Below are 57671 nucleotides of genomic sequence, written 5' to 3' on the forward strand. Positions count from 1 at the left end.
AGTCCGTTCAGCGAGCCGTTCGTCGTATCGAGCACATATTGGAACATGAAAGCCACCGCGACGGCGTTCATAATGAACGGAAGAAACAGCAGCACGCGGAAGAAATTCCGTCCCCTTAGTTTGGAATTCAAAATGACCGCGAATAGAATCGCCACGATATTCTGGATAATGCCGGTTAGCGCGTAAGGAATCTGATGAAGAAAGACGCCGAATAAGTCGGGGTTCGTGAAAATCTCCTTGTAATTCTCAAAGCCTAGCCACATGCTATCGGAGCTGATGCCGTCCCAATCGGTGAAGCTCAAATAGACCAGCTTAATTGCGGGATAGTAGGTTAAAAGACCAAGCAGCAGCAGCGGGATCGCCATAAATCCGATCAGAATCAGCTTGCGCTGCGCGTTGTACGAGATGCTTCCCATGGTTCCACTCCATTTCCGCCTCGGTTTTCGTTTGGCAAGATGAAGCGGTTAGCGCCACCCTATAGGGGCGCTGCGCGTTTCATTCCAGAGAAAAAGCGGGCTATCCCGTCCCAAGATAACCCGCCTGGTCCCAAACGCCGAGTGCTTATTTAAGCGCGTGTTCAAAAAGGCGACCATTCAGCACCGGACATCAAAGCCTGAACGCCAGATTCGATGCCGAACCACTCCTGGATCTGCTTCGCAAGATCTATCGGCGTCTTTTTGAACGACCTATTTAAGTTCATGTTCAAAAAGGCGACCATTCAGCACCGAGAAGGTTGCGTGAAGGGCGAAGAAGGAGGAGCGGAGTTTAGGCAAACCTAAATGAGCACCGGACTTCAAGCCTGAACGCCAGATTCGATGCCGAACCGCTCCTTGATCTGCTTCGTGATCAATTGGCGTCTTTTTGAACGGCCTATTTAAGAACGGCTTTCTTTGCTTTCGCCCATTGCTTGTTGTACTTGTCCAGAATCGATTGCGGATCCTTCGCCAGCACGAACTCCTGCACGAGCGCTTCCTTGACGATCTGAGCCTTGTTCACCACTTCCGTCGTTTCTGCCGAGTCCGATACCGCTTCGATGTAATTCGGGTTGAAGCTGTTGAATTCGGAAAGCTGCGCGACCTTCGCTTCTTTATCCTTCAAGACCGGGATGAAGCCCGCGAAGTCGTCGAAGCCGGACTCTTCGATCATCCATTTGACGAATGCTTTCGCCGTGGCGAGATTCTTGCTGTCCTTGTTGACGCCGTAACCCCAGTCTGGCGCGAGCGCCACGTTCACTTTGCCCGAGTTGTCGTACGGCATCGGGAAGAAACCAACATTGTCGCTCGTCGTGCCGCTTTCGATAACTTGCGGGATAACCCAGTTGCCGAGCAGGTACATCGCGAATTTGCCGCTGGCGATGTCTTTCTTGGACTGCTCCCAGTTCGTCGAGTTGACGTCCGGCTCGAGGTAGCCTTTCTCGTACATCGTGCGAACGATCGTCATCGCTTGGCCGTACGGGTTATCCAGCGTGTACGGGGTGTCGCTGTTCACGCGCTCGTTGTTCAAGTTCGCGTTGCCGGCGATCGAAGATGGCAGCTCGGATGCCCACGGATAGAGCGTCCATTGGTCCTTGAAGTTGGAAGCGAGCGGCACGATGCCTTTGGCTTTCAGCTTCTCGGCAGCCGCATAGAACTCGTCCAGCGTCGTCGGAACCGCGGTAATGCCCGCATCGGCGAACGCTTTCTTGTTGTACACGATGCCCGTCGTGCTGCCGCCCGCGGAGATGCCGTATACTTTGCCTTCGAACGACTTGTAGTCCTTGAAGTAGATGCGGTCGTTCAGGCCGAGATCGTCGAGCGGCGCGAAATATTTCGGCAGGTCGCTGTTCGGCAGCGTCGGGACAAGCACGACGTCCGGGAACTCGCCGGAGGCGATGCGGATCTTCGTCGTTTTGTCGAGATCGGTGACTGCCTCGAACTTCACGTCCGCATTCGGGTATTTCTCTTTGAAACGTTTGGCGTAATCGACGTATTCCTTGTCGACCATGTCCGTGCGGTTCGTCAGGAACGTGATTGTGCCGCTAATGTCTCCGCCAGCCGTATTGCCGTCGTTCGACGCGCCTGCATTGCCACCGGCGTTGCCGCCTGTGCTGCCGCCCGAATTGTCGGCCCCGGCGTTGTTGGTTTTGCCCGCGTTACCGGCATTGCCCCCGTTGTTGCTGCCGCAAGCGGCGAGAAGCGCGACCATCATGAAGACCGTGACCAGCACTAAACCGAACTTCTTCATTGCATGAATCCCCCTTAAGGCATGATGTGTATTGATATCGCTTACAGAAACGATTTTAACATGCTGAAACTTATTGTTCAACATATTTTAACTAAATTCAAAAATATTTAATTCAACATGTTGAAATCTTAGGTAAAAGCAAGTGCCCCACTCATAGCTTAAACGTGGGCGACCCGCGTGCCTTCGGAGGATGACTCTTTTCGGGTACGGAATTTGCTTGTAAAATAAAGTTATGCATGCCGAAAGAAGGGGACGCCATGTGCCGCTACGCGATATCGAGCACCGGCAATACCGGTGTGCGAAATGCGGCCAGACGATGAAGGATATGGGCCATGACTTTCAAGCACCGAAACAGACGGATTTGAAACAATGGAAAAAAGTTGAATTGTTGTACCAACACGGATACACGTATCATTCGTGCGGGTGGGATGGTCCGGGGTATCGGCCGGGGACTTTGGCAGAAGCGAAGGTTTTTATTTGGAACGAGGTGCGTATGCGTACGGAAGGCGAGAGACTGCTGCTGCTATGGGGTGCAGGGAATAAAGGAGGAGTATCAGGTCGTGATTGAACTCAGACCCATTGCTTTCGGAGATGGCCCGGAGCTCTATCAACTCGCGCTTGAGATCGGACCCGGCGAGAACGGGTTCGTTAACGGCTTATACGCCGGTCAGTACAGTGAATTCGAATCCAAGCTGAAGAGCTACATCGACATGTCCGCAGGCTCCAATCTTGCGCCTAACCTTGTCCCGCAGACGACCTATTTGCTCCTTATCGACGGCTACTCTGCGGGGTACGGAAAAATTAGACATCGGCTAAACGACCAACTGAAACGCCATGGCGGCCATATCGGCTATGTTATCCGCCCTTCCCTCCGGGGAATGGGATACGGCAAGCTAATGCTCGGCCTCCTGGTGCAAGAAGCTTCGAAACTAGGCATTGAAGATGCGCTATTGACGTGCAACGCGGACAATTGGGCCTCCCGCAAAATTATCGAGCATAACGACGGCAGACTGGCTGGCACAGATGCCGGAACATGCCGGTATTGGATATGTACAGGCTAACCGTAAGATCATCCTTGCCTCGCGTTCTTCTTTGATGGGCCAAAGGGTTAACGCGAACATAAGTTCTGATATAATGACTAGACCTCATTATAGAAAGGAACATCCTCATGCAAACCGTTGAAGCCATCGTATGGAACTTAGAAGAAGTAAGACGCAGAAGCTTTATCATATGGAATAGCATCCCGCTCGAATTTATGGACTGGAAGCCGGACCCGGATGCCATGAGCATGCAAGCAATGATCCGACACGTGCTCGATGGCGAACATTATTACCACCTGGCCTTGTTGAATAAAGGAAGTCTCACCGAATATGATTCGCCCTATGACCAGCGCGCTTTCACGACGCTCGATGAAGAGCTCGCTTTCTCGCAGCCCTATCGGGCAGCCTTCATGGAGACCGTCAAGCGCTATACCGAAGCGGATTTGTCCCACGTTCAGATCGATCGCAGCGACGTCGGATACGTCCGCTCATTAGGCGACATGCTCCTGCGAATTGCCTACCATGAATCGGTCCATGCCGGCCAGCTGCTGGACTATATGCGAACCGCCGGCCTGCCTCGTCCCAAAGTATGGGATTAATTAGGCCCCTCATGACGAATAAGGCAGCCGCCTCGAAGCGGTTGCCTTATTCGCATTCCATGGAGATGCCGACAGGTTGAGCGACCAAGCAATCATTGCTGCTGTTCATACACCCCGTTCACCCACACGTTATGTCCAAAGTAACTGACGCCGTTGTCCCTGACATACAGCTTGTTGTTGGCGATCAAGGAAATCGTCAGCTCGAAATCGCCATCGCGGAAAACCATATCTGCCTCGGCCACTACCGCTTCGCCCGATTCGATGTTGCCGATATTGACGCCGCCCTGCTCGGCCGCCTCTTCGTCTGCCGCATAGATCGCATCGAGCCGGAATTGCAGCCGATTGCCGGTAGCCTTCTCGATGGTCAACGTGGACGCCTGCAGCTCGGTCGAACCCTCCAGCTCGTAACGGCCGGGCTTCAACTTCTGCCACGCACTCGGTATGCTATCGGCCGGCGCGATTGCCAAGCCCGTCATGACGTCCTGAATCGATAAAAACCGGTATGGCACGCCTGCCTTTGCTTTCTGCACCAGCCCCGGGTCGTGGACGAATCCAGATTTCGTCTGCCTATAAATTAGCAACTGCGATACGGGCACGGCGCCCATCTGGCCCGCTCCGGTCACGTACTCCAGCAGGATGATGATGTCCTTGCTCCCGTCGCCGTTCACATCTCGAAAGGCTACGGCAGCGACGCTATAATTGGCCCTGGGAGACTCCGCTTCATAGTCGAGTTCGGTCACCGCATCCGCTTTCTTGACGTAAAAATGAAATTGCGGCCTGCCATCCACATCCTCCTCGGTCGTGATAAATTCCGACTTGCCCGCCAGCTCGAACTCGACCGGGAAAGACTGCTCCTTCACCTTTTCCCCGACGATGGCGTCCGAAGCTTGCGCAGGCTGTGCGCTCGGCTGATCGTCGGACGGTACGACTTGCCCCGTATTGCCGCCGATCGAATTGGCATCGTTCGACGGAGCCTCCTGCTCCGCGTCGTTGTCCGAAGGCGAAGCATCGTTCGCCGGTAAAGTCTCCTCCGTATTGGCAACGCCAGTATTCGGCACGGCTGCCGGTTCCGGCGCGTTCTCTCCATTGCTGCACCCCACTGCTAGCACGAGCAGGGCGAGGATGAGTACACGTGCATTCATACGCCAGTCCACCCTCACTTGATAGTTTCGCTAAGCCATCCGTATGGCCGATCCGGCCCTGTCCTTGGCTTTGTCATTTCGTGCATTCCAAATACGTAACACGATGACGCGCTTCCCTCCAACCAAATTAACAGCTTTTTACACGAGAGACAACAAGCAAGCCTTCGCTGCCTATACCAGGTCGAATGCCGCAAGTATCGAGATGACTGATCATTCGCATCGAAATCTCTCGATAACACGTAAGCTCCGCTTCGTGCTATTCTGCAAGCATCGATATTGAAATCCCTGACTGACAGGAGCGAACGCTATGCCATTACACGCCGCTAACCAGCTCGAAATACTTCTTGCTTCAGTACCCGCTTCGATCGCGAATCTATCCGCCGAAGCGATGACAGCCCCGCTTCAACCCGGCAAATGGTCGCGCCTGCAAATCCTCGGCCACCTGTGCGATTCGGCGCTTCATAACCTGACCCGATTCGTGCACGTCCAGCAGCTGCCGGAGCCGGTTCAGCTCCAACCGTACAACCAGGACCAGTGGGTCGCGGCCCAGCATTACGCGGACGCCTCTATTGACGATATCGTCGCACTGTGGGTGAGCTTGAACCGCTCGATCGTGCGCGTGCTGGTCCATCTTCCTGGCGATGCTGCTTCCCGAACCGTACAACTGCCAAACGGCGATACGCAAACTCTGGCATGGCTCGTCGCGGATTATTTGGCGCATCTCAACCATCATTTGCAGCAAATCGTGCCGGACGATTCGTCGGTTGAGGGTTGATTCTCGCCGTCTGGAGGTTAACATTCATACACTTGGACGACTACGGCCGCAGCCGAACATTCATACACTTGGATGGCCACGGCCGCAAGCTAACCCCTGACGTCCAGCCCACAACCTGCCGCCAATACCCAAAAACCGCCCCTCGCATCTCGCGAAGGGCGGTTTGGTCTAATTATGCGTTCAACAATTGAAACAACCGATACACGACGACCGCGCTTTCGGCCCGCGTTGCCGTCTGATCCGGCAAGAACTTGCCGCTTACGCCTTGCATCAAGCCAGCTGCCTGCACCGCTTGCGCCGCTTCACGGGCAAAGCTGCTAATGGCGTCAGCATCCAGGAATGCCGCCGTATGCTCCGGCTGTGCCAGCTTCACTTCGAGCACGACCGCCGCGCGGTGAAGCAGCACCGCCATCTCCTGCCGCGTGATCCGCTCGTTCGCGCCGAAGCTGCCGTCCGTTCTGCCTTTCACGAGACCAAGCTGCTTGGCCGCCGCCACGGATTCATAGTACCAAGCCGATTCGGCTACATCCGAGAATACCGCTCCGGCATCTGCTCCCGCTTCGGCTCCCTTGGCCTGGAATCCCGCCGCGTTCACGAGCATCTGCACGAACTCCGCCCGCGTCACCGAACCGCCCGGGTTGAAGCGTCCGTCGCCGATTCCGCGAACGAGGTCTCGAGCAGCAAGGAATTGGATCGATTCCGCAGCCCAAGGAGCCTGCTCCCCATCCGTGAATTGGATCGCCCGGTACACCGCCGCGTAGCCGCTGAAGTGCTCTGCCGCAAATATCGCTTGGCCGGAAGTCGAGTCATAGTGTGCTGCCGGTACGACCGTAAGCTTACCTGCTTCATCGACATAGTAGACGATAACGGCGTTCGGATTCTGCCCTTCTTGAAGTTTGAATGGAATGGCCACTTGAACCGGCTGCCCCTCGAACTCGCGCACAGGCTGCCCGTTGACGCGCAGCGCGTAATCGTACACGGTGCTGCCGGAGAGCTGCGCCTTCGTTTCGGCCGGCAAGCCGGACGGGTCGGCCGTCCTCATCGTCAGCTCCAGCATCTGCTCCGAAGCTCCGCTGCCCGCGAGCGCTTGGAAGAACAGATCGCGCGCCACGGTCACCGCTCCGAATCCGCTCTCGATACGAATCGCCAACGCATCGGTCTCTTTGGCGAATTCGCCAACCGGAATGCGCAGCGTGAGCGACTTCGCGTCAGCCCCCGTCTCCACCTTGATGGCCAGCACGCTGTCTTTGCCTTGCTCCAGCGCTTTCTTCACCTCATCGGTCTTCAATATGACGACCGCTTCAGTACCCGTTCCGACTGCTTTCAGACGGATCGCTCCGTCCTCTACCACGCGGTTAGGGTCCGTTGTGACCGGCGGCGCAACTACTGGGCCCGAGCCGCCTCCGGTCGTCGGCGATACGACCGTTACCGTCGCCGAAGCTTGCTTACCGCCGTCCGCCGTCGTGACGGTAATGACCGCCGTGCCCGCTTTCTTGGCGGTGACGAGTCCGTTCGCGACGGTCGCGACGGTCGCGTCGCTCGTGCTCCACGTCAGGCCTTGGTTCGTCGCATTCGCCGGGGCGATCGTCGCCGTCAATTGTTCGCTGGCGTCGACGTTCAGCGTCAACGCGTTCTTGTTCAAGCTTACGCCGGTGACGGCCGTATCCGCCAAGCTGCCGGTCCGCGTAAGCGTCACGTCATCGACGGAAATCCAGCTGTTGCCTGCCGCGTCCTTGGAGTGAATCGCGATCCCAAGCGTACCGCCGCGAACCTCGATATTCGTCAAGCTCGTTGTTACCCAAGCGCCTTCGCCTGCAGGAATGGCAGCCGAACGGACGGTCTCTCCAACGATTGCTTGCAGCTCGGCTTTCTCCTGCCCGCCCTTGGACTTGGTGTACGCGCTCAGCGTGTAGAAGCCGTCCGGCAAATTCGTCACCGTCTGCGATGTCGTCGCTTCATATGCCGCGTCATGGTAATGCACCAGGCGGTAGGCGCCGGAATGCGTATTGGCCGCTTCCAGCTTCACGATGCCATTGGTGATATCCGCTCCGCCTGCATCCTTGTTCACCCACTGCTTCGGCAAAATCGGCCAGACGCCTGCGTCGATCGGCTCGTCAAAGCTGCCGTTCGCCGCGTAGTTGATATCGCCCGTCTTTACCAGCTCCACGTCTTCGACCGCGATCCAGTTGCCGCCGAGATCCTTCGAGTGGAAGCCGAGCGTCAGCTCGCCGCCGCGAACCGTCAGACCGGACAGTTTCAAGTACGCCCATGTGCCTTCGCCGGCCGGAATGTCGATCTTCTTCGTCTCGCCGCCCGGCACGGCCGCCGTCATCTCGGCGATTTGCTGGCCGCCCTTGCTCTTCGTCCAGGCACGGAGCTCGTAGATGCCGTCTGGCAAATTACGCGCCGTCTGCGAGGTCGTTACCTCGTATGCGACGTCGTTCCAATGCGCCAGACGATAAGTGCCCGAGCGCGGGGATACCGCTTCGATCTTGGCAATGCCGCTTGTTACTTCCGCGCCTGACGCGTCCGTGTTCGTCCAGTGCTTCGGCGCAAGCGGCGACGCGCCGGCGTCTGCGGCCTCCTCGAAGCCTGGGTTCTGTACATAGTTGGTCAGCACCGGTCCTGGTTCGCCGCCGGTGTTCGGATTATTCGGCACGTTAACGTTCAGCGTGTGAGTATCCGAACTCTTCACGGTGCCGTCGAACAGCTCGACCGCTGCTTTGATCGCGATCTCCCCGTTCGGCAGCTTGTCGCTCGCATACGTCCACGTGCCATCCGGCTTGACCGGTGCATGGAACAGCAGCTTGCCGGCATGGATCGCGACATACTTCGCGCCGGTCGCCGTGCCTCGAAATGTTATCGGCAGCGCGGTAGCCGACTGCGCCGATTTGTCGATCGCGACGGTCGAAGCACCGAGTTCGTCCATAAACTTAGCTCCGTTAATGTCATCGATGTAGAACGTACCCGAGCTTGCGAGCGATCCTTCGCCTCCGCCAATATACAGCGAGAATGCCGTAATGTTGCGGCTTGGGTCCGGCCTTGCCGTCTGATCCTGGCTGTACCAGCCCGGATGGCGGAAGGCGTCGAACGGCACGTACATGAGCCGTGCGTCGTTCCCTTTGTACACAACCTTCGTCTCCCAGTACTTCCCGGCATCGTCCGTGAACTGGATGGCCAGCTCATTGCCCGCGCCATCCGGCTGGAACCAGAACGTGAAGCCGTCATAGCCCTTCAGATTCAGGAAATCCGGGTTGAAGCTGCCGCCCGCGTAGCCGGGGCCGGCAAAATTGTAGTCCACGCGCATGCCGTAGCCTCCTTCAGAGCGGTGCTCCGGATCGAGCGAGACCGCGAACGCGCCGCCGCCCGCGTTGCGCGAGAAGGCTTTCTGCAGCAGCACGTTGTAGCCGCCGTACCCTTCGAAGCCGTCCAGCTTCGAGGCATTCGCCAACTTGATGTTGTCGAGCGTGATCGTACCGCTGGCGGACGATGCGCCTTCGCCGCGGACGACATACATTCCGAACGCCGTGACATCGCGCCAATCCGGCTCCGCTGCCTCGCCGCTAGCGCGAACGAAGTCCGACAGCTTGATCTCGATCGTCTCCTCGTTCGTCCCGTTAAGCAGCTTGCGGCCTTCCCATGTGCTGCCGTCAGCCGTCGTCAGCTGAATCGCCAGTTCATTGCCCGAACCGTCGCCTTTGACAACCGCGTGCAGCGCATCGAACATGGACAGGTCGGCGTGACCGGTCGGACGCGTCAACCCGGCGAAGTCTTTCGCGCCGAGATCGTACGCGAGCTGCATGCTGCTCGTGCCTTTCTTCGCGTTCGCCGCAACCAGCGTATCCAGCGCGTGCAGCGTGAGGTCGATGTCGCCGCCGGCCGCATCCTTCGCGTATCTCGCCTGAATGCTCTCGTTCTGGCCGTAATCGTATTCGCCGTCCTCCAGCACGTTCACCGGCGGCTTATCTGTCGGCGGAATCATGCTGCTGCCGTAACCCAGCTCGAAGCGCGCCACTGCAGGCGACTGTTCGCCTGCCGCTGCCGGATAGACCAGCTTCACGTAACGCGCGCCCGCCGGCACGGCGAAATCCGTATAGAGAACCTGGCTCCATCCGCCGGAGAGGGCGGTACGGCTGATGGTAGGCGCCGCTTTCGCATACGTCACGCCGTCGATTGAAGCGTAGAACGCGATATCCTCCGCCGTATTCGCGTAGGTCGTCACGCGGTAGGAGTTAATGTCTCCGTCCGCCTTATAGACAAGCTCCGCGTCGCCGCTGCCCTGCTTGGTCAGCGCGCTCACCGTATCATTGCCGGCTTGAATCGACTTCACCGTCAAATTCGGCGTGCGCAAGACCGGCGCGTCCGCGAACGCCGTATCCTTGATGAACCCGCTCCGAACGAGCGGCGGAACGTCGGCATAGCCGGTACCGTCATAATTGTAAATCAGCTGGATACGGTCGATCTGCACCGTGTTGCCGCCCGGAATGCTGAATTTGACGTATCTTGTATTCGCCGGCAGCTCCTTCGCGACCAGCTGACCATCCTCCGACGCAGGCTGAACTTCCGCATACTGTCGGCCGTCCACCGACGCGAACCATTTCACCGTGCCGGTGCCTGTCGACGTCATTCGGACTTCGGACAGCGGAACGGGCGACGCGTACGTCAGCGTGCCGGCCGCAGGCGTCGATACGTAAGCCTTATAGCCATAGCCCCGTTCGTTGCCATCCGGCGAGCTGGTCAGCACGTTCGAGGAATGATCGTACGCGTACGTGCGCCGCTTCTCCTTCTCGCTGTACAGCAGGCTTAGTTCGTCGGTAATGACGTGCTTGGCCGTCGTCAGCTCGATGTTCGACCAGTCCGAGACGCCGGACTCATTGACGCCGCGCACGCGGTATTGATACGTCTGCCCGGTGATCGCCTTCTCGTCATGGAAGGTCGGCGTCCCCGCGCGTCCGCCATCGGAGAAATCCGTCGTCACGCTCACCCAATTCTCACCGTCGACGGAACGCTGCACCTCGTAGCCTGAGGCGCCGACGGAGCCGAGCCATCGGATATCCGCGACCGATTCGATCGGGAACAACTTCGGCGCGTTCGCAGGCGCCGGAATCGGCGGCACGGGCGTTGTTTTACCAATATCCCCTGTGTTCATGTAATGCGCGTATTTATAAACCGTACGGATGATGTCCTTCTCGCCATAATAATTACCCGATGCGAAGCCCGGCCAATGGTACGACGCCCAGTTGCCCGGGTTCTCGTCGTGCCAGAAGAAACCGCCGTCGTCCTTATGCGGGCGAAGCGACCAAATCATGATGCCGTCCGTCCCGTTCTGCAGGGCGGCGTTGTACAGCTGATCGACCGGTTCACCCGTCGTGTACAGACCGAATTCGCCCAGAATATACGGCTTCTTGCCTTCGGCGGAAGCCTGATCGGCATTGATTTTGTCGATGAAATTGCCCGTGTAGAAATGATTGCCCACGATGTCGATGTTCGGATCGTCGAGCGATTCCGCATTGACAGCGAACCGGCCGTCCAGCAGGAGTTGGCTCGGGTTCTCTTCCTCCTGGATGTAACGGGCGATCTCCGTCGTCCACGATTGCGGGAACTTATCCTGGTTGTAGCCGCCGAGCTCGTTGCCCGTCTCCCAGGCGAGAATCGACTTGTCTTCCTTGTACTTCACGCCTGTAATGGTGTTGACGCGGTTCATCATGTAGTGGATAACCTGCTTGAAGTCCGAGATGACGGTCGGATCCGTATAGAACTTCCACGCATCCGGATCGTTCGCCGCATCATTGGAGATCGTGCCGGGATAGCGGAAGTTGACGTAGCTCTCGATGCCGCCCTCCCACTGCCATTGGTCGACGAACGGAATGATGAGCCGCACGCCGTACTGATTCGCCAGCGCCAGCAGATGATCCAGCTTGCGGAAGCCTTCTTCGTTGAACTGCATGACGCCTTCGGCATCCGGCCCCTTCACGAGGGCGTACGACGCGTTGGCGTTATCGTACCGCTTGACCGGCGGCACGTACGTCCGCGTCACTTTGCCGCCCATGGCGGCGATCGTGCGGATTGCATCCTCCTGCGAGAATTCGGAATCGCGCATGCCGCCTGGATAGTTGAGCGAAGCGAAACGGAACGGCTGATCGCCCTCCATCAGCGCATCGCCGTCCACCGTGATGAAATCGGTGAAGGCGGAGGCGCCTGGCGCAGCGGCTGCCGCCTGTACTTCATTCGTGACCAGCTCCCCTGCGGGAGCGGTGCCGTTGGCCGAAGCCGAGCTTCCGCCGATCGCCGGCGACAGAAGACCGACAAGCAGCGAGCCAGCCATCAGCGCGTGCGCGGGTTTCTTCAATCTGCGAGTTGTTGTGCCCAATTCGTTCATCCTTTCGTATGCGGGATTTGCGAGGTCGATATGGAAAAGAAATGGTCGTGCATGCAGGGTCTGACGCGCGTCTTGACCCCGTTTTTATGTAAGCGCTTAAAAAGATTATAAGCAGATCGGCACTTTCGCACAATAGATAATTGAAATATTTTAAATTTAGTATAATTAATTAGTTGAAATTGTTGAAGCAAAATCCATTTGGACAACGCAAAAACAGCCCCCACCGCAAGTTTGCATCACGGTTGGAGCTGATTATTTGGACGAGAAGCTTCTTAGGGTCTCGGGATGAGTGGGTAACACCGAGCGGCCGTTATTCTTCCCGCAGCGTCGCCACGAGCGCCCATTCCGTGCTGCCCAGCGATTCCTGCGTGAGATCCGCCGTGCGGATTTCGTTCAAGCTAGCCGCATGCATGCCGAAGACGTGAACGGGTTTGCCTAGCGTAAAGCTTTGCGCTTCGGTGTGGGCGATTAGTCCGCGCGCTGAGAGCTTGGGATCCCATGGGACCGTGAAGGTCGAGAGACTCGCCCCTGCATCGTCGACCAAGCACACTTTGACGACGACCTGCCCGTTCTGAATGTTAACGGTTGAATCGTCGATCGCGATAATGACCTCTACTTCTTTACGAGTCGGCTTCTGCGTACTATGGAATACGTCACCGATCGAGCCGGCTGTCTCGACGCGCTTGCCGCCTCGCCAAATATCCAAATCCAGCTTCATGTTTGGCGGCTTCTCGCCCTCGCCGCTCAGCTTGAACGCCCCGCTCATCACGCCCAGGAAGAGCTTGAACTTCGCCGCATCCCCTTCGAACAAATCACCGACAGGCGTCAGCGTAATCTCTGCCGGCCCCGCCTTGCTGACCGGTTCGGCTTCATTCGTCGTCCCCCAGCAGCCCGTCAACAGCATCAGCATGATCAGCATCCCGGCTTTGTTTCGCATTGTGCAGCACCTCCCCTTACATAATCATCCTCCTCCAGCTGCTCGTCATCCTTTACAGCGCTCCCCGAGCTCCGTCAAGAATTGTTCAGCCTCCTCTCCCCCAGCGCTATCTCGCCCTAATCGCGATCGGATGGTCCTCGTTCAACTGCAACAAATCCCACAAATTCCCGTACAAATCTTTAAATACCGCTACCATGCCATACGGCTGCTCTTGCGGCGGTCTTACGAACTCGATCCCTCTCGCCGTCATCTCGTTATAGTCCCGCCAGAAATCGTCCGTGTTCAGAAACAGGAACACCCGTCCGCCCGCCTGATTGCCAACGAATGGCTCCTGCTCCGGTCTCGACGCCTTCGCAAGCAGCAGATTCGTGCCGATGGAGCCCGGCGGCGATACGACGACCCAGCGTTTGTCCTGCTCAGGCTGGTACGTATCCTCGAGCAGCGTGAAATTCAGCTTCTTCGTATAAAAGTCGATCGCTTCATCGTAATCGTTGACCACGAGCGCGATATGGACAATGGATTGCTTCATGACTTACACCCTTTCTTCATGCGTTCACGCTACAAATATGACTTTGGAGGTAGCAGCCTATGGCTCAGCTTATTGTCATCTTCATCCTCCTGATTCCCGTGTTCGCGGTCCTTGCCTGGACGTATCAACTCCCGGCAGCTGGTTTCAAATTTGACCTTTCGGACATACTTGGACATGGAACCTCTATCCAATCCGAATAGGAGATGTGACGAAATGACCGTAAGATTGATCCCTTATCTGGTAATGAACGGCAACGCGGCGGAAGCGATGACCTTCTACCAGAAGGCGTTGGACGCGCAGCTGCTTTTCAGCCAAGCGTTCGGCGAAATGCCCGAAAATCCGGAATTCCCGCTGCCGCCGGAAGCGAAAAACCGGATTTCGCACGCGACGCTCAAAATCGGCGAGTCCGACGTCATGTTCTCGGATACCTTCCCGGGTCAGCCGCATCAGAGCGGCACGCAGGTGACGATCTGTCTGTCCACGGACGACAAGGAACAAGCCACACGGTATTTCAATGCCCTGCAGGACGGCGGGCAGGTGAACATGCCGCTGCAGGAGACGTTCTTCAGCCCGGCCTACGGCATTGTGGTCGACAAGTTCGGCGTAACGTTCCAGATCTTCACCGAAGGCAAACCGCACCAATAAACCAACAACGAGAGCTCTTCCGTGCTTGACGGCGGGAGAGCTTTTTCGCATCCGGAGAAGTTAAGTCCGTCCCTTGCCAGCCCCCCGCTCACAGATGACCCAGCCGTTCTCGCAGCCGCTCCATATGTGTCGCCATCCACTCCATCTCCTTCGCGAACCGCTCGGGAGGCGTGCCGCGTACGCGCTTCTCGGCCGTAATCCACCATGGACTTTCCAAGTACCACAGCAGCTGCAACGCCGCGGTCAATTCGCCTTCGCCGAGCGAGCATTCCTCGCGATACCCCGCGACGAATGCTTCCGCCGGCAGCACGTCCAACGTCTCGTCCAGCGCATACGAGAGGATGGCGCGTGCCATGTCGAGCGGGGGATAATCGTATTTCAGCCGGTCAAAATCCAATATCGCGCTCACCTTGGACTCGCCGAACAACACGTTGTCGGCCCATAAATCACGATGCGCCCAGCCGGTCCGCAGCGGCTTGAACGCGTCAAGCGTGATCGTCTCCGTCGTCCGGCGCTGTCTCTCGATGGCCGCTACCAGCTCGCCTCGCCCCGCCGCAGCTGCCTGCGCCCGAACGGCATCCCAATGAACCAGCCGCTCTTCGCGGGCAGGCGGACGGAACTGCGGCCCGGATGCCGCTCTTCCGATCGAACCGTCATTAAGCAGCCGGTGCATGAGGCCGGTCGCGCGTCCGAGACTGTGCATCCGATCCGTGTTCCCGCGTCCGGGTGGAACCAACTCGCCTGCGCAGAAGGGCATAACCATGAACCGTTCGCCCCGCTCGGATTCCAGCAGGATTCGATCTTGATGCGCCAGCGGCCGCGGACAGGGCAATCCGGTATCGTGGAGACGGCTCTGCTGTTCGAAAGCGAATTGCAAATCATCAGGCGCATAGAGCTTATATCGTTCCCGGTTGTATTGCTTCAGCAGAAAGTCGCCCTCATCGGTGACGATTCTCCACTTCAAATTCATCCATCCGCGCTTAATCGGGACGACTTCGCGCACCTGCCATCCCCAGTTGCGGCGGCATGCGCGAAGTAGATCCTCCAATATTGCTTGCTCTTGAATGGTGCTGTCTTCTCCCATTACGAATGCTCCGATTTCGTTGAATTCTCGTGCTTGCCGCGGACTGCTTCACTGCTTGGATTCTAGCTCGGCCTCTTTACCTCTCTTGATCTGATCCTTCATAAAGCCGTACACATCGAGTTTCCATATGCCGTCCTCTTCCCGCAGACCGAGCACCATGGTATGGTGGATGATCCCCACGCTGACGGATATGGCGACTGCTTTGTAGTCCGGTTTCGAACCAAGTTCATCCACTTTGATCGAATCGTAGTACCGGTAGTGCATGGCTATTTCGGAGCTGTCGTTGCTGACATACTCACGGTAGTCTTCCGTAAACCGCGCAAGGTCCGACAAATACCCGCCGTTATAAATCAGCGGATACAGCACATAAGGATCGCCGTTCGAGAGCGTGTGCAAATACGCCAGTACCATCTCCTCCGGCGTAAAATCCGTCAACAGCGCCACATCTTGGCTTCCCTTGAACCGGTTGTACGCCGCTTGCTTCTCGGTCGGCAGCTGCTCCAAGTAGGAGAAGCTTGCTCGCGCCTCGGTCTCTTGCCCGGCATTCGTCATCTCGTTCCGGAAGGGAATGTCGGCTTCCTTCTTAGGCTCGGCTCTGGTCTGCGGCTCAATTCCCGTATCGGCATTCTTCTCGGATTCCGTCACCGGTTCGTCCGCCGTCCGGGTGTCCGCTGCCGGCACTTGGTTCTGCGCGACATCCCCACCGACGTCGCAGCCCGCCAATAGCAGCACGATCGCGGCGGCCGCACCGGCCTGTATTCGCTTCCTCATTCGTCTACCTGCTCTCTTCCTAGTTGTTCGCCATCGTCCCCCACGCTCGGCCATATCGTGTGGAATGACAGTAATTTTCCGGCCCATCCCACGCGGCGATCGCGGCGGCCAGTTCGTGCGCGTAAGTCAGCTGCACATGTTCGATCTCCCCTTGCTACGGCTCCCCTTACCAATTCCCATTTCATACCATAAATCCTTAGACGCTATTCCCCCGGAAAAGTTGCTGGCCCAACCGAAGGCAGCCGATCGCGCAACCGCCAACGATTCCCCCGAATAATGGCATGACCAAAGCAAAGAAGCCACCCCAGCCGGAATAGATTCCGTCCAAGGTGACTTCGCCAGTCTTAACCCGCCATTCAGGGCGTGTACTCGAATCCCGCAAGTTTGGCCTGCTTCGAACGATCGAAGAACAACAGTCGATAACGGTCCCAGACGATCTCTGTATACCGGAATTGAATCGAACTGTCGGTTAGTTGTCCCGTCTCGCTTACCTCGAAGACGCAATGATTAGCCCGCAGGACGTTCTCGATGCCTTCGAGCGTATCTCCGATCGCAATGCCTGCGCACACTTCGAAACGTTCGCCCAACACCTCGTACCTGCGCATGGAGGGCTCCAAGTTGAAATAAGCCTCAAGCCCGCGCCTGTATTGAAAGAAGAAGATGCTGGCCAAATATTCCCCGCGCGCGCCGAATTCGATCCGATCCGAGCCTTCCGTGCCGAACTTCTTCTCGGTAGCGGTGATCCAGAACCCGTCACCAGCTTCATACATCCGCTTGCCCACCGCGGAAGGTCTGACGAATCGCAACTCGGCGATCGGCGTGAACCGCTCCAATTCTTTGAGCATTTCCCACTTCATGTCTTCACCCCATATGGATAAGAAGCTCCCCTTAACCGGCAGGAATTATTCACCACTGGCCTATCCAGCAGACGGGATAACAGTATTACCGGCTCGCCACGACCCGATTCTTGCCCGCCCGCTTCCCCTCGATCAACGCCACGTCCGCAAGGTGAATGCAGGCGTCGACAGTCTGGCCCGCGCGATATGCAGCAACCCCGAGTGTGAGCGTAATCGGAATCGGTTGCCCCTCATACCGGAACGGCTGACGTTCCGCTTCCACTCGTATTCGTTCGGCCAGCGTCACCGCCTCCTGAAGCCGTATTCCCTGCAGCAGCACGAGAAACTCCTCCCCGCCCCATCGAACGGCCAGCGCTTCGGCGCCCGCCGTATTGCGGATCAAGGACGCGCAATGCTTGATCGCCGCATCGCCGCAGTTATGCCCATAGCGATCGTTCACCTGCTTGAAGCCATCGATGTCCGCAAGCAGGATACTGAACGGCTCTCCGTCCGTCTCGTGGCGTAACCGCGCTGTCTGCAGCTTCTCGTAAATCATCCGCCGATTGCGCAAGCCCGTCAGCGGATCGGTACGGGATAAGAGCTCCAGCTCCTGGATGGCGTCGTGCAGATTCGCCATCGTATGCTCAATGCTTTGCCGATAGTAATAAGACAGCAGCGTCGTATAGGCGAGCGTGCTGATCAAGTTCCAATAGTGAAGCGTCCGGCAGACGGGCACAACGCCGCTAGCCATGCCGGCCGGTGCGTAGTGATAGAGCAGGACGTATGCAATCACGCTTAAAATTACGAAAGTCCGCGTAGCCTGCTTGGACGTTTGCATCACATAGGCCCCATACAGGACGAAGAACAGGTAGTAATGAAAACCGGCGTTCCACCCCATATACACGGTTGCCGTAACTGCATAGATCAGCAGCTCAGAGGCGATTAAGCAGCCCCACCATCCCATACGCTCGCGCTTAAGGATCAGCATGGCAGCGGCATAGCACACCGTTGAGCCGATATTCACCCACGCCATGAACGAATAACCGAGCAGGTGAAAAAATACCACGAACGCCAGATGGATGAGCAGCCCCCCGACCGTCGCATACCGGTAGATCGAAGGGGCGAGCAGTCTTGGAGACCGCGTAAGTTCTGTCCGCATGCCTAGAGCTCCTCGGTCTGTTTTGGCCACAACTCCTTCCGCCTAGTATGCCTCCTTGCTGACAAAAAATCCCGTGGGCATTACCGCCCACGGGATCGTTGTTCATGATAACCATTATGTTTAGCATGGAGACCTAGCCGCTAAGCGAGTCAATCCTCTGGAGCTTCTCAGTAGAGGGGGGAAGGCCCGCCCAACGTTAGCTGTGTCCGCAAGGACAAAAAGCGTGCCTGGCGGACGACGGCCCCGGATTCCCGGACGAACTGCTTCCAGGCTTGTTCCACCGCTTCGTCAAAGGCAAAGACGGCGAGTCCGGCTTGGGTCTCGCCATTGCCCGGGCGATCGTGGAGCGAAGCGGCGGATCGATCGCGGCTACCAACCGCAAGGAAGGCGGCGCGCTGATCGTGGTGCGCTTTCGGGCTGCGGGCGGCTAGCGTCGTCCGTCCCTCCTAACATAGGATTTCCCCCCGTTAAGAGCAGTACCGTCTCCTCCAGCATCCGGCTCACCGCAACGGCCGAATACTCGAACCACGGACTCGGCTGTAACTGATACACGCATCCATGCTGTACAGCCTTCAAGCTTAGCCAGCCCGCATCGTGCTGCAGCGACTGCCAGCGTAAGTGCGTCACGGCATCCGGAGAGACAAGCAGCAGCAGCCGATCCGGATCGAACGCCGCGAGCTCCTCGATCGACAGCGGCTCATTGCACAGTTCTCTCAGCTTCGGAATGGCCGCCAGCTCCAAATCGCGATAGAGCACGTCCCGGATGCCCCGGTTGACGTACAAATACAGCTGATCCCCCGATAGATGGAGCGTCAGGAACGTATCTTGTCCTACCGCCTCCCGAATGTTCGCCCTCGCCTTCGCGGCGCTGCTCTCGTAATCGCGAATCCATCGGTCGGCGCTCGCCGTTTTGCCCAGCGCCTTGGCGATTTGCCACAGCTGTCCCCGCCAGTCTTCCGCCTCGACGCGGATCAGTTCGATGCCGCTCGCCGCCAGCCATTCCGCCATAGCGGCTCCACAGCTCTCTTGAATGATGACGGCATCCGGTTTCGCAGCCGTCAGGCTTCTTATGTTGTCTTCATCTTTGCCCGAATCGGGGCTTTCCAGATGGACGCGAATCTCGGATTGATAGTAGTAGTGATAATAAGGCGTCCGCTTCGGGTCAAGCGGGGCCGCGGTCGGCACGATACCAAGCGGAAGCAGATAGCCGATTGACGACGCGGACAGCACCGCGATTCGGTTCCTGGCGCTCCTGCCGAAAGCCGACGGCGAAAGGCCGACCTCCTTCTTGAACTTGCGGCTGAAGTAATACTCGTCGCTATATCCAACGCTCCTGGCGATCTCCCGCATATACAGGTCCGTCTCCCGGATCAGCTGCTTCGCCCTGCCGATGCGCAGTCCGGTCAAATAGTCCATGACGCTCCGGCCGGTCGCCTTCTTGAACGCTTCGCCGAAATAATTCGGACTCAGACCAGCCAGTTGCGCCAACAAGTCGATCGACAACGCTTCATGATAATGATCTGACATGTAAGCGCGCACCTCATCCAGCGACATCCGCGCAGCGCAGCCGTCCGCGTCAGGGGAAGTCTTCGTGTAATCGAGCATGCGATACCTCCTACTGGAAAAACGAATTGACTTAATTGATAATAATTATCATTATCAAATAAATCATAAATCATTCCGCCGCAGATGGCAACGCCGAATTCTACGCCTCGGCGACGAACAAAAAAAAGAGCTTTGAAGCCCGGCAAGAAACCGGGATCCAAAGCATTCCAAATCATTAGCCAGTACGCAATTACACTTGCAATTCAAACCGTTAAGCTGTCCGTGCGAGATTAACTTACAATGCAATGTGAAACCTTCAACGTGAAACTTTCAAAGCAACGTGAAACCTTCAATTTCGATTAAACTTTAAGTTCAGCGGTTTTCTTCCAATCGGCCGCGAACTTCTCCATGCCTTGATCCGTCAACGGGTGCTTGGAAATTTGCTCGATGACCGTGAACGGAACCGTCGCGATATGCGCGCCTGCCATGGCCACGCGTGTTACGTGGTCCGGGTGGCGGACGGATGCCGCGATGATTTGCGTGTCGAGGTTATGCGTGCGGAACAGCTCGGCAACTTTGGAGACGAGCAGCACGCCATCTTCGGAGATGTCGTCCAGACGGCCCAGAAACGGCGATACGTACGTAGCGCCGGCACGAGCGGCGAGCAGCGCCTGATTAACGGTGAAAATGAGCGTTACATTCGTTTTGACGCCTTTCTTGGTCAGGTAGCGGCATGCTTCCAGACCAGCCAGCGTCATCGGGAGCTTGATCGTGATGTTTTTATCGTTGTTGTTCAGCTTGATCAGTTCGTTCGCTTGGGCGATCATCTCTTCCGCCGTCAGCGCATCCGGCGTCACTTCCGCCGAAACGGACTCGACTTCCGGCACTTCGCGCAAAATCTCTTCGATGCGGTCTTCGAAACGCACGCCTTCCTTGGCAACCAGGGACGGGTTCGTCGTTACGCCGGACAATACGCCGATCTTATACGCTTTCTTGATGTCGGCCAAATTCGCAGTATCGATAAAAAACTTCATGATTCATTGCCTCCGTTCATTTTTGGTCTCTCGTTAATCGGGGCTTGCTTACTCTCGTGCCACTCCCGGCAGTTCTGGTCTCTCTTTTCTAAGTCCCATTAGATCAACTATAATACGATTAACCAATATATGCGTAATTAATACATTTCACAGGAGCTATAGATCGTGTCTATGACCAATAACTACGAACTGTACAAAGTTTTCTATTGGGCCGCGAAGACAGGCAGCCTGTCTCAAGCCGCCAAATCACTGTATTTGACGCAGCCAAGCGTCAGCCACGCCATCAAGCAGCTGGAAGACAGCCTGGGCCTTACGCTCTTCTACCGCACGTCCAAAGGGGTAACGCTAACGCAGGAGGGCACCGTGCTCTACTCCTATATCGAGCAATCTCAGATGCTCATTACGCTAGCCGAGGAGAAAATGAGCGCGCTCAAGAATCTGGACAGCGGGGAGCTTCGGATCGGCGGCAGCGATTCGCTGTTCAAACATTTTCTGCTGCCGTACCTCGAGCGCTTCCACCGGACATACCCGGGTATCCGGCTTCACCTCAACCATGGTACGACGCCGGAGATCATTACATTCCTGAAGGAAGGGCGCATCGACATGGGGGTCGTGCGGATGCCGATCGTCGATACGCAGCTAACGGTGAAGGAGAGCCTTCAGCTGCAGGATTGCTTCGTGGCGGGGGCTGCGTTCTCCGGCTTGAAGGACCGGGTGCTCTCGATGGAGGAGCTGCTCGAGTATCCGATCATCCTCTTCTCGCGCAACAGCCGCGCGCGCATGGCGATTACGGAGCTGTTCCGGGGCTACGGGCACAAAATCAAGCCCGGCATCGAGGTCGGCAGCGTCGACCTGCTGATCGAATTCGCCCGCAAAGGGCTCGGCATCTCCTACGTGGCCAGGGAGTTCATCGCCAGGGAGCTGGCGGACGGCTCATTGTTCGAGATTCGATTGGATGTACAGCTACCGCCGTCGCATGTCGGGATCATGACGCTGCGAAGCGTGCCGCTCTCGAGCAGCGCGAGCAAGTTCATCGAGCTGATTCAGTAGGAGGTCCGGCGCGCAAGCTTGCGGTAGAGTCGCCGGCGTATCCGGGCGATTGGCCTGCGCAGCACGATAGACAGCATAAAGCCGGCGAAAGACCCGATCAGCAGGCTCGTGATGGATAGCGGGAAGCCTACGACGAGCAGCAGCATCCCGGCGCCGTAGTCGTCTTCCGCCGCTTCGTCCGGTCCCGATAACGCGTTTCGCCCGACGAACATGGCGATTTGGAACAACAGGAAGAGCAGTAGATTCGTAAACATGACGTACCCTCTTCCCCGCGCGGCGAACGCCGTCAGCGCCGCATGAACCGCGAGCATGAACACGAACAGGGCGCAAATGAATAACAGATCGTCGCCTTGCAGCAAATAATTGAGAAACATCGTTGATAAAGCGCTATGCACGAACGGGGCCAGGCTAACTTCGACGAGTCTCCGCAAGTGCGCACGTCCTTCCTCGTGGATAATTACTGTCATTATAAGGGACCGCCGCGATTGCAAAAAGCGCAAAAAGCCCGGATGTTTTTTCTTGTTTTCACGAATGGCACGCCAAAAAAGAGCGCTTGCTTGGTGCATGCGCTCTTTTTGGCGTACCTATCTATCACCTTATAAAAGTAAATATTCGCTGCCTTAAATCTTGATCAGATTCACCCTTGCGTACGAATCGATCTCACATTGCCTCATAACCGAGTAGTACCCCGTAACAGCTAATCCATGACCGAGCCGCACGTGAGATTCGCGATCGCTCCCGTCATGGCGCTCGCCCTGTCGGAAGCCATAAGCACGGCGGCGTCCGCCACCTCGCGCAGCGTCGGGAGCCGGCCAAGCGCCGTTCCGTCCGTCATGTAGGTCCTTGCAGGCGCTTGCTGGTCGTCCCATGTCTCCGGAATCGCATCCGACCGCAGGCAGACGACCCGGACGCCTTGCGTGCCTACCTCGCCGGCGAGGCTGCGCGTGAAGCCTTCGATCGCCAAGCACGCCGTGGAGAAACCGCCGGTCAAGTGGTAGCGCCGGTCCCGTCCGGACAAGCTGGCTGCCGACGTGGATAGCGTCAGAATAACGCCCGACTGCTGCCGGACCATATACCGAGCCGCGGCCGTCGCCGTGAGGAAGTGCGTCCGAACGCCGGTCAACACCGGCAGGACGAAATCTTCGGGCGCCATCTCCAGCAGCGGCACGCCCTGCAAATCCCCGCGAATGCCGATGGCATTGAAAGAAATATCGATGCGACCCGAACGGCTCACGGCTTGCTCCATGTGATGCTCGATCGCCTCGCGATCCAGCGCATCCACGGCTGCCGCTTCGGCCAAGCCACCCTCTTGAACGATCCCCCTCGCGACCGCTTCAACCTTGTCCAACGCGCGCCCCGCCAGTTACACCTTCGCGCCTTCGCGAGCGAACGCCCGGGCGACCGCGCCGCCGATCTTCCCGCCTGCGCCGTACACGACGGCGATCTTGTCCTTAAGCAGCATTCAGCATCCTCCTTGATCGTGGTATGAGATGAAAGGAAAGCCTAACTCCATCATACCCGACTGCGGCTAGCCTGACTTCTTATGAATTGCGGGATGATGACCACGCTCGGGAGATGCGCAAAAGCTCCTCCAGCCCTGGGTTGCTTCTACAGGGAATTGAGAGGAGCTTTCTTATAGTTATTTTGCCGTACGGGATTTGAACATCAGGAAGATCAAATAAGGCGCGCCGATTAACGCGACGACGATGCCGGAGGGAATCTCGCGCGGCGACAGCATGATGCGGCCGATCCAGTCGGCAGCCACCAGCAGTATCGCGCCGAGCAGCGAGGACAAGACCATAAGCCGTCTATGGTTCGAGCCGACCAGCATGCGCGCGGCATGCGGCGCGAGCAGCCCGATGAAGCCGACGGCGCCGACCGCGGCCACCGCCGCAGAGGCAAGCACGACGGCCAGCAGCGTTACGAGCAGCCGGGTTCGGCGGACCGGCAGGCCGAGTCCGGTCGAGCTGTCGTCTTGGAAGGACAGCAGGTCCACCTTGCGCCCCATCCACCAGGCGATTGGGAGCAGGACAAGGGCGAACGGGAGGACTTGCGCGAATTCCGGCCAGCTGCGCGCATACGTGCTGCCGGCCAGCCATGTCAGCGCGGGGGCCAACGTCAATTTGGCGTAGACGACGAGAATGTTGATTAGCGCCGTTCCGGATGCGGCGACCGCGATCCCGACGAGCGTCAGCACAGTCGGGCTTAATCCTCTCCGCCAAGCGGCAGCGTATACGATAACAGCCGCGGCGATCCCGCCAATGAACGCGCCGACCGGGACCCAGCCGGCTGGGAGCTGCGGGAATGCGACGAGCAGCAGCATCGCGCCGACGCCCGCGCCGCTCGAGACGCCGACGATTTGGGGATCGGCGAGCGGATTCCTTACCGCGCTCTGCATGAGCGCTCCGCTGGCCGCCAAGATCATGCCGACTACGCCAGCGGTGAGCAGCCTCGGCAGCCGAAGTTCAAGCAGCACCTTCTCGTGAAGTTTCGTCCCGTTGCCGGATAACGTCGCGAGCACTTCGCTCACGGACAGATGCAGCGTGCCGTTCATCAGCGCCGCGATGCTGATCGCGACGAGCAGCAGCGTTAATACAATCACAAGCGGTACGAAAGGCAGGCGCCTGCCGATTGTGCCGACATTCATCGACGAACGGCCTTCCGGCGGGGACGCGGCGGCCGCGTTCTTCGACGCTTGAAGCGCAAGCCATATAATCCATGGTCCCCCGATGAACGCCGTCACCGCCCCTGCAGGCAGCTCGCCGACCGCGCTGGCCGCGAAGCCGCGGGCGACCGTGTCCGCGCCGACGAGGATCGCCGCTCCCCATATCGCGCTGACCGGCAGCAGCAGTACATGGGCGCGCATACCGGAGAGCTTGACGATATGAGGCGCGAGCAGGCCGATGAACCCGATCGGCCCGACGACGCTGACGCTGACGCACGCCAGCACGATGCTGACGCTCATGGCGAACATGCGAGTGCGGCCTACATGCTGGCCGAGCGAGCGGGCGCTCTCCTCGCCGAAGGCGAGCAGGTCCAGGTGGCGAGACGCGAGAAGGACGGCCGCAATGCCGCCCAGTACCCACGGCCAGACGAATCGGACGCCGCTCCAGTCGTTCTGGTTCAAGCTGCCGGAGCCCCACACGAACAGACCTTGCGTATCCTGCTCGAACAGCATCATTAGCGCGCTCGTCACCGACGACAGCACAAGAGTAATAATCATCCCCGACAAGGCGATCCGGATCGGCGTCCCTTTGCGTCCGCCGCCCATGCCGAAGACGGCAAGCGCGGCCGCGGCGCCGCCTAGCACGGCGAACAGGAAGGCGTATTGGTGCAGCATGCCCGGCCAGAAGATCGTGCCGATGACGACGACCAGGAAGGCGCCGGCATTGACGCCAAGCGTCGTCTCCGAGGCAAGCGGATTGCGCGTGACGGACTGCATAAGCGAGCCGGCTACGGCAAGCGCGGCGCCGGACAGCAGCCCCATGACCGTACGCGGCAGCCGAACGCCGTTAATAGCGCGATGCTCGGGCGTATCTGTCGGCCAGAAGAGCGCATCGACGACAGTCGAAGGCGACAATGCTTTCATACCCTGCGTCAAGCTTAAGAAGGTCAATGCGATCAGCAGCAGGCTCCCTCCGACAAGCATCGCGAACGGCATCCAGCCCTTCGCACGCGAGGTGCGACGGGCTGGAAATTCGTTCGACGGAGAGGGAGCGGTTACCCGTTCCTCCGCCAGCTTCATTATTGACCTGTCAGCACGCTGACGGCGCGCTCAGCGAGCAGCTTCGCGGAGTGAGGACCGCCGTACGGCCATGTGTCGCCGCCGAGCGCATAGACGCGGTTTTCTTTGACAAAGTTCAGACCGGTCCAGACCGCGTTCTTCTCCAGCACGCCCAAGACGTTGTCTTCGTTCGTAATGTGCAGATAGTTCGCGTCCGTCACTTGCTGCAAGAGCTCAACGCCGCCCTGCGAGTAGCCGTATACTTCGAATTGCGCCGGCTTGAACGTATTCTTCAGTCCGATCTGCTCCAGCACTTTAATGGCGAGGGCATTATCCGTCGAGACGCGGAACGTCACCGCGTTCTGATCGACCCATGGCATCGTCAGCGCAATCGGTGCGCCTTCCTTACCGGCGGCTGCAAGCTTCGCCTTGCCGTCGTCGTACGCTTGCTGCAGGTCGGCAAGCACCTTGTCGGCTTCAGCCTTTTTGCCTACGACGTCCGCAATGGTCTTGAACGTCTCGATCATCTCTTGGTACTGGTCGCCTTGACCTTCGGCCGGATACGGATCGAACAGCAGCGTCGGCGCGATCGCGTTCAGCTGATCGTACGTCGCTTCGTGGCGGAACTTCACGCCGATGATCAGATCCGGTTCGAGCGCCGCGATCGTCTCCAGATTCGGCTCTTGGCGCGTACCGACGTCGGTTACGTCAGCCGAGAGCGCCGTCGGCGGGGACACCCATTTTTTCATATTCTCAATATCCGCTACGCCAGCAGGCTGCACGCCGACCATCAGCAGATCTTCCGCGTATGTCCATTCGAGCACGACAATCTTCTGCGGCACGCCCGTGATCGGCAGTTCTCCGAGCGCATGCTTGATGCTGCGCGTCTCGCCCGCCGTCTCGGTTGCCTGTTCGTTCGTACCGGAGTTCGTCGAAGCCGCATTATTCGCGCTGTTCGTGCCGCCACCATTCTCACCGCTCGTGGTGCTCGTATTGTTCGCATTATTCCCGCAAGCCGTCGCAAGGACGAGCACGATGGCGAATACGACGAATAACGCTGACTTTCTTAATCCTGACACAGTTAGTTCCCCCTAATTGCTTAGAATCGACTTCCATTGAGACAAGAACGAGTTATTATTGATAATGATTCTCAACCTCAATTGTGATCAATGATAATCGTTCTCATCATCGGTGTCAATGTAAAAATAGGCAATCCGATCGGGCATGACTGCAACTGCATCGAATCTCCTACGTGAGAGAGGAAAGGCACCGTTCGCACTGCGGTCGTGCCTATGACTCTAGCCATATACGCGACAAAGGCCGGTTTCGAAAATCGAAACCAGCTCATTGATGTACCTCTATTCGCGTCGATAACTTATACGAAGCTCGCCCTTAACGCCGCGTCTTGGCTTACGCGCAAGCGATCGGAGCGTTCATTTTGATGCCCTACGTATCCGCTCGATTGGCGGAGCATGGATCGTCAAATCCCCCGTTCCCGGATAACCAGCTAATCGCGCTCGGGAACAGCATCTGCCAGGTTGTCTCATGATGCCGTCCGCCAGGGACAATATCAAATCGAACGCCGCTGGTCGCCACTCCCGCCTCCAGGAGCGTCCGATAGACTTGTTCTGCCTGTTCGCGCGCGATCCGGTTGTTGGCTGGATCGTCAACCTCCTGCTCTCCGATGCGCTCCATTGCAGCGCGCAACCTGACAGTTATTCAATCCGGCAAGATGGCGAGTTAATGGCGTGTTTACAGGATCTCTCAAGAGGATCAAATAAGCCTATCGAATAGCGATAGACTTCTGATATACTGGAAACGCACGACAGACTTGGGTGGGACAGGCAGCCTCCGGCAAGGAGGTGCATGCCTATGACGTTTACGTTCGAAGAAGTGATGTTGCTCGGGATGTTCGTTCTCGCGTTGCTCACTTACCTTAGCGGCAAACGAAAATAACCCGCCCAGGTTAGCGCCACGGTGACGGGTTATTTCTCTCTGGTTCTATTCGGAGGATTCTCATCCAAGTGTCGTGCAGGGAGAGCGTTGGCCGCGCTCTCCTGTTTGTTATTTATAATCATACAATGTGCATTTAATACACGCAAGGCAATTTGAAACATTTAGCCCCGGCTCCCAGCACTTCCAGAAAACGGTACCTCCAATTTACTCCACCTTAATGGCAATCAGCGAACCATCCGCAGACTCTTCGTACACGATCGGCAGCGTACCGTTCGGGAACGGCACCTCGATCCGGTAGATGCGGCGATTCACATCGCCGCCGGTCTGCTCCTGCAGCGGATATGCATTCTGCTCGCCCGCTTTCGTAATGAACGGCAGCGTCTCCTCCACGCTCGCGCCTTGGTAAAGCCGTCTCAGTTCGGCGGTCCAGCCTGACGCATCCCGCTCCGGCGCACTCACGGTCACGCCTCGTTGACGCATCATCCCGAGCAGCTCGGCAACCATCCGACCGTCGCCTTGCTGAAGCGCGGCCGCAAGCAGCAGGTATCCCCGCTCGGTCTTCGGCATGAGGTTGATTCGGTTTCGAGCGGCCATTAGCTCGAAGACGTCATCCGTCCGGCGCTCGTCGGAGAACCAATAGACCTTTACATTTTGCGGATTGGAGGTGCTCGTCCCCGGGAGGATGTACCGCCCGTCTTCGGACATGCGGAAAAGCAGCGGTTCGTCCATCCCCTGCTGATATTGCAGCAAGGAAATATCTCGTCCGTCTCCGCTCACCGTGATATGGAACGAGAACGGTTGGATCGGGCTCGCTTTACCCGGCATGAGGGCGATATGGCCGCCGTTCATGCTCGAGTAATACGGCGTGCCGTTGCTAGCGGTATCCCGTACGAGATGGTACAGCAGCTTGCTCTCGCGCTGGACTGGCCGCATCTCTGCCGTCGTTCCCATGCCAACGCGGGTATGCACCAGCTCGTCGACCGACCACCGGATATCGGCAATCCCCCGAAGTTCCTTCGGTCCGTCCCCATTCCTCAAATCCGGCAGCCGCATCGCGATCTCCAGATCCCCGCTCTCCCACAGATAGGTCGTGTACTGTTGGTCCGACGCGTAGAAGGCATCGGAAAAATTCGTCCCGTAGGCGATCCCCGCCATCCGTTCTTTGCCGCCGAAATCTAATGCGTTCAGGTGCTGTCCGGACGAAGCGAATACGCCTGCCGCGACTAATGCCAGCGCGAGCGCAGCCCATCCATAGGCGGCACTTCGACGTTCCTTCTTCTCCGGCAAAGGCAGCATCGGCACCGGTTCCCCCTCCGCTCGCAGCCGGGCATCCAAGTTTCGCATAAGGGCGGCGATCAGCAGTGTGCCGCCTCCCCCATAGACCAGCAGAGGAATCGCGTAACCCCAAGGCTGCGGCAAGGCCCGGAAGAGACTAAGGATGACGGTGAACAACAGCGCGCCGAGCGCGAGCGGCAGCCATTCCCCCACATAACGGCGCAGCGTACGCGGCGATTTGGCCAGCGCGTGACCGAGCGGCAGCTCCTGCAGGACGGCCAAATAAGGTGCAAGCGCGAAGAGCAGCATTGCCAGCATCATCAGTAAACCAAGCGGGAAGAAGGCCATCGCGAACATCACAACGAGTAAACCTGTAGCGGTCTGCATGCCCGCAAAGCCCACCATCACGGGGAAGTATCGGCGTCCGCATGCGACAAGCGATACGTGCCGGCCTTGGATATGAGCTTTCAAACCGCCGAGATACATGCCCCGAACGAAACTCTGCAGTACGATCAGCGCGATCGCGCAGAGAATCGAAACAATGCCCCAAGTCGCCGGCCCGGGTTCGAGCAGCGTATAAGGGACCTTCAAGTCCGCCAGCGTCGGCATGTACATCGGCACGGTCGCGTTAATGCCGGTCGTCTGCCCCGCAGCGCCTGCCGCTTGGCCGGCTGTAACGGCGGCTTGGGAATAAGGAAATACGGAGAAGCCCGCATAAATGCCCAGGCCGATTACCGCCGACACGAGCACCTCGAACGCAAGCACGAGCACAATTAACCGCAGATAGGCCTCCGAGAACCTCCTCATCCGCGACCGTCTGCCGTTCTGATAGCCCGAAACCTCGCCTCGGCGACTGCGACGAACGGATAAAGCGCGATCAGCGCCACCGTCCAATAGATCGACATTCGGAACGCAGCGGCAAACAAGGACTGCGACCAGCCGTCTTCGCCAATGATCCAATAGGCGACCGGATTCGAGATGCCGATTCCGTCGTTCGCTTCGGGGATAAGGCTTTGCGTATAATTTTGAGCCAGACATGCTACCGCCAACAGGGCAAGACCTGCCGCAAGCGCGATTCCTTTCGAGAAGGGATTCCCTACGCCCGCTCTTCGAAGTCCAAGAATGAACCCGGAGATGATAAACAAGCTAACCGTCCAATAGACCATGCGTTTCGATGCCTCCTGTAAGTCTTTTCCTATTCGGACGCAACTCGGACGTTTGATGTTGCACGCCCCCTTGCCGCTCATGTCCAGCTTCGAGCATTCGCTACGCCGACGGTCAAAGGCTTCCATTCGTCTTCCGGCAGCCCCCGGCTGGTGCACCACTTCGCCATCATGGCGCGCTGGCGGTTCTCCAGCTCCAAATAGGGCGCGGCCACATAAGTGATCGTGTCGAAGCGTTCGATGAAATGCGGCCCTTGCTTCATCCTGCGGATCGCGCCGACCCTGTCGTCGTTCGCCGCCCACACGACGCGTTTGATCCCCGACATCAAGATGGTGCACGCGCACATCGGACACGGCTCGCACGTCGAGTACAGCGTATATTCATTCGGGACAATTCGCCGCGCGGACATACTTATGAGAAGGCTGCCAGCCCCTCGAATGGCATCCACCTCCGCATGCGCAGTACAATCGCCCTCGGAAAACACCCGATTCCGCCCCCGGCTGACGATCTGTCCCCGCCCGTCCGCGATGACCGCTCCGATCGGATAGGTGCCTTCCTTCTCCGCTTGCTCTGCTTCCTCGAACGCCAGCAGCAAATGCCGAAACAATTCGCCCATGGTATCGCCTCCTATGGACAGAATAGCATCTTCCTGATACTAATTACATAATTTTCTATTTATGTTCATTTATCGTCTCGTTCTGCGGTCTTCTCCATCAAACGCCTTTCCCACACCGGAAAGTCGTTCAGCCCTTCCGGCCGCGTCGTCCGTATGAGCCGGTATAGGAAGCTCACGCCCCGCATCTGCGCCTGATTCAGCTTGTTCATATGCGCCATGGCATCCGCCGCGATGCGCAATGCCTGCCGTCCGTCCGCCTCGGCCGACGCCGCTTCGGCGACGGCTTGCCTGAGCATGACCGTATCCGCCGAATAGACGGTATTGCGCAGCACGCCCAGCAGCCGCATCAGCTGCAGATCTGATGGGCCGTATAGTCGGTAGCCATTGTCCGGATCCCGCTCCGCCGCCAGTAGTCCTGCCTTCTCCCAATAGCGGATGGCCGACTTAGGCACCTTGACCCGCACCGACGCCTGTTGAAGCGTCAGCCGCTCGCTGCGTCCCGCCTGCTGCGGGTCTCGCTCCTCGTTCATCAGGTCCGCGATCAGCGCTTCTAATCGACGCTTCTGCTCATACAGCGCCAGCTCCCGCTCTTTGACGAACCATAGCGCCTCGTCCAGCTTGTCCTCGCGAAGCAGCCGCAGCGCCTCGGCCGTCATCTCGATGCTGAAGGCGGGCGCCATCGCCTGAATGCAGGCCAAATAGGCCGCGTGCTCTTCCGTATAGCTGCGGTAGCCATTCGCGGATCGGATCGACGGCGGGATGAGCCCTTTGGCTTCGTAATTGCGCAAGGTGCTCGGACTAATGCCGAATCTGGCGGCCATTCTCGTTGGATGCATGCCCACGTTCCGTGTCCCCCTTCATTTGACCAACATTAGCTTTATTACAAGGTTTATCACAATAGATTCAGTATTTCTAGCTATACTTTTCGCAAAACCTTACAATTTGCAACCATGTTATACAATGAGTGGGCAGTAGAAAATTAGCTGAATGCTGCTTCCACTATCGTGGATGCAAACCAATTAGCACTGGCTGAATGCTGCTCCCCCTAGCGTGGGCGCAAACCAATCAGCACTGGCTAAATGCTGCTTCCACTATCGTGGATGCAAACCAATTAGCACTGGCTGAATGCTGCTCCCCCTAGCGTGGGCGCAAACCAATCAGCACTGGCTAAATGCTGCTTCCACTATCGTGGGCGCAAACCAATTAGCACTTAGGAGGCGAAAATGAATGAAAAACGAGTATCCGACTTTCCGACAAGGCACGACGATCGAGGAGATTTGCGAAGCGGGCAACCAGTACATCGCGGGTGAGTGGAAAAGGCTGTACGAGGAAATGCACGAGGAATTGATGGAGGCGTTCCGGACGATCGAGGACGCGGCATACGGCATGTATCTGGACCGCTTGATGCCAGCGGTATTCGACGGTCTGATCGAAGCGGGATTTCATGTAATGGAGCCATTGCGTGAAGACGATTTCGTCATCGGCCAATGTTTGGTCTTCCGCAGCTCCATGGAAAAATGGGGCGACGAGGACAATCGCTCGCGCGTCTTCTGGAACGTCATCCGCGACGGGCAAGGCGAGCCGGTCGGCACGCTGCTGACCGATATTCCCCACTCGCATCTGAAGTTCGAAATCCCTACCAGTCCGAAGCTGTACGCGCTGCGGGAGTACGGCCGGGAGCAGATCTCTGCGGGCATCAGACGCGTGAAGGGCGAGGGTGGTCGAGAAGACTAAGCCGCCAACCAGCCTAGGCCGCGGTCCATCTTTCGGCTGTGGCCGATCGCTAGAGGACGCTTCCGTTCAAGGCCTAACCGAACGCTTCGAACGATAGGCAATACCTATCATTTCGATATGATAATCATAATTGATGGCAGTAACGCAACCGGGTAACATCAGTAGTGCAAGGGCCGTGCACGACCCGAACCTTAATCTTTACGAGGAGTGATTCGAATGTCGAAAGCCGTCTTCTATCATGCTGGCTGCCCCGTCTGCGTGGATGCCGAGCAAACCGTTCTGAACTACCTGGATACCGCAAAAGTTAACGTAGAGGTCGTCCACCTCGGCGCCGACCGCGACCGCATCGCCGAAGCCGAGCTGGCGGGCGTGCGGTCCGTGCCCGCACTGCTGCTCGAAGGGAACGTGTATCACATCAACTACGGCGCGAGCCTGGAGGATGTTAAGAAGAGCTAAGCCAACGAAGGCGCCCGCGGCGGATTCCGCTCAACGGGCGCCTCTTGCCTATTCACGTACCACTCCGCTCCTTGACTGCCGCGTTCAGCTCGTGGATGAACGCCCGGCTGGCCGCGCACAGATGCTTGTGCTTCCGGTAGATGAGCGCGATCTCCGTCGTGAGCGCGGCGCCTTCCACCGGAATGGCGCGAATGGCCGCGCCGTCGCTCGACCGAATAGCCGACGCCGGCACCATCGAAATGCCTAGCCCCGTCGCGACCAGACGCAGCACCGCTTCCGTCGACGTCGTCTCCAATACCGGCCTTGGCTCGAAGCCAAGCTTGACGCACGCCTCGACCAGCAGTTGACGCAGCACATAAGAAGCCGGGAACAGAATAGCCGGCGTATCTTGAAGCGCCTCGAGCGGCAGCGCCTGGCGATCCGTCAAAGGGTGGCCAAGCGGCACGACGAACACCAGCTCCTCGCGGTAGAGCGGAATCGTCTCGAACGCCTCCATGTCTTCAGCCATTCCGGCGCGCATGATGATGCCAAGATCCAACTCATTCCGGATCAAGAGATCGACGATATCGCTTGTCCTCGCGGCTTGCACCGACAGCTCGATCGTGGGGTAGCGCGCATGAAATTTGGCAAGCGCGGGAGGCAGCAGATCGCTTGCGGCCGCCTGCAGGGCGCCGATTTTGAGCGCCCCTCGCTTAAGTCCCTGCAGCTCCCCGATCGCCGCTCTCGCTTGGGCCAGCTCGTGGAAGACGTGAAGCGCATGCGTCTGCAGCAAGCCCCCGGCCTCCGTGAGCGCGATTTTCTTGCCGATGCGATCGAAGAGCGGCGTCCCCATCTCATGCTCGAGCAGTCGAATTTGCTGGCTCAGCGAAGGCTGGGCGATACCAAGCTTCTCCGCGGCGCGCGTGAAATGCAGCTCCCTGCAGATCGCGAGGAAATATTCCAGCTGTCTCAGCTCCATTGTCTCTTCCCCTCTCCGGCGAACCTCATGATGCGGGATTACTATCCCCGCCTTCCTGCTTCCGCAAAACCGAACTACTGCCACTATACCAAATTGCGGCTTTGTCTACCGCCCCATTCGTTCCCAGCGCCTGAGGCCGCCCTCGGACCGTTGCCCGAGTCAGCCTTCGCTGTTATGCTAATTAGACAGGATCATGTCTATTTATCGGGAGATAGGTGCTATGCGTGACGATAAGCCGTTAACTTTACTCCATCAAACATATGCCGCCTTATTAGCCTCCGCCCACGGCTTGCAGGCCAGAGGCGACCGGTACGTCGACGCGCTCACCTCCAGACAGCTGATGGCGCTCCTCGTTATTGATAATATCGGCGATGGCCAAGCCACGATCAACGCGGTCGCCCGTGCGCTGAATACGACGAAGCAGAGCATGCGGCAGCTGATTGCCAAGCTGGAGGCAGGCGGCCTGGTCCGTCTGCTGCCTGCTGCGCATGACCGTAGAGCCGTCAATCTCGTCATAACGGAGCGCGGCCGCGCCCTAATGGAAGCCAACGGCGACAATAGCGCCCGTTTCCTGCACGATGCATTCGAAGCGTTATCGCGGGAGGAGACGGAACGGCTGCTGGAACTGCTGACCATGCTGCGTCCCGGCGATACCGAAGGCGACGGACAAGCCCGTTCTTCGTTGAATGCGGCGACGGATCGGAGGTCGGATCATGATCCTGCGGCTGTTTAGCCTGCTGCTGTCCGTCCTATCGCCATGGCTCGCGGTGGCGTCGGTCGTAATCCTAGGTGCATTCAGCTATCGGGCGCGGCTGCGGCGCCGTCTGGCTCATGCACACCGCATCGCCCTGGAGCGCGGGATCGACGAGGAGCTTATGCTCGAACTTGGCGGATTGCGCCAATATGTGAATATTCGCGGGCACGACGTCCGCAATCCGGTCATCCTTTATCTCCACGGCGGACCCGGAGGGCCGTTCACGCCCGTCATGCACAAATATCAATTCGGTTGGGAGCGCGACTATACCGTCGTCAACTGGGATCAGCGCAATGCCGGGCGTACCTATTTGCTGAACAAAGCGCAAGCCGAGCAAGTACGGGAGACGTTGACGGCAGACAGGCTCATTGAAGACGCGCGCGAGCTCGTCCTCTATTTGCGGGAGCGGTTCGGGCAGGAGAAGATCATCATTATGGGGCATTCCTGGGGGAGCGTGCTGGGGAGCATGTTCGCGCAGCGCTATCCGGCATGGACCCGCGCCTTCGTCAGCATCGCGCAGGTCGTGCAGCTCCACGACGGCGCCGCGCGGATGGCGGAGGATGTCCGTCAGCTCGCGTTGTCGCGTGGAGCCGAGCGTGATGCGGCGGCTGCAGAACGGCTGGCGGATCGGCTGCGGCGCGATTTCAAGACGACCGAGCAGACGACGGCCAAGCTGCATAAGCTCGCAGCCAAGCATCATCCCTACAAGCCGGACCCGCTCCTGTTCCTGAAAGCCGGCAGCGTGTCTCCGACGTTCTCGTTTAAGCAGCTTGTCTACTTCGCCCGCAGAGATAGGCTCCAAGCGCCGCTGACCGACTTCTTAAGCACGTTCGACCTGCGAACGCGCAGCCCCGTTTACGAAGTGCCGGTGATTGTCATGCTGGGGGAGTACGACATGCCTTACCGGAAGCCGATGGAGTCCTGCTACCCGTCGATCCAAGCCCCGCTTAAGCAGCTGCACGTGATCGAAGGGGCCGGACACGACGTTATGCTGGAGCAGCCGGAAGAGTTCGAACGGGCACTGCGGGAGGCGCTGAGCGACATCTTGCAAGCGGAGCCGAAACGAAGTGTATAGAGCGTCCAAAAGCAGCCGAATCGGCTGCTTTTTTTGGCATTGACTATGCAAGATTCATGCGGTGCGAATGTCTCGTTAAGCCAGATCCAAGATCGTACCGAGGTCAGACTGACGCTTACCTTTACGATAGTACCTGTTCCAAAAGTGCGTACTTCCCATGTCGCCGCGCCAACCGTATACTCAGAAATCGAAATGATGCATGTTGAAGGAGGGCAACCGCATGAACACGCTTGTCATTGTCGCACATCCCAATCTAGACACATCCGTCGTGAATAAGCGATGGGTCGAAGAGCTTCGCAAATTTCCGGACAAATACACGGTGCACGACCTGCACCAGACTTATCCCGATGGCGTCATCGACGTGGAGCGCGAGCAGCGATTGATCGAATCGCACGGCAATCTGGTGCTGCAATTCCCAATCTATTGGTTCAATTGCCCGCCGCTCCTGAAGAAGTGGCTCGACGACGTATTGACGTACGGATGGGCGTACGGCTCGAACGGCGGCGACAAGCTGCTCGGCCGTAAATCGGCGCTGGCCGTCTCGGCCGGCATCAAAAAGGCGGATTACAGCGCGGATGGCAGGTATCGCTATACGCTTGGGCAGCTATTGGCCCCGTTCGAATTGACGTTCCGCTACTGCCAGGCGGATTACCGGTCATACTTCGCGTATTACGGTACGGAAGGCGAACCGGGCGAGAACGTGCCGGGGCAAGAGACCGAACCGGCCTCGAGCGTATTGGACAGGAGCGCGCTGCAATATCTGCATTTTATCGACAATCTGTAATTCGTTCAGAAGGAACCGTTCCGCTCGCCCCACTCGCACATCCGGTCGAGCAGCGGCATGAGGGAGCGTCCTCGTTCCGTTAAGGAATATTCCACCTTTGGAGGCACCTGCGGGAATTCCTCGCGCCGGACCAGCCCGTCGGCCTCCATCTCTTTCAACATAACGCTGAGCGTCTTGAAGGTGATGGTGCCAATTCCCCGCGCAAGCTCGTTGAACCGCATCACCTTATGCTCCGACAGCCAATACAGAATGATCATTTTATACTTGCCGCCGAGGACGGACAACGTGTATCCGAAGCCCGTATCGCGAAGCTTCGCGCCGGTCGGCACGCAGGTATCGTCCATCATTCGCGTGCTCTTCTGCCCCTCGCCATCACTTGCTCCCACTGCGCTTGCATTCAGCTCCAATGTCTCTCCCCCCTACAGATATAAACAACGCGATTAATTCACCCGGAAGACGAGGCGCTCCCCTGTTTGGTTGCCGTCTCCCCATTGCCTGCCGATTCTCGTAAAAACTCTCGCCAGCGTCCTATCATCTTACCTTTTATTGGGAAGGGAAGGAAGAGCGCGGCAAGAGGTCGAGCATCCGCCAACCTTGCCGCGGCGAAAAACGGTCTGTCCTGCAATTATCGCGTTGAACCGCTAAGCCGCCATTGCTACAATGACACATAGACAACCGATAGCCAACACACAAGGAAGGTGCATGACCATGAAATATTATGTCGTCGACGCATTCGCGGACCGCGTGTTCGAAGGGAATCCCGCGGGCGTCATCGTCACGGACGCTCCACTGCCAGATAGCCTCATGCAGAGCATCGCAGGCGAAAATAACCTCTCCGAGACGGCCTTCGCAATCCCGGAGGGCGACGATTACCGTCTGCGCTGGTTCACGCCAGGCGGCGAGATTGACCTCTGCGGCCATGCGACGCTTGCGACCGCTTTCGTGATTGCGAACTTCCGCGAGCCTGGCGCGGAGACGATCCGGTTCCGGACGCTGAGCGGCGAGCTTGTCGTCCGGCGCATTGGCGATCTGTATGAGTTGAATTTTCCGAGCCGCATGCCGGCCGCTCATCCGTTCGCCGCTTCGATGGCCGACGCGCTCGGCATCACGCCGCGCGAAACTTACTTGAGCCGCGATCTCATGTTCGTGCTGGAGTCGGAGGCCGATGTCGCGAATCTAACGCCGGATCTCGCCAAACTCGCCGCGCTGCCGGATGGGCTCGGCGTGCTCGTGACGGCCCCAAGCGCGGAAGGGAAGCCATACGACTTCGTCTCCCGCGCCTTCTTCCCGAAGCTGAAGGTGCCGGAGGATCCCGTCTGCGGATCGGCGCACTGCAGCTTCGTGCCTTACTGGTCGGAACGATTGGGCAAACGCAAGCTCACGGCCCGCCAAGTATCCGCGCGAGGGGGAACGCTCTATTGCGAAGACCTTGGCGAGCGGGTGAGCATTAGCGGACGGGCGGTGCTCTACGCCACCGCGGAGCTTCACGTCGGGGTAGAAGACTGATGGCCACGGAACACGCGTCAACCGCACAGCCCAGACTGGTTGGGGGCGCACGCGATTTCCGCCAAGGGATGAAGGACTGCCTGCCTACGCTGCCGGGGTATCTGAGCATTGGCCTAGCGGCCGGCGTTATCCAGACGACGGCCGGACTCAGCCTGATGGAGATCACGCTGTTCTGCCTGCTGCTGTACGCGGGATCCGCGCAGTTCATGGCCGTCGGCATGCTCGTCTCCGGCAGCTCGGTCGCGGGCATCGTCATTAGCGCGTTCTTCGTGAATCTGCGCTATCTGCTGCTCAGCGCGGCGCTGTCCCCGTATTTCCGCCATCTGACGCCGCTTCGGAACTTGTTCGTCGGCGCGCTCGTCAGCGACGAGACGTTCGGCGTCGCGATCAGCAAAGCGTCGGACGGCAGGCCGATCAGCGAGCGGTGGATGCACGGACTGAACCTGACGGCTTATCTATTCTGGTGGCTCGCCAATATCGCGGGCGCCATGCTCGGCCAGTGGATCGCCGATCCGGAGCGCTTCGGTCTGGATTTCGCGCTGCCGGCGATGTTCATCTCGCTCCTCGTCCTAACGATACTCGGCCGCAACCAGATCCGGACGGATATCATCGTCGCCGTCATTGCCGTCGCCGTCGCTACCTTAAGCTTCTTCTTCCTCTCCGGCAGCCTCGCGGTCATCGCCGCGACCCTCATCGCCTCGACGGCGGGATTGGCGGTGGAACGATGGAAGTAAGATGGGACGTCTTCCTGGCAATATTCGGCGCGTCGCTCGTCACGGTACTGCCGCGCGTCGTGCCCCTCATGCTGCTCAGCCGGCTGAGCCTGCCTGTGTGGCTGACGAGATGGCTGCATTACGTGCCCGTCTCGGTCATGGCGGCGCTGGTCGGACAGGCACTGTTCTTCCCGGAAGGCGAGGGCGTCGGCCTGAGCGGCAATCTAGCGCTCTACACGGCGATTCCGTCCTTCCTGGTTGCCATCAAGACGCGCAGCATACTGGCGACCGTATCGACGGGTATTGTGGTGCTGATGCTGCTGCGGCTGCTCTTCCCTGCCTTATAATCAGCGCAACGACAAAGCGGAGCCGGCCCCATCGGGGCCGGCTCCGCTTTGCTTATTCCCTTATCGCGAGGTCGCGCCCGCCGCTGCCGCCGGATGAACCGGTCTAGCCAATCCAAGCCGGTCCCGCAGCGTCGCACCCTCGTATTCCGTCCGGAAGATGCCCCGCCGCTGCAGTTCCGGCACGACGAATTCGACGAAATCGTCGAGCCCCCCGGGAAAATACGGCGGCATGATATTAAAGCCGTCGCACGCGCCGCCGAGCAGCCATTCCTCCATCGTATCCGCGATTTGCGCCGGCGTCCCGACGACCTCGAGATGTCCCCGCGCGCCGGAGATTCGCTGGTATAACTGGCGGATCGTCAACCCTTCGCGCTCGCCGAGCTCCTTCACGAGCTGGAAGCGGCTGCGCCCGGCGTTCACCGCTTCCGCCTGCGGAAGGTCCGGCAGAGGACCGTCGACGTCGCAGCCGGTCAGATCGCGGTCGACGAGCGCCGAGAGCAGCGTCACGCCCGCCTCGACCGGAACGAGCGCGTCGAGGCGCGCCTTTTTGTCCCGCGCCTCCTCCTCCGTCCGTCCGATGACCGGGAACAGGCCGGGCATGATTATGAGCGAATCCGCCGCGCGGCCGTACTTGGCCAGACGTCCTTTCACATCCGCGTAGAACGTCCGCGCTTCCGGAAGCGTCGGCCAGGCGGTGAAGATCACTTCCGCCGTCTTGGCGGCCAGCTCCTTGCCCGCTTCGGACGCGCCGGCCTGGATGATGACGGGATGCCCCTGCACGGGCCGGGAGACGTTAAGCGGACCCTTGACGGAGAACCACTCGCCGTGATGATGGAGCGGGTGCGCCTTGCTCCGGTCCGCATACTTCGCGTTCTCCTTGTCGTATAGGAACGCGTCGTCCTCCCAGCTGTCCCACAGACCTGTCGCCACGCGCACGAATTCTTCCGCCCGCTCGTAGCGCTTCTCGTGCAGCAAGTGGCTGCCTTGGCTGAAATTATGCGCCTCCTCGTCGTACTTGGAGGTAACCACGTTCCAAGCCGCTCGCCCGCCGCTCAGATGGTCAAGCGTCGCGAACTTGCGCGCGACGTGGAACGGCTCGTTATACGTCGTCGAAGCCGTCGCGGCCAAACCGACATGCGAGGTGACGGACGCAAGCGCGGACAGCAGCGTGAGCGGCTCCGGCCGGGCGGAGACGATCTGCTCGATCGCGGCCGGATATCGGTTTGAGACCGAATAGCTGTCCGCCAGGAAGATCAGATCGAACCTTCCTCGCTCGGCGGTCTGCGCGAGCCGCTTATAGAGCCCGAGGTCCATCACGGAAGCCGACTCCGCTTCCGGGTACCGCCAAGCGGCGATATGATGACCGGGGATGAGGAAGAATGCGCCCAGCTTGAGCTGGGGAATGCTTGTTGCGGCCATGTTAACCATCAGTTCCTTTCCTTCTTGGTTCGCAATTAGCCCGATAACCGCGCATATGCAAAGAGACCGCACGACGGAACCCGGGCGTAGAAAGCCCGAATCTCCGGTCGTCCGGTCGATTCGAATCGCGTATCGTTTTTCGGATTCACAGAATGACTGTTTAGTCAAATTGTGAGATGCACAAATCGTATCAGTTTCCCCTCGCATTTGTCAATCGTCGCGAATGCAATCGCGCACGGCTTACGGCGCGATCATCCGCAGCAGCAGGTTGATGGTCTCCTCGCTCGGCGGCGCGTACCCCCTCGTCTCGTGGAGCATCAGATTCTGGATGAGCGTCGCGAACAGCGTCGCCAGTTGGACCGGATCGCCCGACATGACGCTGCCATCCCGCTGCCCCGCCTCGATCAGCTTCACGAGCAGCTTCCGGTTCGCCAGTCCCCGCTCGCGGATGGCCGTTTTCTGTTCCTCGTCCAACAAATCTGTGAATATGGCCTGCAGCAGCACCATGTAACTATCCGCGCTGCTCTCCCGGGACAACGCGCTTGCCGCGATGAAGCGGAACTTGTCCGCCGCCGGCCCCTCCATCGCGAGCGCCGCGCGCAAGTTCTCGCCGTACGCCTCCTGGCCGCGCTGTATGACCGCCATCAAAATGTCTTCCTTCGACTTGAAATAGCCATACACATGGCCGTGGCTGCGGCCCGCTTCGGCGGCGATATCGTCGATCTTCGTTAACAGCCCTCGGCGGGCGAAAACGCCGGCGGCCGCGTCGAGAATTTGCCTGCGGCGTTCTTCGCGCGCCTGTTGGTCGCGCAATGGATTACGTGGCAATGGTGAAACCTCCCGCGTACGTATATGGTCTAGCCCGTTCTTTCTTCCAGTGTAACAGAGGGGAACGACGCCGAACTACAGCGGAGTGTTAGCATTTCGGCCGGGCGGGATGGCACGTTTCAACGCAAACAACGCCGCTTCGCGGGATCGGAGCCTCGCGAAGCGGCGTTGTCACGTCTTGATAATCTGGTTTGGCGACACGAATCCCTACCCTTACCCCTTCACCGAACCGCCGAGCAATCCGCGCACGAAATACTTCTGCAGCGCGAAGAATACGGCGAGCGGCGTCAGCATCGAGATGAACGCGGCCGCGGTGAGCAGGTGCCAGTCGTTGCCGCGCGAGCCGACCAGGTTCGCGATCTTCATCGACATCACCTGCACCTCCGGCTGGCTGCCGAGGAAGATGAGCGACACCAGATAGTCGTTCCACACCCACAGGAACTGGAAAATGCTGATCGATGCAAGCGCCGGCACGGTGAGCGGCAGGATGAGTCGGCTGAAGATCGTGAAATTCGTCGCGCCGTCCATGAACGCCGATTCGAACAAGTCCTTCGGCAGCTGGCTGATCGCGTTGTACATGAAATACGTGATGAGCGGCAGGCCGAACGCGGCATGCGCGAGCCAGATGCCGGCATACGTGCCGTTCAGGCCGAGCGACGTATAATCCTTCAAAATCGGGATGAGCGCCACCTGAATCGGCACGACGAGCAGCGCGATGATGATGACGAAGATCGAGCGCCTTCCCGGGAAGCGCAGCCACGCGAACGCGTACGCCGCGAAGGAAGCGATCAAGATAGGGATGACCGTCGCGGGCACGGTGACGGCCATCGTGTTCCAGAACGACTGCCCCATGCCGCTGCCCTTCTCCGTCTTCGTGCCGCCGTCCGGCAGCGCGATTTTGTACTCCTTGCCGCCGAGCACGGCTTCGTAGTTCTGCGTCGTGAAGTTGGTGATCGCGCCCCAATGCTTCTCCTGCACGTTAAGGAGACGGGCGCGGCGATTCTCCCAAATATACCGCTCGTCGCCAACGGTGATGCCGGCGCGCAGCTGGTCGTCCGTGTACGTCTTACCATTAACGTCGATCGGCTCCCGCAGGTCGGTATCCTTCGGCAGCGTCAGCTGCTCCACCGTCTGCCATTCCCGGTGCGGCAGCACGTTCCACCAGCCGGATTGCAGGATGTCCGCCGCCGGCCGGAACGAGGAGACGAGCAGCCCGATCGTCGGGATCGACCAGACGAGGCAGATGACCGCAAGGACGGTGTTGACGAGCCACTTCGATTTCTTCAGCTTGCTTCTGCGTTTGGCCATCCTAGAATCCACCTTCCTTGCGGAACTGGCGCAGGTTGACGATGATGACCGGGATAACCGCGATCAGCAGCACGATGGCGAGCGTCGAGCCGTAGCCCGTGTTCTGATACATGAACAGCTGGCGGTAGAACTGCGTCGCCACGACGTCCGTCTCGTACTGGCCGCCTGTCATGATCATGACGACGTCGAAAATTTTCAGCGTGAACACGATGATCGTCGTCGTGACCGACAGCACCGTGCCGGAGATCGTCGGGATCATGATTTTGAAGAAAATCGTCCATTCGTTCGCGCCGTCGACGCGCGCCGCCTCCAGCATATCCTCCGGAATGCTCTTGATCGCCGCGGAGAAAATGACCATCGCGAAGCCGGTCTGCATCCAAACGAGGATGGCGATGAGGAACAGATTGTTCCACGGCTGGATCATGCTGAGCCACGCCTGCGGTTCGCCCCCAAGGGCAACGACGATCGCGTTCAGCAGGCCAATCTGCTCCTGCTCCGGCTGGTAGTAGTAGATGAATTTCCAGATAACGCCCGCCGCGACGAACGAGATCGCCATCGGCATGAAGATAATCGCCTTCGCCACCCGCTCGAAGCTGCTGCGGTCCGCCAGAATGGCGATTAATAGGCCGAAGCCGACGCACAGGAAAGTGCCGAACACGACCCACAGCAAGTTATTTCGCAGCGCGGTGACCAGCAGCCGGTCGGTGAACACGGCCGCGAAGTTGGCGAAACCGACGAACTCCGTCGAATTCGCGTTCATAAAGCTCAAGTACAGCGTTCTTACCGTCGGCAGGACGAGCAGCCAGCCGAGAAGCAGCGCCGCCGGCCCGACGAACACGAAAGGCAATAGTCTCCGCTTCCATTGGTCGGGATACTGCTCGACCAGCCAGTTGAACGAGTAGTAAATGCTGTAGATCCCGAGTCCGCCCCATAGTACGGCCAGTACCGCGTTCGCGACCGGCGGCAGCCCGGAATCCCGAAAGAACAGGAAGATTAACCAATGCACGCCGATATTCAGAACGGGTACAAGAACGGACAGCAACAGCAAGCGCAGAGCATTGCCTTTTCCAGCTCTAAGTTCCATCCGACTTTCCTCCTCACGTCATAGAAAAAGAGACGTACGCGCCGCGTCAGGCGCGCGCACGCCTCCAGCTTGCCTAAGTTATTTCCAGCCGGCCTGGATTTCCTCCATGGCCTTATCCAAATCGACCGTGCCGCTGACGTAGTCCGTCATGCCCTTCCAGAACGTGCCCGCGCCCACCGCGCCAGGCATCAGGTCGGAGCCGTCGAAGCGGATCGTCTTCGCGGAAGAGAGGAATTCCGCCATGCGCTTCTCTTGATCGTTCGCGTACCACGACGGATCCGCGCCGTTCATCGGCGCCGTCACGCCGCCGGACTGAATCCACGTCTTCAGCGAGTCGGCCGTCGTGAAGAATTCCATGACCGCGCGCACTTCCGGACGATCGTTGAACATCGCGTAGATGTCGCCCGAGATGAGCGCCGGCTGGCCGTATTGCGCATCGATCGGAGGCAGCGGGAACCAATCGAAGCTATCCGCGCTCAGACCTTCCGGGAAGAACGAGGTAATAAAGCCCGCTTGGCGGTGCAGCCATGCTTTCGGCGGGTTGTCGAACAGCGGCTTCACGGCGTCGCCGAACGACGTCGTGGCGATCGATTTGCGTCCGCCGTAGACGTAGTCGTCGTTGAACCAGATGTCGGACATTTTCTGAACCGCGTTCTTGACGATCGGATCGGTGAACGGCAGCTCGCCGCTAACCCACTTGTCGTAGTTCTCCGGCGTCGTCGTGCGCAGCATGATGTCCTCGATCCAGTCCGTCGCCGGCCAGCCGGTCGCCGTGCCGCTCTCGATGCCGATGCTCCAAGCCGGGTCGCCGTCTTTGGCGATTTGGTCGGACAGCGCCATCATTTCGTCCCACGTCGTCGGCACCTTGTAGCCCGCTTCGTCGAACGCTTTCTTGTTGTACCAGACGAGGCTTTTCACGCTGCTGCGCGCCCAGACGCCTCCGTAGACGTCGCCGGAAGGTCCCGGCATCGTCGCCATGTCCAGCCAGCTCTGATTATATTGCTTCTTCAAGTATTCGTCCGTCAGGAACGACTTCACGTCGATCACCTTGCCGTCCTTGACGAAGCCCTTCAGCAGGCCCGGTTGCGGGAAGTCCGCGATGTCCGGCGCGTTGCCGCCGTTCACGCGCACGGAGATCGTCGCCTCGAACTCCTTGGACCCTTCGTACGCGATGTCGATGCCCGTTTTATCCTCGAATTCCTTGATCGACGCGTTGAACTTCTGCTCGTCGGCGTCCGTAAACGGACCGAACATCGTTACCTTCGTTCCTTTATAATCGCCGTTCAGCGCCTTGGCCACGTAAGAATCGCCCGCCGCCGTATCCGGAGTTGTCGTATTCGTCCCGCCTTGGTTCGCCGTGTTGGTCGCGTTCGTGCTTTCGCCGCCCGTATTCCCCGTATTGTTGCCTGTCTCGTTGTTGTTGCCGCCGCAGGCGCTAAGCGCCGCCGACAGCGCGAGAATCGTGCCGAACATCACCAATGCGCTCTTTTTCTTCGTTTTCAAAAGACCTCAACCCTTTCCGAATGGTTGCTTGTATGGCGCTAACGGAATGCTGATGAATTAAATTGCCCGAATGCGTCCGCATCACCTCCCCAAATGGTGCGTGTTTAGGTTGTATACTGGATAAGCCTATCGGGAAGCGGCGCTCTTCTGAAAAGCTTTTCAGAGAAGGTGAAAAGAAGACCCGTCCGCGGGCGAATTCTTGCTATCGCGCTTGCAGGCGGCAGGAGTGCCGCCTGCAAGCGCCGGCCGCCAACCCGGCTTTCTCTTGCGAGACTGCGGCTTCCCGGTCGTTCGGCCATAACGCGGTCATGCGCTGCGTCTTCCGCAATCGTTACCGCAGCCTTAAAGGCGACGGCTCGACTCTCGCACGACCAGCTTGTGAGGCAACTTCTCCCGCAACGTCTCCACGTGTCCCCCAATGGCCAGCTCATGAAGCTTCCGAACCGCGCGGACCCCGATCTCGTAGACCGGCTGGGCGATCGTCGTCAGCTTCGGAATGTACATCCCGGCCATCCGGATATCGTCGAAGCCGACCACCGACAGATCTTCCGGCACGCGTCTGCCATGGTCGCGCAGATAGGAGATCGCCCCCATCGCGAATTCGTCGGAAGCCGCGAAGATAGCCGTCAGCATCGGGTTCGACGCCAGCAGCTCGGCCGTTACGGTGTAAGCGTCTTCGTAACGATGTGCCGCATACGCGACAGGCGCTTCTTCGGCGGGCATGCCACGCTCGCGGAGCGCGCGCCGGAAGCCTTCCATTCGCGGCCACCCGGAGATCGTGTCCGCCGGCGGGAAGCTGATCATGCCGATATGGGAGTGTCCCGAATCGAGCAAGTAGGATACCGCTTCGAAAGCGGCCTGCTCGTCGTCGATATCGATCGACGGAATGTCGTAATCCGGCGCGTTCGTCGAGGCGAGCACGATCGGCATTCGGTAGCGCTGCATCTCCTCGAAATATTCGAGGTGGAGCGCGTCGCTCGCGAAGACGATCCCGTCGACCTGCTTCTCGTAGAAGCTCTGGATGTAGGCGATCAGCCGGTCCTTGTCTCTGTCCGTGTTGCAGATCATAAGACTATGTCCGAGCCGTACCGCCTCGTCCTGCATGCCTCTCAGCAGGCCGGCGTAATACGGATTCTCGATATCCGGGATCATGACGCCGAGCGTACCCGACTTCTTGTAGATCAGCCCGCGGGCGAAGCCATTCGGCTGATATTGCAACAGGTCGATCGCCTCCTGCACGCGCAGCCGCTTCTGCTCGGTCACCGTCTCCGGCGCGTTCATGACTCGGGACACGGTGCTGATCGAGACGCCTGCCGTTCTTGCCACGTCGTGTATGGTCGGTTTCATGCGTCCAAACGTCCTCTTGGTTTAGGATGAAGTAAGCCGGGCAAGCTGTTGAAAAGCTTTTCTGAAAAGGTTTTCTGTAAGCCCTTACATTTTGTATTATAACCAGCTCCACTCGTTTTGACAACCATTTCTTCGGGCGGATTGTCCGGGTGACAACATAATCAATTACCACGCCGGGCATATCGCGTTAAATCGGTGGCCTCATCCCTGTCCAATCTTGAATTTATACTCAGCAGCGTCAGTGACAGCATACGGCTACGTCCTGCAGGCGAAACGCCACCTACATTAGCGACCGCCAAGCAACTCCTTCTTTACAACCGAACAAACATTCGCTAAACTAAAACTGGATTATTTTGTAACTTCCATCTTCTTATAGAGGAGAGATTCCATGTCCATCCCTTCTGCTCGCGACAATTCCCTAGCCGTCCAACCGGTGGTCGGCTCCGTTCTCGTCAAAACTTCCGACATGGCCCGTTCCGTCGCCTGGTACTGTACATTGCTGGGTCGGTCCGTTCCGGAAGCGCCTTACCCGCCCATCGTCTCCATCCCGCTCGAGAATACGATATTGCTGCTCGACTCGATCGGAGACGGTCCCGCAGAGCCCTCCCCGCACGCGCTGTTCGCGTTCGACTCGGTCGATATCGACCGTAGTCTGGAGCACTTGCGCCAACTCGGCGTTCGAATCGTCGGCGAAGACATCGAACGTTTCCCTGACGTGGCGTTCATCACCGTTCAGGACCCAGACGGGCATTTGCTTATGGTCGTCCAATCGTTCTAACAGGAGGGGCCATTATGCTGGGAGCCCGCATTGCGGAAGGATCGAGCTGCGAGGTGTACGAATGGGGCGGCCCGGACAAGATCGTTAAGCTGTTCCACGCGGATACGCCCCCGCACGCGGTGGAGCTTGAGTACGGCAATAACAAAGCAGTGTGGGAATGCGGTCTGCCGGTCGCAAGGCCGTACGAGCGCGTGACTTGGGAAGGACGCGACGGCATCGTGTTCGAACGGATCGACGGGGATACGCTCGTCAGCCGGCTGTTCGCCAAACTGCATCGCCAAGAGGCGATGGACAATGAGCTGCGTCTGCTCGCGGACGTGCTGCACCGGATTCACCGAACGACGCATGTCGGCGTCGTCACCGATCAGAAGACGAATTTGAAGGGGATTATCGGCCGACCTGCGAGTCTGACGACCGACGAAATCGCGGCCATCCACGACTATATCGACCGGTTGCCCGCGAAGCGCCAGCTGTGCCAGGGCGACGCGAATCCGAACAATCTTCTCCTACGGGACGAGGACGGCCAAGCGGTCATGATCGACTGGATGCACGCTTCGCTCGGCAACCCCGCCGCGGATGTGGCGGAGGTATGCGTCATGCTCGAATTTGCCGTCCTTCCCCCGGAGACGCCGGCGGATGCGAAGCAGCACTTCGAGAAGTCTCGTGAGGCGGCCTGCCGCCTATTCATCGAGGAGTACTGCCGCTTATCGGGCATGACGGAGTCTGAGATCCGCGACTGGTACATCCCGCTCGCCGCGCGTTCCATCGCGTCGGGCGCCATACCGGAGGAGCAGACCGCCCGTCTTGCAGCCATGATCCGGGAGCGGCTGCAAACGACGAAGCGCGATCGGTAGGACCGGGGCGGCTCGTCCGTGCGGCACGATTCGATATCCCTTGCGTCCCAGCCCGAATGCGAGGCCGGTCGGGGCACAGGGGATGGTCGCCGCGATCATCCATCATAGCACGAACAAAGGCAGCCATGGGAGATGCGTTCACGCTATCCCATGGCTGCCTGTTCTGCTTGCTTATGTATCTTCGATGCTCGCTGGCGCAAGCCAGCGCGTCGTTCACTCCGCGAGCGATTGCTGCAGCGCATGAATCTCCCGGTATAGCTGGAGCAGCTCGGTCTCCTTCAACTGAATGAGCAGCGCCAGCTCCTCGATGCGCGCGCGCATGTCGTTCCGGTCTTCGGAGCCGGCGTCCGAGAGCGAGCAGCCGAAGTTCTGGCTCGCCCAGACGGCCGCGGCCGCCCGGCCGTCCGATCTGTAGATTGCCGAGAAGTTCTCGAAGATGGCGTTCATCGTCTGCCTGCGCTCGTAGCTAAGCACGCCCATCCCGTCCTTCGCGTGCGCGACCGCCTGCTGCAGCTGGAAGTCGTTCAACTTGCCCCGCAAGCTCTCGCCCCGATCGATCTCGCGGATTAACGACGTATAGACGGTCTGAAAAAGCTCGGCTTCCGCCCGCATGTCTTCCTGGGTAATGTAGGGGAGGTGTTCCATCGGCCGCCGCCTCCTTGGCATAAAATCAGCTTGACTCTACATCATTCGGAGGCGGCGTTCCCTTTGGGACCGTGATGACCGCAGGCTTGCGCGGTCCCGGCCATCAACAAGCCTTATTCGCCGTACGGGTCAATCGTCCGGATCATGCCGTCCTCGTTGTACGTCAGCTCCGTCATTTTCACGCTGCGCTTATTATCCGCGCCGCCGGAGAGCGAGCTGTCGTGGTAGAACAGGTACCATTTGTCCTGGAATTGCACGATGGAATGATGCGTCGTCCAGCCGATGACTGGCGTCAGGATCGTCCCTTGGAAGACGAATGGCCCGAGCGGGTTGTCGCCGATCGCGTAGACGATCTGATGCGTCGTGCCCGTCGAATAGGACAAGTAGTAGCGACCGTTGTATTTGTGCATCCACGGCCCTTCGAAGTAGCGCCGCTCCTCGTCCCCCGCCAGGATCCGATTGCCCGCGTCGTCCATGATCTCGATCTCGCCCGGCTGCTCGCGGAACGTCAACAGGTCGTCGCTCAAGCGAGCAGCGCGCGGTCCCAAAGCCGGCGCATCGGCCGCGGGTCCTTCGCCTGCCGCGTTGAACTCGCCCGTCTGCCACTTCTCCAGCTGGCCGCCCCACAGGCCGCCGAAATACATGTACGCCTGGCCGTCGTCGTCGATGAATACCGCCGGGTCGATGCTGAAGCTGCCCGGGATATAGTCCGGTTCCGCGACGAAAGGACCTTCCGGCCGGCTGCCCGTCGCGACGCCGATGCGGAACACGTCGTCGTGATCCCGCGCGGGGAAGAACAAGTAATACTTGCCGTTCTTGTACGCCGCGTCCGGCGCCCACATCTGTTTGGATGCCCACGGCACGTCCTTCACGTGCAGCGCTTCGCCGTGGTCGACGCACTCGGCATCCGCGTCTTCCATGGACAACACATGGTAATCCTCCATGTCGTACTGGTCGCCGTTATCGTTCGATTCGCGCACATGATCGAGGTCGTGCGACGGATAAATGTAGATTTTGCCTTCGAATACGTGCGCCGACGGATCGGCGGTGTACATATGCTTGACTAGCGGCTCTCCGCGTTTGGTGCGTTGCGTCATCGATTCTCGCTTCCTTTCCTCATTCCCAAATGGGGTTATGCGGACCAATCGTTGATCCTGCTCTTCATTGCTCCGGCTCTGCTAGTAGATCGTGCGGCCCTGCTCATCGGGCACCCCGCTCTTACGGTAGAAATACGTGTTGATCCGGTCGCGCCACTCCTTGGCGTGCTCGGCCTGTTCGCGGAATCGGGCCAGCGCCTCGTCGTAGACATCGGCCGCGACGAGCCCTTCGAGCGACGCCCACCGCTGGGCTAGCTCCCCCGCGCGCTGCGCTCCATCGAAGTGCGTGTCGTAAATGTGCTGGATGACCGTGCGTCCGGACTTCAGACGATGCCCGTAAGGGACGTGATGGAAGAACAGCAGCAGCTCATCCGGGCAATCCGCGAGCGATTCGTACATGTTGGCGTTGGATCCCCTATATTGACCTGCGTATCCCGTGCCCGAGCGTACGGTCCGGTCGACGCCCACGCCGTCTCGGTCGGCGAAATGGTACGTCCCCCATTTGTCGTACTCGTAGCCGTCCACGTTCGGCCCGTAGTGATGGTTCGGGTTGACCATCCAGCCGACGCCAAGCGGCGCGGTGTACGATTCGTAAATGTCCGGCGATTCCATCAGCATGCCGACCACCGCGTCCGCGACCCGCCGGTTTGCGCCGAACGTCTGCAAGGCCCATTCCTCCGCGATCGCTTCGGCGGACAGTTCCGGGTTCCATGCCAGCCGTCCGTAACCGTACAGATTCGCCTGCGCGAGCGGATGGCCGGTCCAGTTCGGATCGGCGCCGATGTTGGACACGGCGGCGAACCCGCCGAGCGTCCTCCCGTGAACGCTGCCGTCCGCGATCCGTTTGACCGGGGCAGCGCCGCCGAGCGCGTGCGTCTCGAAATCCAGCACCGTCTTCCACTGCGGCACGAGATAGCAAAGATGCCGCTGCTGGCCGGTATATTCCTGCGTAATTTGGAATTCGACGACCTGGTTCGTCCGCTCCATTGCGCCGAGCAGCGGGGAGACCGGCTCGCGCGCCTGGAAATCCATCGGCCCGTTCTTGATCTGCAGCACGACGTTATCCCGGAAGGCGCCGTCGAGCGGCATGAAGTGATCGTATGCCGCCCGCGCGCGGTCCGTCTTCCGGTCGCGCCAATCCTGCTTGCAGTTATAGACGAAACAACGCCAGACGACCAGTCCGCCATGACGCCCCAGCGCATCGGCCAACATGTTCGCGCCTTCCGCATGGCCGCGCCCGTACGTGAACGGACCCGGCCGATTCTCAGAATCCGCCTTCACAAGAAAGCCGCAGAAATCGGGGATCGCCTCATAGATGGCCGCCGCCCGCTCATGCCACCATTGCTGCACGGCTTCATCCAGCGGATCGGCCGTCGGCAAGCCGCCAACTTCGATCGGAGCGGCAAAATTGACGCTCAGCAACAGTTTGATGCCGTAGACGCGGAAGATCGCAGCCAACTCCGCGAGGCGCGGCAAGTAGTCTTCGGTGACGAACCGGGATTCGAGCCGGTGCACGTTCACATTGTTGATCGCGATCGCGTTGAGGCCGACCGAAGCGAGCAGGCGGGCATAATCGCGTATGCGTGCCGGTTCAAAATCGATGGCGTCGTCGCGGTAGAAGATCGACGGCCCCGCGTAGCCGCGCTCGATGCTGCCGTCGATGTTGTCCCATTGGTTGATCATGCGCAGCTTGTTCGCCGGCCGCTCGAATACCTCATGCCCGCTCGGGTCCGCCCCTGTCGCCAGCAGCCGCAGCAGGTGGAAAGCGCCGTATAGCGCGCCGACTGGCGTGTGGGCACCGATCGCGGTCACGCCCTCCTTCGTCCGGATGGCGAATCCTTCGCGGCCTAGTTCCGCCGCTTCGACGCCGAAGATCTCTCGCAGCCGCTCGTTCGCCGCGAACGTGCCGACGAGAATGCCGGAATCGGCGCCATTCGCGCCATCCGCGGCGTTCGGCCCGACGCTCCGCTTACCGGTCTCCCCGTCGGGATCCGTCGCGAGCGCGCTTACCCACGGCGTCTCGCCGAACATGGCGCCGATCCCTTCCGCCAGCACCGAGATGGCGGCCCGCACCGTATCGTTCCGATCGCTCGACGCGATCCACGCATAAGTCGGCGCCTTCTCCATGTTCGTCTCCAAATCTACGCGCGGATGATACGCGAACCAAGCTCGGTAATCCGCGCGCCCTGCATGCTGCTGTTCGTTCATGTGGCGTCACCTTCTTCTCTTGATCTTTTTGCAGCGAAGATTGCTCGCATGAAAGCGACTTTTGTCGATGTATGTCCACGAACCATTAAGTTAACTGATCAAGAAACACTTTAGACTCCGGGAGCGTCACCCAACAATCGGAGAACCACTTGACAAGACAAGTGCCTTTCGCCGTAGAATGTTGGACATATCATCCGCTCACAGGAGGACAGGATTATGTCGATTACGATGCAAGACGTTATCGCCGAGCTTCGCGGCACGGTGCCGCCCATCGCGGATACTGCCGATACGCTGGAAGGCGGGACGCCGGAGACGCCCGTGACGGGCATCGCGGTCGCATTCATGCCAACGCAGGCGGTGATCGAGCAAGCCGTCGCCTTGGGCGCCAACCTGCTCGTCGTCCACGAAAGCCCGTATTACAACCATCGTCCCGAGCATGCTGCGCATCTGGCCAATGACCCGGTGTGCCAGGCCAAACGCGACTTCCTCCGGCAATCGGGGCTGGCTATCTACCGGCACCATGATTACTGCCACCGCTTGCAGCCCGACCCGATCATGACCGGTCTGCTGCAAAGCCTGGGCTGGGAGGCGCATGTGGAGGCGATGCTGCCGACCGCGGCTGTGCTCCGCGTGCCCGCGATGCGCGTCTCGGAGCTGGTCGCGTACGTGAAAGCAAAGCTGTCCCTCCCCTACGTACGGCTTGCCGGTACCCCCGACGTGCGCTGCGAACGGATTGGCGTGCTCGTCGGCTACCGGGGCGGCGGCGCGAATGCCATCCCGCTCTTCCGCGAACATGAGCTGGATTTGATCGTCGCCGGCGAAGGTCCGGAATGGGAGACGCCCGAATATGTCCGGGACGCCGCAAGCCAAGGCAGCCCGAAATCCTTGCTCGCCATAGGCCATGCGGAGAGCGAAGAACCGGGCATGCGCGTGGTGGCCGCGCAGCTGCGCGACCGGTATTCGGAGCTGCCGGTGCATTTCATTCCCGGTCAGCCGGTGTTTCGAGTGCTTTAAAACATGGGGCTCTGCCCCTTTGACCCCACTTTTGTTGCCCCCTCCCCCTTCCCCCTCCGCCGAGGGGAACCAAAGGACTTCGCCCTCTGGACTCCCTTCTTCGTGCAGCCACAATTTTTCGCGGTTGGCGGGTCGGCTCGAGCTGAGCATGCTTTTGTCCTCGCGGACAAAGCTTCAGTGGGTTTTGAAGTCAGTCCGAAGTCATAAGCCTGTCAACTATAGGCCATGGGTGTCTTCGCCGGACGTTTTTTCCTTAACCTGACAGCATTGCCCCTCCATAGGAGGGAAACCAGTGCGCAGCCCGCTTTTGTCCTGGCGGACAAAGCTTCTTTTCGATCTTCGTTCGACACGTTTAGCCTCGAAGCGGAAACTTGTTCGTTCGATTCTTTCCTGCTGCTTGCGTGCTGACCATCGCTTTCGTCCACATGTGCGGACACGCTTTACTTGCTCCGCAAATCTTCATTCAGCCCTTCCCAACTCCAGCAGCTCCCGCACCGTTACGAGCCGGAAGCCGCCCTCGACCAGCTCGCGGACGAGCGTGCGGACCGCCTCCACCGACTGCGAACGGTCGCCGTAGCCGTCGTGGAAGAGCAGAATGCCGCCCGGCACCAGATAATCCCGCGACTTCTCCAGAATGTGCGCCACCCCCGGCTGCTCCCAGTCGTGCGTCTCGGTATTCAGCGCGTCGATCGTGGCATACCCCATCTCGTCCGCCAGCGCAAGGATCTCTTCGTTCTCGGCCAGATACGGGGCGCGGAAGGTACGGACCGCCTCGCCTGTCACCTCTCGGATAAGCGCGTCGGTACGGCGCATCTCACCTGCCGCCTCCCCGATCTCGATCTCCGTCAAATTCGGATGCGTGAACGTATGGTTGCCGATCTCGTGCCCCTGCGCATGAACGGCTTCGGCGACCGCGCGGTTCGCCTCGATCTGCTCGCCGATCATGTAGAACGTCGCCCGCCCGTTCACCTCTGCGAAAATCTCCAGCATTTGCGGCGTATAGACGGGATTCGGGCCGTCATCGAACGTAAAAGCAATAACCTTCTCCTCCGTCGCGACCTGCTTCACGGTAATAAGTCGTTCCATTATTGATTCGCTCCTCTCCGGCAGGCGGCTCTTGCGGACGGCCGCCGTTCGCCTACAAGTTCTCGCTCCATCCCCCGTTAACCTGCCGGATGCAGACGTTTATCGATTACCCTTTCACGCCGCCAAGCGTCAAACCTTTCACGAAATACCGCTGCAGGAACGGATACACCATGATGATCGGCAAGCTCGCCACGATCGTCATCGTCGCGCGGATCGACGTCGGCGTCACGTAGTTAGCCGAACCCGAGCCGTTCGCGAAGGCGCCGCTGGCATCTGTCGAGCCGGTGGAATTGGAGTTCTGGAGCATTTTCATCAGCTCGTATTGCAGGGTGCTCAGCTCGACATGCGAGGAGTTGTATAGAAACACGTCGAACCAGGAGTTCCATTGGTAAACCGCCGTGAACAGCGACGTCGTCGCAAGCACCGGCAGCGTCAGCGGCAGCACGATGCGCATGAACGTCGTGAACTCGCCGGCGCCGTCGATCCGGGCAGACTCCATGAGGCCGTCCGGCAGCCCTTCGATGAACGAGCGAATGACGATGATATTGAACACGCCGATGATCCCAGGGATGATGTATACCCAGAAGCTGTTCATCAGCCCCAGCTCCCGGATTAGCAAGAAGTTCGGAATAAGTCCGCCGTTGAAATACATCGTCAGCACGAACGCGATTGTGACGAACTTGCGCAGCACGAAATCCGGCCGGCTGATCGCGTAGGCGATCATCGCCGAGCAGAACGTCGAAATGAGCGTGCCGAGCACCGTCCGCAGCACCGAGATCATCGTCGCGTGCACGATCGTCCCTTGGTCGAATACGTACTTATAGCTGTCGAAGGACAGCTCGCGCGGCCAGAAATAAATCCCGCCTCTCACGGAATCGGTGGCGTCGTTGAGCGATACCGCCAGCATGTTGATGAACGGATAGACGGTCACGATCATCAGACAAATCATGAACGCGTAATTGAATAGATCGAAGATGCGGTCGCCGATCGGGACGCGCCGCTTGTAGCTTTTCTCCGCGATTGCCATGGTGCTTCCTCCTTAGAACAGTCTGTCCTGGCCGAACCGCTTGGCGATGGCGTTCGCGGAGAACAGCAGGATGATGCTGATAACGGTCTTGAAGATGCCGGCCGCGACGGACAACGAATAGTTGCCGAGGTTCATGCCGTATTTCAAAATGAAAATCTCGAGATTTTCAGAGTAGTCGACGTTAAGCCCGTTCCCGAGCAAATATTGCGGCTCGAAGCCCGTCTCCAAAATTTGGCCGAGGTTCATGATCACGAGCACGATAATAACCGGACGAAGCCCCGGCAGCGTAATGTGCCACATGCGCTGGAGCCGGCTTGCGCCGTCCATCTCCGCCGCCTCGTATTGCGCCGGATCGATCGTCGTCATCGCGGCCAGGTAGATGATCGTATTCCAGCCGATGTTCTTCCATACTTCGGAAGCGCCCATGATGCCCCAGAAATACTTGCCTTCGCCGAGCCACAGGATCGGTTCGTTGATGAAGCCGAGCTTCATCAGAATAATGTTGACGATGCCGCCGTCCGCGGACAGCGCCGTCTGAATGATCGTGGCGGCCACGACCCACGAAATGAAATGCGGCAGGTAGCTGATCGTTTGCACGAACCGCTTGAACAAGGCGTTGCGCAGCTCGTTGAGGAGCAGCGCCAATATGATGGCGGTCACGAAGCCCAGCACGAAATTGATCAGGCTCATCGCCAGCGTGTTGCGCAGCACGAGCAGGAACCGGTCGTCCTCGAACATGAACCGGAACTGCTTGAGGCCGACCCACTTCTGGTCGCCGAACCCTTTGGCCGGCTTATAATTCTGGAAGGCGATCGTCCAGCCCCAGAGCGGCAAATATTTGAAGATCGCCAGCCAGATCAAGAAAGGCACGGTCATGAACACGAGCGCGCGCTGGCTGAACAGCCTTTTCATGAACAGTCTCATCGTTCCACTTCCTCTACTTCGGGTGCTATCGGCCATGCGCTGTAGTCTTGGATGCGGGTGATTAAAAAGAGCGGCGGGGGCAGCCCGGGTGCATCCAGCCCCGCTTCGGACCGGCCGGTGCCGCTATCCCGCCTTTCGCTCTTCTGCTTGCACTGATTCGGCCGTTAATTCGTGCCTTTGATCTTCGCGACCTTCTTCTTGATCTCTTCGGTCATCGTCTTCTCGTATTCGTCGACCGGCGTCTTGCGGTATTCCGTTACGTAGTCGTTCCAGACGCCCTCGAATTTATCCGGCGCGGCGAGCACGATTTTGGCGAAATATTTCTTCTGCAGGTCGGTCTGTTTGACGGTGAAAATTTGTGCCGGCGTATCCTGCTCGAGCGCGATGCTCCATGCCGGGTACCACGGACGGTCGTCCGGCGCGGCGAACAGATCCGCGTACGTCTTGGCATTGTACTTGGCCAGTCGCTCCTTCTCGGCGTCGGTGAAGGACGCTTGGGCGACTTCCGGCTGACGGCCGGGATCGACGGCGTTGCCGTCCGGGAACGTCGAGCCCCCGCCATACATCGGCCAATAGTAAGCGAAATAACTGATGCCCACTTCGCGGGAATAATCGTTGTCCTTCAACTTCTCGATCTGCTCCGGCGTCCTGTACAGGCGGCCATTCGCATCCACCTCGTACGTCTCGCCTTGGATGCCCCAGCGCGTCAGCTTCTGGTTCTCGTCCGTCAGCAGGTTGTCGAAGAACTTGATGATGCGCTCCGGATCCTTCGCGCTCACCGTAATGCCGATGCCGCGGTTGTTGACGAAGGAAGGCGGGTCGAGGTATTGATCCTTGGTATTCTCGTCGAACACGATCGGCAGCGGGAAGTACATCAGATCGTCGTTGCCGTTCTTGTTCAACGTGTTGAACGCCTGCTGCGCCTGCCAGCCGTAGTCGAACAGGCCGAGCACCTTGCCGGAAGTCAGTTTGGCGAGGTATTGGTCGTAATTGTCGACGAACGACGATTTGTCGAGCAGCCCTTTGGCGTTCATATCGTTGAGCGTCTTCAGCCAGCGCTTGGTGTCTTCATTGTCGCCGTACACTTTCGCTTCCAGCGTGTTCTTGTCCACCTGCACGCCGCCGTCGTTCGGATAGCCGGCCAGATGGTTCGGAGGATTCGTCGTCGTGAAGAAGCGCCAGTCGTGCGTCAGCGTCGTCATGCCGATCAGATCCTCGCTTGCATGCTTGATCGTGTAGTCCTCGATCAGCTTGACGAATTGATCCAGCGTCTTCACCTTCGGGTAACCGGCTTCCTTCAGCACGCGATTCTGAATCCAGAACGCGCCTTGGTCGATCGTCGGGCTTGGCTTGAATTCGCCGACGAGCGGGGAGAACGGCAGGAAATAGATGTTGCCGTCGTCGGCCTTCATCAGATTAAAGAAAGGCTCGTAGACGCGCTTGATGTTCGGTCCATATTTGTCGATCAGGTCGTTGAGCGGAATGAACGCGCCCGCATCGAGGATCTTGTCGATGCCCGCGTCCGGTTGGATGACGTCCGGATACTCGTTGCTCGCGATCATCGTGCCGATCTTCGTCTGCAGGTCGCCGACGAGGAATTCCTGCTTGAAGTTGACGCCGGTCTGTTCCTCGAGCTTCTTGCCGATCATCGTCTTGTTCGTGTCGATGTCCTTGTTCGCCGTCGCGTTGAAATACGTGAACGTCACCGGTGCCGGCTTCTCCGCCTCGCCGCCTGCCGC

General features: G+C 58.9%; 52 protein-coding genes and 1 pseudogene (2 of these 53 cut by a window edge). 17 read left to right on the plus strand and 36 right to left on the minus strand.

Annotated elements, in window-relative coordinates:
• A protein-coding gene (locus tag ACFFSY_RS26120; protein ID WP_377499695.1) for a carbohydrate ABC transporter permease crosses the window boundary here: on the minus strand, window positions 1-416 show its beginning. The gene continues 472 nt to the left of window position 1, outside the view; the window shows 416 of its 888 coding nt (coding positions 1-416); the start codon lies at window positions 414-416; the stop codon falls past the left edge of the window.
• 454 nt (window positions 417-870) lie between these two features.
• A complete protein-coding gene (locus ACFFSY_RS26125) occupies window positions 871-2223 on the minus strand; it encodes an ABC transporter substrate-binding protein (RefSeq protein WP_377499697.1) in 1353 nt (450 codons plus the stop codon).
• Window positions 2224-2783: 560 nt separating this feature from the next.
• Here ACFFSY_RS26125 and ACFFSY_RS26130 point away from each other — a divergent pair.
• On the plus strand, window positions 2784-3284 hold the full coding sequence (locus ACFFSY_RS26130; protein ID WP_377499699.1) for a GNAT family N-acetyltransferase: 501 nt from the start codon (window positions 2784-2786) through the stop codon (window positions 3282-3284).
• Window positions 3285-3391: 107 nt separating this feature from the next.
• Window positions 3392-3862, plus strand: a complete 471-nt coding sequence (locus ACFFSY_RS26135) for a DinB family protein (RefSeq protein WP_377499701.1) — start codon at window positions 3392-3394, stop codon at window positions 3860-3862.
• Between the two features lie 92 nt (window positions 3863-3954).
• Here ACFFSY_RS26135 and ACFFSY_RS26140 read toward each other — a convergent pair whose 3' ends face one another.
• Window positions 3955-5004, minus strand: coding sequence for a hypothetical protein (locus tag ACFFSY_RS26140; protein WP_377499703.1), 1050 nt, complete (start codon window positions 5002-5004; stop codon window positions 3955-3957).
• Between the two features lie 307 nt (window positions 5005-5311).
• Between ACFFSY_RS26140 and ACFFSY_RS26145 the strand changes: the two genes are divergently transcribed.
• Window positions 5312-5779 (plus strand): DinB family protein, encoded by a 468-nt coding sequence (locus ACFFSY_RS26145; protein ID WP_377499704.1) that lies wholly within the window; start codon window positions 5312-5314, stop codon window positions 5777-5779.
• A gap of 172 nt (window positions 5780-5951) precedes the next feature.
• Here ACFFSY_RS26145 and ACFFSY_RS26150 read toward each other — a convergent pair whose 3' ends face one another.
• The 3 genes from ACFFSY_RS26150 to ACFFSY_RS26160 all read right to left on the minus strand — a co-directional run bounded on the left by ACFFSY_RS26150 (window position 5952) and on the right by ACFFSY_RS26160 (window position 13624).
• Window positions 5952-12149, minus strand: coding sequence for an S-layer homology domain-containing protein (locus ACFFSY_RS26150; RefSeq protein ID WP_377499706.1), 6198 nt, complete (start codon window positions 12147-12149; stop codon window positions 5952-5954).
• A 319-nt stretch (window positions 12150-12468) separates the two neighbouring features.
• A complete protein-coding gene (locus ACFFSY_RS26155; RefSeq protein WP_377499708.1) occupies window positions 12469-13095 on the minus strand; it encodes a hypothetical protein in 627 nt (208 codons plus the stop codon).
• 106 nt (window positions 13096-13201) lie between these two features.
• Window positions 13202-13624: a VOC family protein gene (locus ACFFSY_RS26160; protein ID WP_377499710.1), complete on the minus strand. Its 423-nt coding sequence runs from the start codon at window positions 13622-13624 to the stop codon at window positions 13202-13204.
• 213 nt (window positions 13625-13837) lie between these two features.
• Between ACFFSY_RS26160 and ACFFSY_RS26165 the strand changes: the two genes are divergently transcribed.
• A complete protein-coding gene (locus tag ACFFSY_RS26165) occupies window positions 13838-14269 on the plus strand; it encodes a VOC family protein (RefSeq protein ID WP_377499712.1) in 432 nt (143 codons plus the stop codon).
• Window positions 14270-14357: 88 nt separating this feature from the next.
• On the opposite strand, the gene ACFFSY_RS26170 is transcribed toward ACFFSY_RS26165, so the two are convergent.
• The 4 genes from ACFFSY_RS26170 to ACFFSY_RS26185 all read right to left on the minus strand — a co-directional run bounded on the left by ACFFSY_RS26170 (window position 14358) and on the right by ACFFSY_RS26185 (window position 18119).
• On the minus strand, window positions 14358-15353 hold the full coding sequence (locus tag ACFFSY_RS26170) for a phosphotransferase (protein ID WP_377499714.1): 996 nt from the start codon (window positions 15351-15353) through the stop codon (window positions 14358-14360).
• 48 nt (window positions 15354-15401) lie between these two features.
• Window positions 15402-16124: a hypothetical protein gene (locus ACFFSY_RS26175; protein WP_377499715.1), complete on the minus strand. Its 723-nt coding sequence runs from the start codon at window positions 16122-16124 to the stop codon at window positions 15402-15404.
• A gap of 356 nt (window positions 16125-16480) precedes the next feature.
• Window positions 16481-16981, minus strand: a complete 501-nt coding sequence (locus ACFFSY_RS26180; RefSeq protein WP_377499717.1) for a hypothetical protein — start codon at window positions 16979-16981, stop codon at window positions 16481-16483.
• Between the two features lie 85 nt (window positions 16982-17066).
• A complete protein-coding gene (locus tag ACFFSY_RS26185; RefSeq protein ID WP_377499719.1) occupies window positions 17067-18119 on the minus strand; it encodes a GGDEF domain-containing protein in 1053 nt (350 codons plus the stop codon).
• A gap of 227 nt (window positions 18120-18346) precedes the next feature.
• On the opposite strand from ACFFSY_RS26185, the pseudogene ACFFSY_RS26190 reads away from it, so the two are divergent.
• A pseudogene (locus tag ACFFSY_RS26190) lies at window positions 18347-18550 on the plus strand (sensor histidine kinase); the annotation flags it as partial.
• Here ACFFSY_RS26190 and ACFFSY_RS26195 read toward each other — a convergent pair.
• Together ACFFSY_RS26195 and fsa are read right to left on the minus strand one after the other, a co-directional pair.
• Window positions 18489-19724: a helix-turn-helix domain-containing protein gene (locus ACFFSY_RS26195; RefSeq protein ID WP_377499721.1), complete on the minus strand. Its 1236-nt coding sequence runs from the start codon at window positions 19722-19724 to the stop codon at window positions 18489-18491. The pseudogene ACFFSY_RS26190 and the gene ACFFSY_RS26195 overlap by 62 nt on opposite strands.
• A gap of 299 nt (window positions 19725-20023) precedes the next feature.
• Entirely contained in the window at window positions 20024-20698 is a 675-nt protein-coding gene (fsa, locus tag ACFFSY_RS26200; protein ID WP_377499723.1) for a fructose-6-phosphate aldolase, read from the minus strand.
• 171 nt (window positions 20699-20869) lie between these two features.
• Between fsa and ACFFSY_RS26205 the strand changes: the two genes are divergently transcribed.
• Window positions 20870-21748 (plus strand): LysR family transcriptional regulator, encoded by an 879-nt coding sequence (locus tag ACFFSY_RS26205; protein WP_377499801.1) that lies wholly within the window; start codon window positions 20870-20872, stop codon window positions 21746-21748.
• On the opposite strand, the gene ACFFSY_RS26210 is transcribed toward ACFFSY_RS26205, so the two are convergent.
• From ACFFSY_RS26210 to ACFFSY_RS26250, 9 genes are all read right to left on the minus strand, one after another.
• On the minus strand, window positions 21742-22215 hold the full coding sequence (locus ACFFSY_RS26210) for a hypothetical protein (protein WP_377499725.1): 474 nt from the start codon (window positions 22213-22215) through the stop codon (window positions 21742-21744). The genes ACFFSY_RS26205 and ACFFSY_RS26210 overlap by 7 nt on opposite strands.
• A gap of 230 nt (window positions 22216-22445) precedes the next feature.
• Entirely contained in the window at window positions 22446-23096 is a 651-nt protein-coding gene (locus tag ACFFSY_RS26215) for an SDR family NAD(P)-dependent oxidoreductase (protein WP_377499727.1), read from the minus strand.
• 291 nt (window positions 23097-23387) lie between these two features.
• Window positions 23388-25493 (minus strand): Fe(3+)-hydroxamate ABC transporter permease FhuB, encoded by a 2106-nt coding sequence (gene fhuB, locus ACFFSY_RS26220; protein ID WP_377499729.1) that lies wholly within the window; start codon window positions 25491-25493, stop codon window positions 23388-23390.
• Complete coding sequence (locus tag ACFFSY_RS26225) at window positions 25493-26551, minus strand: ABC transporter substrate-binding protein (RefSeq protein ID WP_377499731.1); 1059 nt, start codon at window positions 26549-26551, stop codon at window positions 25493-25495. The genes fhuB and ACFFSY_RS26225 overlap by 1 nt, the downstream gene beginning before the upstream one ends.
• Before the next feature lie 367 nt (window positions 26552-26918).
• A complete protein-coding gene (locus ACFFSY_RS26230; RefSeq protein WP_377499733.1) occupies window positions 26919-27167 on the minus strand; it encodes a hypothetical protein in 249 nt (82 codons plus the stop codon).
• A 465-nt stretch (window positions 27168-27632) separates the two neighbouring features.
• A complete protein-coding gene (locus ACFFSY_RS26235) occupies window positions 27633-29510 on the minus strand; it encodes a hypothetical protein (protein ID WP_377499735.1) in 1878 nt (625 codons plus the stop codon).
• The gene (locus ACFFSY_RS26240; RefSeq protein ID WP_377499737.1) at window positions 29507-29869 is read right to left on the minus strand and encodes a hypothetical protein; all 363 of its coding nucleotides are present in this window, start codon (window positions 29867-29869) and stop codon (window positions 29507-29509) included. The genes ACFFSY_RS26235 and ACFFSY_RS26240 overlap by 4 nt, the downstream gene beginning before the upstream one ends.
• A gap of 77 nt (window positions 29870-29946) precedes the next feature.
• The gene (locus ACFFSY_RS26245) at window positions 29947-30483 is read right to left on the minus strand and encodes a nucleoside deaminase (RefSeq protein WP_377499739.1); all 537 of its coding nucleotides are present in this window, start codon (window positions 30481-30483) and stop codon (window positions 29947-29949) included.
• Window positions 30484-30548: 65 nt separating this feature from the next.
• The gene (locus tag ACFFSY_RS26250) at window positions 30549-31319 is read right to left on the minus strand and encodes a MerR family DNA-binding transcriptional regulator (protein ID WP_377499803.1); all 771 of its coding nucleotides are present in this window, start codon (window positions 31317-31319) and stop codon (window positions 30549-30551) included.
• Window positions 31320-31710: 391 nt separating this feature from the next.
• Here ACFFSY_RS26250 and ACFFSY_RS26255 point away from each other — a divergent pair, with 391 nt between their 5' ends.
• Together ACFFSY_RS26255 and ACFFSY_RS26260 are read left to right on the plus strand one after the other, a co-directional pair.
• Window positions 31711-32217: a DUF6022 family protein gene (locus tag ACFFSY_RS26255; RefSeq protein WP_377499741.1), complete on the plus strand. Its 507-nt coding sequence runs from the start codon at window positions 31711-31713 to the stop codon at window positions 32215-32217.
• A gap of 216 nt (window positions 32218-32433) precedes the next feature.
• A complete protein-coding gene (locus ACFFSY_RS26260) occupies window positions 32434-32673 on the plus strand; it encodes a thioredoxin family protein (protein ID WP_377499743.1) in 240 nt (79 codons plus the stop codon).
• A 52-nt stretch (window positions 32674-32725) separates the two neighbouring features.
• Here the strand turns inward: ACFFSY_RS26260 and ACFFSY_RS26265 are convergent, their stop codons facing one another.
• A complete protein-coding gene (locus ACFFSY_RS26265) occupies window positions 32726-33631 on the minus strand; it encodes a LysR family transcriptional regulator (protein WP_377499745.1) in 906 nt (301 codons plus the stop codon).
• Between the two features lie 220 nt (window positions 33632-33851).
• On the opposite strand from ACFFSY_RS26265, the gene ACFFSY_RS26270 reads away from it, so the two are divergent.
• From ACFFSY_RS26270 to ACFFSY_RS26280, 3 genes are all read left to right on the plus strand, one after another.
• Window positions 33852-34364 carry a MarR family winged helix-turn-helix transcriptional regulator gene (locus ACFFSY_RS26270; RefSeq protein WP_377499747.1) on the plus strand — a complete coding sequence of 171 codons (513 nt, stop codon included), beginning with the start codon at window positions 33852-33854 and terminating at the stop codon, window positions 34362-34364.
• Window positions 34345-35460 carry an alpha/beta fold hydrolase gene (locus ACFFSY_RS26275; RefSeq protein ID WP_377499749.1) on the plus strand — a complete coding sequence of 372 codons (1116 nt, stop codon included), beginning with the start codon at window positions 34345-34347 and terminating at the stop codon, window positions 35458-35460. Before ACFFSY_RS26270 ends, ACFFSY_RS26275 begins: the two co-directional genes overlap by 20 nt.
• A gap of 220 nt (window positions 35461-35680) precedes the next feature.
• Window positions 35681-36244: an NAD(P)H-dependent oxidoreductase gene (locus ACFFSY_RS26280; RefSeq protein WP_377499751.1), complete on the plus strand. Its 564-nt coding sequence runs from the start codon at window positions 35681-35683 to the stop codon at window positions 36242-36244.
• A 5-nt stretch (window positions 36245-36249) separates the two neighbouring features.
• Here the strand turns inward: ACFFSY_RS26280 and ACFFSY_RS26285 are convergent, their stop codons facing one another.
• Window positions 36250-36588 (minus strand): winged helix-turn-helix transcriptional regulator, encoded by a 339-nt coding sequence (locus ACFFSY_RS26285; RefSeq protein ID WP_377499805.1) that lies wholly within the window; start codon window positions 36586-36588, stop codon window positions 36250-36252.
• A 364-nt stretch (window positions 36589-36952) separates the two neighbouring features.
• Between ACFFSY_RS26285 and ACFFSY_RS26290 the strand changes: the two genes are divergently transcribed.
• Genes ACFFSY_RS26290 through ACFFSY_RS26300 form a run of 3 tightly spaced genes read left to right on the plus strand, consistent with a single transcriptional unit; the run spans window position 36953 to window position 38810 of the window.
• Window positions 36953-37750 carry a PhzF family protein gene (locus ACFFSY_RS26290; RefSeq protein WP_377499753.1) on the plus strand — a complete coding sequence of 266 codons (798 nt, stop codon included), beginning with the start codon at window positions 36953-36955 and terminating at the stop codon, window positions 37748-37750.
• Complete coding sequence (locus ACFFSY_RS26295) at window positions 37750-38484, plus strand: AzlC family ABC transporter permease (RefSeq protein ID WP_377499755.1); 735 nt, start codon at window positions 37750-37752, stop codon at window positions 38482-38484. Before ACFFSY_RS26290 ends, ACFFSY_RS26295 begins: the two co-directional genes overlap by 1 nt.
• Window positions 38475-38810, plus strand: coding sequence for a branched-chain amino acid transport AzlD family protein (locus ACFFSY_RS26300; protein ID WP_377499757.1), 336 nt, complete (start codon window positions 38475-38477; stop codon window positions 38808-38810). Before ACFFSY_RS26295 ends, ACFFSY_RS26300 begins: the two co-directional genes overlap by 10 nt.
• A gap of 60 nt (window positions 38811-38870) precedes the next feature.
• Here ACFFSY_RS26300 and ACFFSY_RS26305 read toward each other — a convergent pair whose 3' ends face one another.
• The 6 genes from ACFFSY_RS26305 to ACFFSY_RS26330 form a co-directional block, all read right to left on the minus strand.
• Window positions 38871-40229, minus strand: coding sequence for an LLM class flavin-dependent oxidoreductase (locus tag ACFFSY_RS26305; protein ID WP_377499759.1), 1359 nt, complete (start codon window positions 40227-40229; stop codon window positions 38871-38873).
• A 240-nt stretch (window positions 40230-40469) separates the two neighbouring features.
• Window positions 40470-41057, minus strand: coding sequence for a TetR/AcrR family transcriptional regulator (locus ACFFSY_RS26310; RefSeq protein ID WP_377499761.1), 588 nt, complete (start codon window positions 41055-41057; stop codon window positions 40470-40472).
• A 213-nt stretch (window positions 41058-41270) separates the two neighbouring features.
• Window positions 41271-42365, minus strand: a complete 1095-nt coding sequence (locus ACFFSY_RS26315; protein ID WP_377499763.1) for a carbohydrate ABC transporter permease — start codon at window positions 42363-42365, stop codon at window positions 41271-41273.
• A 1-nt stretch (window position 42366) separates the two neighbouring features.
• Entirely contained in the window at window positions 42367-43449 is a 1083-nt protein-coding gene (locus ACFFSY_RS26320; RefSeq protein ID WP_377499765.1) for a carbohydrate ABC transporter permease, read from the minus strand.
• 78 nt (window positions 43450-43527) lie between these two features.
• Window positions 43528-44922 carry an ABC transporter substrate-binding protein gene (locus ACFFSY_RS26325; protein WP_377499807.1) on the minus strand — a complete coding sequence of 465 codons (1395 nt, stop codon included), beginning with the start codon at window positions 44920-44922 and terminating at the stop codon, window positions 43528-43530.
• Between the two features lie 372 nt (window positions 44923-45294).
• A complete protein-coding gene (locus tag ACFFSY_RS26330) occupies window positions 45295-46299 on the minus strand; it encodes a LacI family DNA-binding transcriptional regulator (RefSeq protein WP_377499767.1) in 1005 nt (334 codons plus the stop codon).
• A 388-nt stretch (window positions 46300-46687) separates the two neighbouring features.
• Here ACFFSY_RS26330 and ACFFSY_RS26335 point away from each other — a divergent pair, with 388 nt between their 5' ends.
• Complete coding sequence (locus tag ACFFSY_RS26335) at window positions 46688-47077, plus strand: VOC family protein (protein WP_377499769.1); 390 nt, start codon at window positions 46688-46690, stop codon at window positions 47075-47077.
• A 14-nt stretch (window positions 47078-47091) separates the two neighbouring features.
• Window positions 47092-47931 (plus strand): phosphotransferase family protein, encoded by an 840-nt coding sequence (locus ACFFSY_RS26340; RefSeq protein ID WP_377499771.1) that lies wholly within the window; start codon window positions 47092-47094, stop codon window positions 47929-47931.
• Window positions 47932-48144: 213 nt separating this feature from the next.
• Here the strand turns inward: ACFFSY_RS26340 and ACFFSY_RS26345 are convergent, their stop codons facing one another.
• The 3 genes from ACFFSY_RS26345 to ACFFSY_RS26355 form a co-directional block, all read right to left on the minus strand.
• Complete coding sequence (locus ACFFSY_RS26345; RefSeq protein WP_377499773.1) at window positions 48145-48576, minus strand: hypothetical protein; 432 nt, start codon at window positions 48574-48576, stop codon at window positions 48145-48147.
• 113 nt (window positions 48577-48689) lie between these two features.
• Entirely contained in the window at window positions 48690-49673 is a 984-nt protein-coding gene (locus ACFFSY_RS26350; RefSeq protein WP_377499775.1) for a glycoside hydrolase family 43 protein, read from the minus strand.
• Window positions 49674-49754: 81 nt separating this feature from the next.
• Complete coding sequence (locus ACFFSY_RS26355) at window positions 49755-51881, minus strand: alpha-glucuronidase family glycosyl hydrolase (RefSeq protein ID WP_377499777.1); 2127 nt, start codon at window positions 51879-51881, stop codon at window positions 49755-49757.
• Between the two features lie 216 nt (window positions 51882-52097).
• On the opposite strand from ACFFSY_RS26355, the gene ACFFSY_RS26360 reads away from it, so the two are divergent.
• Window positions 52098-52895: a Nif3-like dinuclear metal center hexameric protein gene (locus tag ACFFSY_RS26360; protein WP_377499779.1), complete on the plus strand. Its 798-nt coding sequence runs from the start codon at window positions 52098-52100 to the stop codon at window positions 52893-52895.
• Window positions 52896-53354: 459 nt separating this feature from the next.
• On the opposite strand, the gene ACFFSY_RS26365 is transcribed toward ACFFSY_RS26360, so the two are convergent.
• The 4 genes from ACFFSY_RS26365 to ACFFSY_RS26380 all read right to left on the minus strand — a co-directional run.
• Window positions 53355-53981 (minus strand): polysaccharide deacetylase family protein, encoded by a 627-nt coding sequence (locus ACFFSY_RS26365; RefSeq protein ID WP_377499781.1) that lies wholly within the window; start codon window positions 53979-53981, stop codon window positions 53355-53357.
• Between the two features lie 106 nt (window positions 53982-54087).
• Complete coding sequence (locus ACFFSY_RS26370; RefSeq protein WP_377499783.1) at window positions 54088-55008, minus strand: carbohydrate ABC transporter permease; 921 nt, start codon at window positions 55006-55008, stop codon at window positions 54088-54090.
• A 12-nt stretch (window positions 55009-55020) separates the two neighbouring features.
• Window positions 55021-55932 carry an ABC transporter permease gene (locus tag ACFFSY_RS26375; protein WP_377499785.1) on the minus strand — a complete coding sequence of 304 codons (912 nt, stop codon included), beginning with the start codon at window positions 55930-55932 and terminating at the stop codon, window positions 55021-55023.
• Window positions 55933-56096: 164 nt separating this feature from the next.
• Window positions 56097-57671 carry the 3' portion of an ABC transporter substrate-binding protein gene (locus ACFFSY_RS26380; RefSeq protein ID WP_377499787.1) on the minus strand. The gene runs 147 nt beyond the window's last position, so 1575 of the gene's 1722 nt are visible here — the last part of the coding sequence; the start codon falls outside the window, past its right edge; the stop codon is at window positions 56097-56099.

This window comes from Paenibacillus aurantiacus, assembly GCF_042431225.1.
Lineage (GTDB): Bacteria > Bacillota > Bacilli > Paenibacillales > Paenibacillaceae > Paenibacillus_Z > Paenibacillus_Z aurantiacus.

Coding starts and splice junctions, on each gene's coding strand:
- ACFFSY_RS26360 (WP_377499779.1), top strand. CDS start 52,098: ATGTCGATTACGATGCAAGACGTTATCGCCGAGCTTCGCGGCACGGTG.
- ACFFSY_RS26230 (WP_377499733.1), bottom strand. CDS start 27,167: ATGGAGCGCATCGGAGAGCAGGAGGTTGACGATCCAGCCAACAACCGG.
- ACFFSY_RS26210 (WP_377499725.1), bottom strand. CDS start 22,215: ATGACAGTAATTATCCACGAGGAAGGACGTGCGCACTTGCGGAGACTC.
- ACFFSY_RS26315 (WP_377499763.1), bottom strand. CDS start 42,365: ATGGCCAAACGCAGAAGCAAGCTGAAGAAATCGAAGTGGCTCGTCAAC.
- ACFFSY_RS26145 (WP_377499704.1), top strand. CDS start 5,312: ATGCCATTACACGCCGCTAACCAGCTCGAAATACTTCTTGCTTCAGTA.
- ACFFSY_RS26275 (WP_377499749.1), top strand. CDS start 34,345: ATGATCCTGCGGCTGTTTAGCCTGCTGCTGTCCGTCCTATCGCCATGG.
- ACFFSY_RS26350 (WP_377499775.1), bottom strand. CDS start 49,673: ATGACGCAACGCACCAAACGCGGAGAGCCGCTAGTCAAGCATATGTAC.
- ACFFSY_RS26195 (WP_377499721.1), bottom strand. CDS start 19,724: ATGCTCGATTACACGAAGACTTCCCCTGACGCGGACGGCTGCGCTGCG.
- ACFFSY_RS26305 (WP_377499759.1), bottom strand. CDS start 40,229: ATGGCCGCAACAAGCATTCCCCAGCTCAAGCTGGGCGCATTCTTCCTC.
- ACFFSY_RS26295 (WP_377499755.1), top strand. CDS start 37,750: ATGGCCACGGAACACGCGTCAACCGCACAGCCCAGACTGGTTGGGGGC.
- ACFFSY_RS26165 (WP_377499712.1), top strand. CDS start 13,838: ATGACCGTAAGATTGATCCCTTATCTGGTAATGAACGGCAACGCGGCG.
- ACFFSY_RS26355 (WP_377499777.1), bottom strand. CDS start 51,881: ATGAACGAACAGCAGCATGCAGGGCGCGCGGATTACCGAGCTTGGTTC.
- ACFFSY_RS26375 (WP_377499785.1), bottom strand. CDS start 55,932: ATGAGACTGTTCATGAAAAGGCTGTTCAGCCAGCGCGCGCTCGTGTTC.
- ACFFSY_RS26340 (WP_377499771.1), top strand. CDS start 47,092: ATGCTGGGAGCCCGCATTGCGGAAGGATCGAGCTGCGAGGTGTACGAA.
- ACFFSY_RS26320 (WP_377499765.1), bottom strand. CDS start 43,449: ATGGAACTTAGAGCTGGAAAAGGCAATGCTCTGCGCTTGCTGTTGCTG.
- ACFFSY_RS26260 (WP_377499743.1), top strand. CDS start 32,434: ATGTCGAAAGCCGTCTTCTATCATGCTGGCTGCCCCGTCTGCGTGGAT.
- ACFFSY_RS26345 (WP_377499773.1), bottom strand. CDS start 48,576: ATGGAACACCTCCCCTACATTACCCAGGAAGACATGCGGGCGGAAGCC.
- ACFFSY_RS26185 (WP_377499719.1), bottom strand. CDS start 18,119: ATGCGGACAGAACTTACGCGGTCTCCAAGACTGCTCGCCCCTTCGATC.
- ACFFSY_RS26135 (WP_377499701.1), top strand. CDS start 3,392: ATGCAAACCGTTGAAGCCATCGTATGGAACTTAGAAGAAGTAAGACGC.
- ACFFSY_RS26300 (WP_377499757.1), top strand. CDS start 38,475: ATGGAAGTAAGATGGGACGTCTTCCTGGCAATATTCGGCGCGTCGCTC.
- ACFFSY_RS26180 (WP_377499717.1), bottom strand. CDS start 16,981: ATGAAGTGGGAAATGCTCAAAGAATTGGAGCGGTTCACGCCGATCGCC.
- ACFFSY_RS26280 (WP_377499751.1), top strand. CDS start 35,681: ATGAACACGCTTGTCATTGTCGCACATCCCAATCTAGACACATCCGTC.
- ACFFSY_RS26160 (WP_377499710.1), bottom strand. CDS start 13,624: ATGAAGCAATCCATTGTCCATATCGCGCTCGTGGTCAACGATTACGAT.
- ACFFSY_RS26255 (WP_377499741.1), top strand. CDS start 31,711: ATGAAAAACGAGTATCCGACTTTCCGACAAGGCACGACGATCGAGGAG.
- ACFFSY_RS26270 (WP_377499747.1), top strand. CDS start 33,852: ATGCGTGACGATAAGCCGTTAACTTTACTCCATCAAACATATGCCGCC.
- ACFFSY_RS26170 (WP_377499714.1), bottom strand. CDS start 15,353: ATGGGAGAAGACAGCACCATTCAAGAGCAAGCAATATTGGAGGATCTA.
- ACFFSY_RS26235 (WP_377499735.1), bottom strand. CDS start 29,510: ATGAGGAGGTTCTCGGAGGCCTATCTGCGGTTAATTGTGCTCGTGCTT.
- ACFFSY_RS26175 (WP_377499715.1), bottom strand. CDS start 16,124: ATGAGGAAGCGAATACAGGCCGGTGCGGCCGCCGCGATCGTGCTGCTA.
- ACFFSY_RS26325 (WP_377499807.1), bottom strand. CDS start 44,922: ATGTTCGGCACGATTCTCGCGCTGTCGGCGGCGCTTAGCGCCTGCGGC.
- fhuB (WP_377499729.1), bottom strand. CDS start 25,493: ATGAAGCTGGCGGAGGAACGGGTAACCGCTCCCTCTCCGTCGAACGAA.
- ACFFSY_RS26330 (WP_377499767.1), bottom strand. CDS start 46,299: ATGAAACCGACCATACACGACGTGGCAAGAACGGCAGGCGTCTCGATC.
- ACFFSY_RS26370 (WP_377499783.1), bottom strand. CDS start 55,008: ATGGCAATCGCGGAGAAAAGCTACAAGCGGCGCGTCCCGATCGGCGAC.
- ACFFSY_RS26125 (WP_377499697.1), bottom strand. CDS start 2,223: ATGAAGAAGTTCGGTTTAGTGCTGGTCACGGTCTTCATGATGGTCGCG.
- ACFFSY_RS26240 (WP_377499737.1), bottom strand. CDS start 29,869: ATGGTCTATTGGACGGTTAGCTTGTTTATCATCTCCGGGTTCATTCTT.
- ACFFSY_RS26365 (WP_377499781.1), bottom strand. CDS start 53,981: ATGGAACGACTTATTACCGTGAAGCAGGTCGCGACGGAGGAGAAGGTT.
- ACFFSY_RS26250 (WP_377499803.1), bottom strand. CDS start 31,319: ATGCATCCAACGAGAATGGCCGCCAGATTCGGCATTAGTCCGAGCACC.
- ACFFSY_RS26245 (WP_377499739.1), bottom strand. CDS start 30,483: ATGGGCGAATTGTTTCGGCATTTGCTGCTGGCGTTCGAGGAAGCAGAG.
- ACFFSY_RS26155 (WP_377499708.1), bottom strand. CDS start 13,095: ATGCGAAACAAAGCCGGGATGCTGATCATGCTGATGCTGTTGACGGGC.
- ACFFSY_RS26335 (WP_377499769.1), top strand. CDS start 46,688: ATGTCCATCCCTTCTGCTCGCGACAATTCCCTAGCCGTCCAACCGGTG.
- ACFFSY_RS26140 (WP_377499703.1), bottom strand. CDS start 5,004: ATGAATGCACGTGTACTCATCCTCGCCCTGCTCGTGCTAGCAGTGGGG.
- ACFFSY_RS26285 (WP_377499805.1), bottom strand. CDS start 36,588: ATGGACGATACCTGCGTGCCGACCGGCGCGAAGCTTCGCGATACGGGC.
- fsa (WP_377499723.1), bottom strand. CDS start 20,698: ATGAAGTTTTTTATCGATACTGCGAATTTGGCCGACATCAAGAAAGCG.
- ACFFSY_RS26290 (WP_377499753.1), top strand. CDS start 36,953: ATGAAATATTATGTCGTCGACGCATTCGCGGACCGCGTGTTCGAAGGG.
- ACFFSY_RS26205 (WP_377499801.1), top strand. CDS start 20,870: ATGACCAATAACTACGAACTGTACAAAGTTTTCTATTGGGCCGCGAAG.
- ACFFSY_RS26265 (WP_377499745.1), bottom strand. CDS start 33,631: ATGGAGCTGAGACAGCTGGAATATTTCCTCGCGATCTGCAGGGAGCTG.